Below are 57,671 nucleotides of genomic sequence, written 5' to 3'. Positions count from 1 at the left end.
CCCCCCCTCCCTGTGGAGGCAACAATCCGAAATCAGCTCCTGGGATGCCTGGACGTCAGATTCCTTGTGCAAAATCGTCTGTAGCGAAAGACACGGCGATGTGGCCCCGTTTCGAATTCACTGTCGACAGTCGACACCTAGCCACAGCCGTCATGTCCCTTTCCCCTCTCTCCCGGCCAAATCTGGCCCACATCGTGCGCAGCCGCCTGAGCGAGGCCATTCTCTCAGGCGAACTCGAGCCCGGTCAGCACGTGCCGGAGCCTGAGCTGGCGTCCCGGCTGGGAGTGAGCCGCGCCCCGGTCCGGGAGGCGCTCATCGAACTGGAGCGTCAGGGACTGGTGACCTCCGACTCTCGAGGTCGCACCCACATTGCCCGGCTTACCCTGGAGGACATGGAGGAGATCTATTCCCTGCGTCTTGCACTGGAGCCACTGGCTGCCGGCCTCACTGCGGAGCGGGCTACAACGCAGGATTTTGAAACGCTCGCGGCCAACATCGCCGCCACAGAGCAGGCCACCTCCCTGGCGGAAGTCACCCGCCTGGACGCCGCCTTCCACGATCTCATCATGCGCGCCAGCGGCCACCGGCGGGCCGCCCACTTCTGGGAAGGTCTGCGCTACCAGGTAGAGGCCTGGCTGGGACTCATGCAGCGCCGCCATCAGGCCGTGTTCCACTCCACCCAGGTGGAAACCGTGAAGGCACACAAACGCCTCCTCAAAGTCCTGCGCTCAGGGGATGCCGCCGCCGCGGAGGAGGAGATGAAGAAACACATCGTGAGCTGGCGTCGCTGGCTGGCGATGGAGGCAGATGCCGCCGCCCGTTCTGATCGCAAAACCGCGCCGTAACCGCCATGGAGTTTCCTCGCACTCACACTCTCTCCCGGCGTCAGATGCTGGGCCGCTTTGCCAGCGGCTTCGGCATGCTGGGTCTGGCAGACCTCATGGCCGCCAGTGACGCCCCCTCCGCATCTTCGGCCGCTCCCCTGCTTCAGGCCCATCATGCCGCCCGGGCCAAGCGCATCATCTTCCTCTTCATGTCGGGAGGCCCCTCCCACGTGGACCTCTTTGATCCCAAGCCCGCCCTTGCAGCGCGCAACGGCCAGCCCCTCCCGTTTGCCAAGCCCAAGCTGGAGCGTACGAAGACCGGCAATCTTCTGGGCTCGCCCTGGCAGTTCCAAAAACACGGCCAGAGCGGCACGGAGATCAGCGAACTCCTGCCTCATCTCTCCACCTGTGCCGATGACCTCTGCGTCGTGCGCTCCATGGTGGCGGACAACATCAACCACAACGGGGCCTGCCTTCAGATGAATACGGGCGAGCAGGCCTTCTCCCGCCCCAGCATGGGCTCCTGGCTGCTCTATGGCCTGGGCTCCGAGAACGCCAGCCTGCCCGGGTACGTGGTCATCAGCCCCGCCCAGCCAGCCCAGGGGGCCCCGCTCTGGTCCAGCAGCTTTCTCCCCGCCTCGCTCCAGGGCACCTTGGTTCAAGACCTCACTCATCCTGTGGCCAATCTGGGAAATGCGAGGATGTCCTCCATCGCCCAACGTGCCCAATTGGATTTCCTCATGGCGCAGAATCGCCTGCATGAAGCCCAGCGCGCCGCGGATTCCCGGCTGGAGGCCCGCATCGCCTCGTTTGAGTTGGCCTTTCGCATGCAGACCGAGGCCCCGGAGGCCTTCGGTGTCGATCAGGAATCTGAAGCCACCCAGAAGCTCTATGGTCTGGATGATCCTGTGACCGCCACCTTTGGCAAGCAGTGCCTCATGGCGCGACGCCTCGCAGAGCGCGGCGTGCGCATGGTGCAGGTGTACCACACGGCCACCTCCAAGCGGTCCAGCTGCCAGCTCTGGGATCAGCACTCGAAGCTGCGGGAGGAACTCCCCAACAACTGTGCGGCCACAGACAAGCCCATCGCCGGCCTGCTGAAGGATCTCAAAAGCCGTGGCCTGCTGGATGACACCCTCGTCCTCTGGGGCGGTGAGTTTGGCCGCACTCCCACAGCCGAGGGCGGCGATGGTCGCGAGCATCATCCCTTTGGCTTCACGATGTGGATGGCAGGCGGCGGTATCAAGGCGGGGCACGTGCACGGTGCCACAGATGAATTTGGCTGGCATGCCGTGGAGGACCGCGTGCATGTGCATGATCTGCACGCCACCATCCTGCACCTCATGGGGCTGGATCACACCCGCCTGCGCTACCGCTACGCGGGGCGGGACTACCGTCTCACCGACGTCCATGGCAATCTCGTCAAGGGCATCCTCGCATGAAGACCTGCCGCATTGCCCTTCTCACTTTCCTATCCGCCCCTGCCGTATGGGCGGCCGCACCGGCACCCACGCCGGAGCAGATCGAGTTCTTTGAAACAAACATCCGCCCTGCCTTGCAGGAGCACTGTGCCGACTGCCATAGCGCCACCGGCGGCAAGGTGAAAGGCGGACTGGACCTTGATACCCGTGCGGGATGGGAAAAAGGTGGAGAGACCGGCCCCGCCATCGTCCCCGGAGATCCGGAATCCAGCCTCCTCATCACCGCCGTGCGCCGGATGGACAAGGACCTGGCCATGCCGCCGAAGAAGGAACTCCCCCGGCGGGTCGTGGAGCATTTCGTCACTTGGGTCAAGATGGGCGCGCCTGATCCCCGAGCCAGCCATACCGCCAGCACCCCCGCCACTTCGGCCTCTGAGCGGCCCTCCTTTGATCTGGCAGAGGCCAGGAAGCAATGGGCCTTCCGCCCGCCGGAGCGGGCTGCCGTGCCCACCGTGAAGCTCACCTCGTGGCCGGAGAATGAGGTGGATCGCTTTCTCCTCTCCGCCATGGAAGGTCGTGGGCTCGAACCCGCTCCCCTTGCCACTCCGGAAGTGCTGCTAAGACGGCTCACCTACGATTTGACGGGGCTCCCCCCAACTTCTCAAGAGGTTCAAGCCTTTGTTGAGGCGGCAAGAATTGACCGCCCCAAAGCGGTGACCGAGACGGTGGAACGCCTGCTCCGCTCCCCTCACTACGGTGAGAAGTGGGGCCGCCACTGGCTGGATGTGGTGCGTTATGCGGACTCACTGGATGCCCGTGGCCAGGGCAAGGAGGGAGATATTCTCGACGCCTGGCGCTATCGGGACTGGGTGGTTCAATCCTTTAACCATGACCTCCCTTACGACGAGTTCATCCGCCAACAGGTGGCGGGAGACATCCTTGCCGCCCGTGAGGGATGGGCTCCTGACAAGGTCGTCGCCACCGGCATGTACGCCATCGGCAACTGGGGCAATGGCGACAGTGACAAACTGAAGGTCCACACAGATATCGTGGACGACCAGATCGACGTCACCACCCGCGCCTTCATGGGCCTCACCCTGGCCTGCGCCCGCTGTCACGATCACAAATTCGACCCGCTCAGCACGGCAGACTACTACGCCATGGCGGGCTTCTTCTTCAGCAGCCACATTCTGGACAAGTTTGCCCACCCCACCGCTGGGGAAAAGATCATGCGCATTCCCCTGCTCTCCCCCCAGGAGCAGAGCCGTCGTGAAGCGCTCCAGCAGCGGCTCGCGACTGTGGATGCGGAGCTGAATCAGGGGCTCATGCCATTCGACTCCCAGGAGACCCCTGTGAAGGGAGCCGTTGATGTCGTTTCCCTGAACCGGAAGAGCGCCCCCAATCCCTCGCTGCTCGTGAACCGCTCCGGGCGGGAAGCCAGATTCTCCACCATCACCCTGCCTCCAGGGGCCGTCTCCGTGCACCCCGGCCCCAAGAGCGCCGTCACCCTGGCCTGGCGGGCTCCGGAGGACATCACGATCAACCTCCACGCCACTCTGGCCGACGCCGACGCGCACTGCGGAGACGGCACCGAATGGGTGGCCCGCGCCGGGGAACGCGAAGTATCGCGCGGCACCCTGGCCAATGGCGGCACGGCCAAGTTCGAGGCGACAGAACTGACACTGCCCAAAGGCAGCCTGCTCGCTCTCACCATCCTGCGCGGTCGCGAATACACCTGCGATACCACCGCCGTGAATCTCCGCCTCAGCAGCGCGGACGGCCGAGCCTGGGACCTCTCCCGCGACTTCGCCACCAGCAGCAAAACAGCCACAGAGCAGGGATGGCTCGTCTGTGAAGGTGAAGGCTCTCAACTCATCACCGAGCGTGCTCCCGACTCTCCCTTGGTAAAGGAACAAAAAGCATTGCGGAACGAACTCGCCGCCACCGACACCGCCATGTGTCATGGATTGCGGGAAGGAGGTATTCCCGGCACGAAGTACGAAGGCTACCACGATGCCCAAATTCACGTGCGCGGCAGCTATGCCCGCCTGGCTGCCCTTCAACGTCGCGGTTTTCCCGCCCTCCTGTCCAGTATGCAGCCAGAGGCGCTTCAGGGCAGTGGGCGTCTGGACCTTGCCCGCTGGATTGCCTCTCCTCAGCATCCCCTGACCTCACGCGTCATGGTCAACCGCATCTGGCAGCACCACTTTGGAAGAGGCATCGTCGCCACGACCAACAACTTCGGAAAACTGGGCACACCTCCTTCTCATCCAGAGTTGTTGGACTGGCTGGCCCATCGGTTCATAGACAATGGCTGGAGCATCAAGTCCATGCACCGCCTGATCTGCACGTCCTCCGCCTATCAGCAGGCTTCGATCCCCGGGGAGGCCACCCTCCGCCTTGACCCAGACAATGCCTTCTTCACCCGGCAGCACCGCATCAAACTGACGGCTGAGGAGTTGCGCGACACCCTCCTCGTGGCTGGAGGGAATCTCGACCGCACCGTGGGCGGCATCTCGGTAAAGGATCTACAGGTCCCCCGCCGCACCTTGTATTTCACCGCCGTCCGTTCCGACCGGTCATCCTTCCGCATGCTGTTCGATGGAGCCGATCCCAATACCGTCGTAGAAGCCCGCAACGACTCCGTGGTCGCCCCGCAGGCCCTTTGGCTCCTGAACCATCCCTTTGCCCTGGAGCAGGCTTCCAAGCTGGCGCAGAGGCTTCCAGTGGAGTCAAAGCAAGATCCCGCAAAGGGAGTTACATGGTTGTACCACGAACTCTTTTCCCGGGCTCCTTCTCCGGCAGAGGTGCAACTCGCGATACAGTTGCTTGGAGGGAATCAAACCGCCCCCACCTCCTGGGAACCCCTCTGCCACGCCCTCATGTGCTCCAACGAATTTCTCTTCGTGGACTGAGGTCGGTGGCTCCCTGGATGGTTTGGAAGCCGGTGAACGATCACACCACGGAAGACGACCACCACCTGGATGCGTCCCGACCTGTCGGGATGGAGTGCGCGCGGGAACCGCCGCTTTCGAGAGTCCTGTGCAGTGCTTGAACCGTGAGACGTGAGCGGAGGGCATCGACCTGTAGCGCAGATTGATAATCTGCTGTGCCGCCGATTGGCAATCGGCATGAGGCGGAGCGGAGGGAGATCGCGGAAGTAGTAACGAAAATCAACTGAGCCGCCTAGAGTACGCCTCCCCGCCCCCCGGCCTCCCCCCTTCCATCACCAGTGTAGAAGAACCGTCTCGGTTCTTGTTCCTCAACCCGCTCAACACCCCCAAGAGCCGGGACAGCTCTTCTACCTTCAACCCCGGCGCTCCCCTGCCCGGCGTTGCATTCCACCATCACTCATCCACTTTCCCCTTGCGACTGAGTCGCATCTAACCCAGCATGGTGACCAACTCGTCACCCCGCGCATGCCCGAATCCGGACCATCCCCACTCATCCAGGAGGTGTTGCCCGACTATGACCGGCTGCAAACTTTCTTCCAGGGGCAGGTAGGCTGCTCCCACGAGGCAAAGGACCTCACTCAAGAGACTTTCACACGGGTTCTCTCCTGGCAGCCCAAGGCGCAGGTGACGCAGCCGCGAAGCCTGCTTTTCCGCATCGCCCGCAATCTTTTGATCGATCGTTCGCGCTCCCGGGCGAAGTCCCACGAGATCTCGGGACCGCTGACGGATGAGCAACTCGCGGCGACGCCCGATCAATCGGCCGCTCCGGACCAGCATCTCGCTGCCAGGGAGAACCTCAGGAAGGTCCAGGCGACCATCGCCACCCTGCCAGACCGCTGCCGGGAAGTGTTCATTCTCAGCCGCTTTGGCGGGCTATCCTACCCCGAGATCGCTGAGCGCCTGGCCATTGCTCCCAGCACGGTGGAGAAACACATGATCCGGGCCCTCACTGCATGTCGGGCCTGCATGGACGATGCCGCGCCATGAAATGCAGGCCTCAGGCAATGGACAAAAAATGTTCACTGCCTGATTTTTGCACTGGAGGTAAAGCTCATCCAGTGCGTCTTATTAGTTTGAACCGCACGCATGGAACCCGGCCAGCCTGAACATCCTCCCCATCCTTCATCGCCCCCGATGGATCGCGAGACGGTGCGTCAGCAGGCCATGCACTGGCTGGTGCGCAAGCTCAATCCCGCCGAGTGGTCCGCGGAAGACGAGCGCCATCTCCAATCCTGGCTGAAAATACGGCCCGAGCACCTCGATGAGTTTCTGGCAGCCCAGGCCACGCTGGCGGTCATGAGCCAGCCGGGAGCCTTCGACAGCGCGGAAATCGCCCGCGTTCTGGCCCGTCCACCCGCAGCATCCCGCCAGACTCTTACCCGTCGGCGTCTGGTCGGTCTTGCCGCAGCAGCCGTGCTCACCTTGAGTGCCACAGGTGCCTGGATGCTCCAGAACCGAAACACCTATTCCACGGGTATCGCCGAGACCCGCCAGATCACCCTGCCAGACGGCACCCACGTGCATCTGGATGCCCAGACCAGCCTGCACTACGAGGCCACCGAATCAGGGCGCACCGTCCATCTGCGCCACGGCGCCGCCGTCTTCGAGGTGGCCCCCCATCGTGCTCCATTCAGGGTCGCAGCGGATACCTGGTCCGTGCGCGACATTGGCACCACCTTTCAGGTTCTGCTCCGGAATGATGCGCCCCATGGAACCGTCGAAGTGGGCGTGGACGAGGGTGAAGTAGAGCTGACCTCTGATCGCCACCCCACCAACCCACCGTTCCGACTCACTGCGGGTGAGGAAACTACATGGGAAGGCGGCAGCGACCGTCCCTCAGCCAAGATCCACAATGCCTCTCCCGGCGACTTCGCCGCATGGAGAGACGGCCGACTGCGCTACCGCAACCGCCCGCTCTCCCAAGTTCTGGCCGACCTTCAGCGGCATCAGAAGAACCGGCTGGTCTTGCTCGACCCAGAACTGGGCCGGCTCACCGTCACGGGAACCCTTTCCACGCGAGATCTCAAACAGGCCTACACCGCTCTGGAGCAGATCCTGCCCCTGCGCTTTGCCGTGCAGGCTAGCGGCGAGGTCCAGGTCTTGAGACGCTAGAGCGCTGCTACTTAGAATTCATAACCGATGAGCAACGCAGTCCAGGCTCAAAAGGACCGCAACCCGGAGGGGGCAGTTCTCAGGCTCGGCGAAGCCGCTTTTATCTCATTCCCTTAATTGAACCTGCCACACCCGGATGTTTTTATCCAAACAGGTTCTTAGAACTTCACCGTCACACTCGCCTGCACCTGAAGCAGCGGCTCGGGATAGATCAGCGCTCCCTGGCTCTGGTAGATGCGTTCACTGGTGATGTTCTTGAAGTTCACCTGGGCGGACCAGGAATCACGCCGGTAAAAAAGTGCCGCATCCCATCGCCACGCGGAGGGCAGCATGACAGTCTGCTCAGCCAGCGTCGCAGGGCGGTCGCTGGCATAGGCCAGCCCTGTCCCCACGCCAAAGCCCTTCCACGGACCAGACTGCCATTCATAGGTGGTCCAGAATCCCCCCTCATGCCGGGGAATGCCTGCCAGTCGCGTTCCCTCTGCGACGGCGGTATCAGCGCTCACAAAGGCATCCGTGCAGGCGTAGTTCAGGCTCACCTTCCATCCCCGCACCGGCGTGCCCGCCACCTCCGCCTCCAGCCCCCGGCTTTTCTGCCCGCCAGTGTTGGAAACGAACTCGGGAGCGCTCAGGTCCGGCACCAGCACATTGGTCTTGGTGATTTCATAAACCGAGAGGCCGGCCGTGAGACGCTGGTCCAGAAGCTCCAGCTTCAGCCCCGCCTCAATCTGCTCTCCCTCCTCCGGAGCGAAGCTCCTGCCATCACGGCTGACGCCGAAGTTGGGGTTGAATGAGTGAGACCACCCGGCATACAGGGACAACGGCTCCCACGGTTGATACACCAGCCCCGCCCGCGGGCTCCACGCACGGTCATCATGAGTGTGGCCGGAGAGAACCTCCTGGCTGCGGGAGGTGTCCTGTCGCAATCCCAGCAGAAGCTTCCACTGGGGGGACAGCGTCACGAGATCCTGCACATAGAGGCCCAGAGAGTCTGCTCCATAGCCATCCAGCGGATCATACGGCGCGGTGGGAAGCGGCGCATCATAGGCCGGATGGAAGAAATCGATGGGCGACATTTCCACGAACCCGATCTCATACCGGAACTCGTAGCGGGCGAGTTCCACACCCAAAAGCAGATCATGCCTCACGGCACCGGTGATCACCTGTCCGCTCAGTTCGTTTTGCAGGGTGTAGTTCTGGGAACGCTCCCGCCGTGCCGTCGCCTGGCGGAGCACGGTATGTCCATCTGGAGCGACCTCATAGGGCTGGGCGAAGCGACTGGTCTGCTCGCTGAGGATCATGGCGAATCCACTGCGAAACTGCCACGCATCGCTGAACCGGTGCTTCAGCTCATAGCCCGCCCTCCAGGCATCCGTCTTTGCCTCGTTCTCCGGCTCCCCGAGGAACCGACCCACCGGCACCTTCAGGGCCTGGGGCACCGCCAGCAGACCACGATCAAAAACATAGTCATACCGGTGATACTCCCCCAGCAGGGTGAGCGACGTATCCGCGGTCACCTGCCAGGTCACCGATGGTGACAGAAACAGACTCTCTGAAGCCCCGTAGTCACGATGGCTGCCAGCATCCTCATATGCGCTGTTCCACCGATACATCAGCACTGGCTCAGATTCTCCCTGCCGTGCAGGAATGAAGGTGCCTCCCAGATCCAATGCCGCCCGATAGACCTCGTCTGTGGCCGTGGTGAGCGTTAACTCTCGAACCCGTGCCGCCACCGGCTTCTTCGAGAGGTAGTTTACCACCCCACCGGGCTGCCCCTCCCCATAGAGCACCGATGCCGGACCTTTGAGGAACTCCACCCGCTCGACCCCGGCGAAGTCCACCGGGGAGAGGAAGGAAAAATCTCGAAACCCATTGCGGTAGCTTGTGTCGGTGCCGAATCCGCGAATGAAGAAATCTCCGCTGGAGATCCCCCCATACCCAGTGAAGGCCCTCACCCCTGCCACGCTATCCGCCAGCTCCGCCGGTCTAAGCACGGCCCGATCCCGCAGCAGATCCTGGGGCACAACATCCACCGTCTGCGGCAGGTCTCGCAGCGGCACCTCCAGACGGGTGCCAGTGCTGGCAGTCTCGACCGTATAGCCTCGTTCGGCAAAGTCGGTCACCACCACCTCATTCAAAAGATGGCTGCTGCCGAGATCCGCCAGCAGTCTTGCGCTCCCTTCCGCAACGGGTACCACGGCCACTGCCGAATCCCCGGTGAATCTGGCCTCGAAGCCGGAATCCTTGAGCAAGGCAAGGAGCGCCTCCTCTGCGGTCAAGCGCCCTTCCAGAGCAGGAGCCCGTCGACCAGCGAGCAGATCCCCCCGAGCAATCACATCCAACTTGGTGACTCGTGATAATCGATCCAGCGCTTCAGCCAAATCCCCCGCTGGCTCGGAGAAGTGAAAACGGGCGTCCGACTGCTCCGCCGTCAAAAGCGGCCCTTGCAGGCCAACCGAGCAGGCGAGCAAAGCCAGATGCACCCGCCAACCGCGGCCCCACCCCGAGCCAGACCCACTCCGCTGGGCGGAGGCACTGGAGCGGCGGCGAGCATGGGTCATCGAGGAGACGAATTCACAGCGTGCCTTCGGCCTCCCGTTCATCAACTGCCTTGAGCCGGGCGCGGGCAGCAGATTTGCCCCGAATTGCCCGTCGCCGTTTCCAGTACATCATCGCCCCCGTCCATGCCAAGACACCGGGAGACAACCCCAGCAGGCACCAGAGGATCTTGATGGGCAGCCCGCCGAAAGTGCCAAAGTGCAAGGGTCCCATCATGACCTCGAACTTTCCCCACCAGGAGGCATGACGGTAGTCCGTCAGCTCCAACAGGCTCCCTGTCTCCGCATGAAAATGGATCGTGCTGTTATAGTCTCCCACCAACGGGTTCCCAGGCACCACGGAGCCAATGAGCCGCATGTGTTCATTCCGTGGTGGCAGGCTCAGATAGATCCGGTTGGGGTCCAGCCCGGGCAGCAGCCGGACCGATTCCTTCACGAGATCATTGATGGAAAGCTGCCGGTTGTACATTCGGGGCCGGGCGTCCTCCGCCTTTTTCTCAGCCTGCACCTGTTGACCGGAACCATTCTGGCCCCAGATGAGTTCCTTGATCACCGGAAGGTTCCACCAAGCTCCGGTCAGGCCCAGGATCAGATTGAAGACCACCGAACTGATGCCCACCATCTTGTGCAGGTCCGAGAAAAAGATGCGCGCACTGCTGCGCCAGCGCAGGGTGAAAAGCGTCTTCCAGAAACCGCGGTAGAGGTAGATGCCTGAAATGCCCAGCAGGCACAACAGCAAGGCCAGAACTCCGGCAAAGAAGATGCCCCAGTCCCCCAGTAGAAGGCTGTAGTGCAGTTTCAATGCCCACTCCAGGTAAGGCGACGCCCAGCTTTCGGGCAAATCGGGCAGGACCTCACCGGTCGCCGCCGCCACCCGGATCCAGTCCCACTCCCGGGGGTTCTCAGCCTTGGTCACCGCCGCCGCGTCCACCCCATGGCCAAACATGATCGTGTCCCAGGCCACCACCTCACGACCAGGCATCTGCTGCCGTACCTTTTGAAACAAGGTGTCGTAGTCCAGCCGGGCGCGAATGTCCGGATTCACCACGACCTTCTCCTCCGCCGCCTGGGCCTTGAGCAGAACCTCCAGCTCCGTGCGAAAGACGAGAAGGGACCCGGTCAGCCCGATGAAGAGCAGACCGAGTCCCGAAACCAGCCCCATCCAGGAATGGAGCATCCAGAGACGTTTGCGCATGCTTGCGTCAGAACTTGATCGTCACCGAAGCCTGCACGTTGAACGGCGCATCCGGATAGATGAGATAACCCTGGCTCTGGTAGATGTCCTCGTCGCTGATGTTCTTGAAGTTCACTTGGGCAGACCAGTTGTCCTTCTTGTAGAACAGGGACGCATCAAAACGCCAGTAGCTGGGCAGGTCCACCCCGTTCCCCGGCATGGTGGCCGGACGGGCTCCCACATAGAAGGCCCCTGCCCCAACGCCAAAGCCCTTGAGCGCGCCGTCCTGAATCTCATAGCTGGACCAGAGTCCCGCTTGATGCTCCGGCACCGCCGCCAGCTTGGTCCCGTTCGGGATGGTGGTGTCCTCGCTCACGTACGCATCCGTATAGGAGTAGTTGGCCACGATGTTCCAGCCTGGCACCGGCGTGCCGATGAGGTCGAACTCCGTACCGCGGCTTTTTTGCTCACCCGTCAGAATGCTATAGTCCGGGTTCTTCGGATCCGTCGTGAGGACGTTCTCCTTGGTAATGTCATAGACCGCGATGGTGCTGGCGAGTTTGTTCTTCACCCACTCCACCTTCACCCCGGCTTCAAACTGCTCGGACTCCTCCGGATCAAACGCACTGCCGTTCTCGCTCAGGGCAAAAATGTTCGGACTGAAGGCGGTGGACCATCCGGCGAAGATAGACACCGGCTCCCAGGGTTGGTACACGATGCCCACTCGCGGACTCAGCGCCTTGTCCGTCTGCTCCGGCATGGCACCGCCATACTGGGACTCCACGTAGTCATAGCGAAGGCCTGCCAACAGCTTGAGCTGGCTGGTCAGCGTGATCTGATCCTGCACGTAGATGCCCAACGCATCCGCTCCGTATTCCGCCCAGGGATCCATCGCTACATTGCCCAGGCTGGCGCCGTACTTGGGATTGAAGAGGTCAATCGATGCCAGCGGTCCGAAGCCGATGTTGTAGCCAAATGAGTAGCGGGCCAGTTCCACGCCCACCAGCGCGTGATGCTCCACGGAGCCCGTGTTGAAACGTCCGCTCAACTCGTTCTGCAAGGTGTAGTTCTCAGACTTCTCATACCGGCGGGTGCTGCCACGCAGCACCGTGCGCCCGTCAGCCTCCAGCTCGCTCGCCTGGGCGAAGAGGCTGTGCTGCTCACTCTGAATGGCGGCAAAGGCACTGCGGAACTGGAGGTTGTCGCTGAACTTGTGGATGAACTCGTACCCTGCCCGCCAGGATTCCGTCTCTGCATAGCTCGACGGCTCACCGAGGAAGCGGCTTGTGGGCACCTGGAAGGTCTGCTTCACCGGCAGGAGACCACGGTCAAAGACGTAGTCGTAACGCTGGAACTCGCCAAAGACCGTCAGCGTCGTGTCGGGCGTGATGTTCCAGGTGACGGAGGGCCCGATGTAATAACTCTCAGACTCATTGTAGTCCCGGTGGCTTCCGGCATTTTCATAGGCACCGGTGAGGCGATAGGTCAGTACCGGCTCGCTGGTGGGTGCGTTGACTGGTGCCACTGCCTTGGGATTTTTCGCACGCACGGGACCCGGCGTCCCAGGCACCTCACGGCTGATCAAGGTGCCGCCAAAGTCGCCCGTTGCACGGTACAGATCATAGCTGCCATAAGTGAAGCCGAGCTCGTTCAGCGAGTACGCCACCGGACGCTTGGAGACATAGTTCACGATGCCGCCCGGATTGTTTTGCCCGTACAACACAGAGGCCGGGCCTTTCAGGAACTCCACCCGCTCCAGCGCCACCACGTCCACCGGGGACAGGAAGCCAAAGTCCTTGAACCCATCGCGATAGGTGCCGCCGGAGTCAAAACCGCGGATGAAGAACGAGCCGCTGGAGAGACCGCCGTAGCCGCTGTAGTACTGCACCCCAGGCACGTTGTCCGCCACTTCCTGCACACGGGTCACACCGCGATCTTCAATCACCTGCTTGGGGATGACATTGATCGTCTGGGGAATGTCCCGCAGAGGGGTGTCCAGTTTGGTGGCCGTGGTGGCTTCCGTCACGGTGAAGCTGCGCTCCGCATCGGCGGTTACGACCACTTCGGGGAGGGTTTCACTGGAAGCCGCAGTCTGGGCCTGCGCAGCCATGGGAAACAGCAGCAACACGCCGGGCAGGCATTGCATGGCCCGGGAGATGTGCAGGAGTCGGGAGAGGAGATGACCGTTGTTCATGTTGGGATGTTGAGGAGCCAACAACCCACTCCAGGGCCACGGGGAATGAACCCGGGAACAGGCTGTCACCCCTCGCAGACGAAAATGCGGCAACACACCTCCATACAATTTTTCGTGTTTCTACATTTTGTCTCACGAGCCGCCACCCGGGGTACACGGGAAGGCGCACCAGAACTCCGAAGTGAGTTCTACAAACCGTGACCACATCTTTCGCCTCCATGAGTTGCGGCGGCCTGGAGATCCCGCCGGCCCCGCTCTCCCATTCCATCACAAGCGATTGACATCGTCCCCTGCCCCTCCTATAACCGCGACGTGGCACCGCGCAGGCGAAGCGGGGTGCTCACGGGGATCAAAGTTCGCCTTTCCACTCCAACTTTCTACCGTGGGCCAGAAGCGTGCTCGCGGGAGATTCATCTGCATTGGTTATGATCCCCTCCTACCTCGCTCCCTTGCACCTGCGCTGTCGTTCTCTTGCGCCGAGCTTCCTCATTCTCTCAATCTTCCTCCTGCATTTCACCGGACAACTATCCGCGGCTGAACCGCCCACGGTCCGTACTGCCGGCAGCGGCCCCTGGTCCTCAACCTCGACGTGGGAACGCGGGCAGCTGCCCGCTCCGGGACAAAAGGTGCAGATCCTCCCCAGCCACACCATCATCTATGATGTAGCCAGCGACGAGGTCATCCGCTCGATCCACATCGGCGGGAGCTTGACCTTTGCCCGCGACCGGAACACGAAGCTCTGCGTAGGCCTCATCAAAATCCAACCAGGCGCAGACACGCGTGAGGAGGGCTTTGATTGTCATGCCCCTTCCACCCCAGTGCCCGCTGGAGTCCCCCAGGCCGCGCTGGAGGTGGGTACCGTGGCGCTCCCCATTCCCCGCCCCTACACCGCCCTCATCCGGCTCACCCCGGTGGAGGGGCTGGATCCCAACTCCTGCCCCGCCATCATCTGCTGTGGCGGCCGTATGGACCTCCATGGAGCCCCGCTCCTGCGCACCTGGGTAAAACTGGGACGCACCAACGAGAACTCGGCCGAGTTTGACCTCGAACTGGCAGAACGGGTACCCGACTGGCGCAAGGGTGACCAGATCCTTATCACGGGGACCCGACGCCAGTTCCCCGGGCACCCCTACAACTTCACCCGCAGTGTGGCCGATCAGCCACAGAGCGAAACCGCCAAGATCGGCGAGATTCGGGAAGAACGCGGCCACACCATCCTAACCACAGACGAACAGCCACCGGCCAACCGGCACGAAGGCGGCACCGAGTTCTCCGCCGAGGTGGCCAACCTCTCCAGAAATGTCATCGTGGAATCAGCGGATCCAGATGGAGTTCGAGGTCACACCATGTACCACCGGCACAGCACCGGCAACCTGAGCTATGCAGAATTCCGCCATCTAGGGAAGAGGGATCTTCTCGGCCGCTACCCCATTCACTTTCACCAGTGCGGCACGACCATGCGAGGTACCAGCGTGGTGGGACTGAGCATCTGGGACAGCCATAACCGCTGCCTCACCATCCACGGCACGGACTACCTCGTCGTGCGGGACTGCATCGGCTACAAGAGCGTCGGGCACGCCTTCTTCCTGGAAGACGGCACCGAGACCCGCAACCTGCTGGATCGCAATCTGGGCGTGCTGGCTCTGCGCGGCAAACCATTGCCGGATCAGGCCCTCGCCTTTGACCAGAACGACGGCGCGGCCTTCTGGTGGTCCAACTCCCTCAACGCCTTCACCCGCAACGTGGCGGCAGAGTGCGACCAGCACGGCTACCGCTTCGAGGTGGTGGCCTCAGAAAAGTTCAACCCCGTCCTTCCCGTGCTCCAGCCCGATGGATCACGAAAGCCCGTGGACATCCGCACGCTGCCATTCATCCGCTTTGACTCCAATGAGGCCCACACCCAGCGGCGGTTTGGCATCAACCTGGGAGGCTTCAACGGCCTCTCCATCCTCGGCCTCCCAAATGACACCGCCTTGAAGGATGTGGACGGCGTGGGGCCGGACATGTACCACCCCTTCATCCTGCGCAATACCCTGCTGTGGGATTGCGATTGGGCCTACCACGCTGGCAGTCCCTCCGTGTTGAATGACCGCATGCGCATTCACAATGTTCTTTATGGCATCTGGCGCATCAACTCCCACCTGCAGGAGCATTCCCGCCTCACCATGACGGATGTTGTGGCCTCCGGCGTCTTCCATCCTCGCGCCAGCCGCTATCAGAAACCAGGGGAGCTGGAATTCATCGAGCCGAAGGATGATCTCCCGCCTTCCACAGTCATCACCTCCTGCGAGCCAGCGCCCGGCGGCAAACTGCGGGTTCGCGGTGTCACGCTCGACAACGGCGAAGTAGCCGATGTCACCATCAACAACGTCCCCGCCCGTCCCCTGCGCACCAACTATGCCGACTGGGAAGCCATCATCCCCGCCGCCCCTAGCGTTACGGCGAAAAGCAGTGACGCTGCTGGCAACGAGGAGAAGACACCGCACGAGGTGAGATTGAAGAGCGAGTGAGCGGGGCTGGAACCCCCGCCTCCTTTCAGCTTCGAGGCTCGCGGCAGCTGAAAGGAGTCCAGAGCTTTAGCTCGCGTTGTTCGCACGCGGCTGACGAGCCAAAGCACTAGACTGCTTTGCTCCTCCCTGACGTTGTAGGGCACGCGCCCCGCTTGCCGCGCGCCATCCCTGACGCCGCAGACCCCATCACGCCCAAACACCCCCAAATACGCTGTATCCCTTCGCTGCCATAGCCGGTTGGGACAACCGGACTACCCCGCACGCAGCAGCTGGAAAGTAGTGCAGTCCCGCATGCAGGACTGGCGTTCATGCCGCCTGACCGCGCGACTGTGACTACTTTGCTCCGTCCCAGACGCCACCCGGGAACCGACGCCGTCTGATCCTTCAATGAAGCTCTTCCGCGAAGCGGATGCGGCCACAAGCCCAACGTTGATGAGCTTCCAGCGAGTCTACGTTGGGTACGAGTGTTGGAGATTTTTACTCCGAAGGAGTTGTTGCGGTTTGGTCGCCTACCGCATCCAACTCCCCAAAATCTCCGTTCCGGTTTCAATCGATGATCGGCGTCGTAACGCAGACCGCATCACCCCTCCCCATCAAACGCACGCTGTAGCGCCGCGATGTCCATCTTCTTCATGCCCATCATCGCGGTCATGGCACGCGCAGCTTTCACCTTGTCCTCATCCATCAGCAACACCGGCAGGATCTTGGGCACCACCTGCCAGGAGACACCAAACTTGTCCTTCACCCAGCCGCAGATCTGCGCCTCGGGCGGCCCCCCTTCTGCCAGGTGATTCCAATAATGGTCCACTTCCTCCTGAGTCTCACAATCGATCTGGAAAGAGATGGCCTCGTTAAACTTGAAGGTGGGTCCCCCGTTCAGGCCGGTGAACTTCAGACCATCCAATTCAAAAGACACTGTCATCACGGAGCCCGCGGGCTGCCCATGCTGCTCCTGCCCCGCCTCGCCGTAGTAGGCGATGTCCAGGATCTTGGAGTTCTTGAAGATGCCGATGTAGAAGTTGGCGGCCTGTTCGGCCTGGCCGTCGAACCAGAGGCAGGGTGCAATTTTCATGGTGATAGGGAGATGAAGTTGGGAATTACGCAGCTTGCGGGTTTCATGGGGATGACGAATCATCGCGGCAGACCAGGACAATCCACGTTCAGTTTTTTGGAATTTTCCATGCCGCTGGACAAACCTCCTCGCCAGGAAGCATGATATGGCCTCGAAGTCCCATGGCTACCGTCACCCAATACGAGAAGAACTATCGCGCCCATCTGCTGGGAATCATCTTCTCACGCCCCTACCTCATCATCATCTTGTTTATCATCGCGCTTCGTTGGTGGAGCGGGGCACCACCGGTGAGTCCACTCGGTCTCTTCCTGGCGATTAGCGGCCCCCTGCCAGCTCTCGTCCTGATCGTGTTCATGGACCACGATCCCCTTCCCTTGAAATACTGGTATGAGAATGAACTCCTGGTGGTGGAGGACGCCAGCTGCGAGATCCGTCGCTATGTGCGCTGGGTGAAAGTGAGACGGCTGGGCTTTGCACGATCTACGCTCAAACGCCGATAAAAGTACTGAGCATTCCAGAGTGGGCTTTCCTCCCTTTGTCCCCCACTCCGGAACGGCACATGAACACCCTTTAAGAAGATTCCGACCACTTTGTGTCCATGGTGCGAATCAACGGAGCTGGCAATCCCGGCCGGGTGGCATGGGCAAAATTGCCAGTCCAAGACACAGCACCGGGGCCGCAGGCGGAAGTGATTGCACCGACTGCGGCCCCGACATGTTTTGGAGCTCCAAGAGCGTAAACACCCGAGCTGTCGCCCAGCGCTCGCCCTCTTCAGCGACCGAATCTCCCGCGAGCTCGCACAAATCGAGACAAAATACTTGCAACTGAGTCTCGATAGCGCCATAAACGCCGCGTGCGTACTCCCCCTTCCAAATCCGAATGGCTTCACGGTTCCCTGGCCCAGGACGGCTTCCGGGTGCAGCAGATTCGCTTCTTTGCCGGTCGCGATGAGTCCCTCAGCCAGTATCTGAGCCCGAATACGCTCGCTCTGGCGGTGGTATTCTCCGGGCACCAGTCTCTGGTGTTCCGCAACACACGGCTTGAGGTGACGGCAGACCACGGTGCCATCCTGCAGCCGCAGTCCGGTCTGTACTGGACAGCCAGTGGCGGCCGCAATCACCGCATGGTGCTGGTGGAGCTGGGTGAGAAGATGCTCGTCCGCCTCCGTGGCATGGGCGACCACGCCACGCCGGTCTCTGAGGAAGCATTGAACCACCCCCTCTTCCTCGAACCCAAAGAATTCACCGTGCCCGCCAGCGTGCTGAGCCTGGCCCAGCAACTGGCCACACCTCCCACGCACACCGCCTGCCTTCCCGTCTGGTATCAGGCCAAGGTCACGGAGCTCGCCTCGCTGACGCTCTTCAAGCCAGTCATGCAGCCCGGCGAGACCAGCACGATGGAAGTGAATCGCGAACGTGTAGACAAGGCCGTCTTCCTGCTGGAGCGTGACCTCGAGAATCCCCCCACCCTTCAGATGCTGGCCCGTGAGGTGGGCTGCGGCCCTTTTTATCTCAGCCGTCTCTTCGCAAGCCAGATGGGCCGCACCATCCCCGAGTTGCTTCGCCAACGCCGCATGGAGCTGGCCGCAAAACTGCTTAGCACCAGCCGCGAAAGCATCAGCAACATCGCCCTGCGCGTCGGCTACGAGAGCTTCAGCGCCTTCACCCGCGGTTTCGTGCGCGAGTTCGGCGTCACCCCGAGCGGTTACAGGAAACGCTGCCGGCAGGTGGCGTAGAGAAGTGCTTGGTGCTTCGTTCTTGGTTGCCGCTGCGGTGGACAGGACTGAATTTCAGAATGGGCCGTGGGAGGCAAATCCTGCGGCCCATTTTTTGTGTCCACGCTTCTCGGACTACGCCCGTAGCCGCGCGTCGGCGTAGCCCGGTTGTCCCAACCGGTCTGTCGCCGCAGGGACGCACGCCCAATCACCCCAGCACCTCCACCGCACTCCTCCGCTCCCACCCCGGATGGTACCTCCAGCCCCCCCCGCAGCCACGCGTCGGCGTAGTCCGGTTGTCCCAACCGGCTCAGTCGCCGCCGGGACGCACGGCCAATTCCCCCAGCGCCTCCACCGCATCCCGCCCCGCGTTCCTCCGCTCCCACCCCGGACGACACGTCCGGACTACTCCCGTAGCCACGCGTCGGCGTAGTCCGGTTGTCCCAACCGGTCAGTCGCCGCAGGAACGCACGGCCGATTTCCCCAGCGCCTCCGCCGCGCCCCCCAACCCTGAGGCATCCTTCAACAACCCGGGGCAAGCATCCGCCAGATCCCTGCGCACATTGCACCGTGTACAGCCGCTGCCAGAAAATGCAGTTCCCTAATTGCCTAGAACCGGCAATCAAAAGCGCCTTCAGAGCAAAGTGAGGCAAGCAGGATTTCAGAATGCATCGACTCTAATGCACCTGAGACTCATTCTCTTTTAATTCACTCAGGCAAAGAATTCGATCCCTGATCGTTCATGAAAGCCCGTCCTTCCCCCACCCGCCCCCGCCAGGGCTTCACGCTCATGGAGCTGCTGGTGGTCACGGCCATCATCGCCTCCCTCTCCGCCCTGGCATTTGGTGCCTTCAATGCTGCCACCACGCACGCCCGGAAGGCGGCGGAGATCGGGGCCGCCAAAAGCCTGGTCAGTGCTTATCTCCTCTATCCCAACGACAACAATGGGGAGCTCATGGTGGCGCACTACGAGGGGTCCAGCCCCGAACTCGACGCCCGGGACTACACCCTCCCGGACGGCACCACGCTAGGCAGCGCCGAGCTGCACCGCTACCCCTTCCGCCTCGCCCCCTACATGCAGGACAAGATTGAAGGCACCCTGCTGGTGAACCGCAACAAAGATCAAATTGCCGAAGCCTTTCCAGACAGCCAGTTTCACTACGGCACCAGCCTGTGCCCCGCCCTTGGCATCAACTACTACTATGTCGGCGGCTACAAGACAGACAACGAAATTGCCGGTGCCACCGACTGTGCCACGAACCTCACGCAGGTCAGCAAGCCAGGCTCCTTGCTGGTCTTCGCATCCGCTTTCACAGAAATCGGAGACAAGCGTATTGAAGGCCGCTACGGCGTCGAGCCCCCGTTCTTTCGGGCCAAGCTTTGGGACAGCAGCCTGCATGTCGATGCCCGTTATGGCGGCAAGGCCGTCACCGCCTTCATGGATGGCAGCGTGCGCCTCATGAGCATCGATGAACTGCGCGACATGCGCTACTGGAGCGTTCGTGCTGCCGAGGCGGACAATGCCAACTACACCGTGGCACCGGTGGCCAGCACGGGAGTGGGCAGCGGCGGTTCTGGCGGCGGCAGAGGGGGGCGTCGTTGATGAAGTTCCCGTTCTCCGCAGCTTCCCGATTCGCCCTGGCTGCCAGCATCATGCTGACGGGTGGCGGCGGAACATTCGCAGGGGTCTTGTACAATCCCAGCACGCCGACCGACAACGGGTTCTATAAGCCAACACTGGACTACGACAACCTGTACTATGAGTACAGCGCCTGGGACGTCTTCTACGCCCCTCATACCGAAGGCAACTACCCTGACCTCTTTGCCCCATGGGGTGGCGAGGAAGCCCCCGGTGGCGGCTGGCAGCCCGTGCCCCGGCCCAGCTCATTCCCTGGATCACCTGTGTACAATCCTGCCAGTCCCCTCGCCTACTGGGACCTGCGCAATCCGACCATCAAGCAGACCGGCACCACCAGCACCTTCATCATCGGCCCCGACGTCGCCGGGAACATCTACAGCTTTCAGAGCAAGACCAGCTACATGCTCAGTGACAATCTGGCGGACAGTGGCACCCCTTCGGCCAACTTCACCCAGATCGGTGGCGTCATCTTCCAGTTTCAAACCGATGGCACGAACGTGGATTTCTCCTCTCTCCGCCTGGTGTGGAACGACGGGAGTCAGGACCATGTGATCTACGCGACCGAGGCCGAGTACCTGCGGGAGTTCAGCAGTGGTGAGAGCGGCAGCACCCACTGGAGCGCCGGCTCTGGCTATGGCAACCGCGTGGCGATCCAGTGGGACCTTAGCGATCTCACGACGCTTCTGGGAGCCCCTGTCACCTCTTACAAAATTCTGTGGGACTCCGAGAGTTCCAGCATGTCCTTCCAGAAGGCCGATCTCCTTGTCACGGAGGACTATGATGCAGGCATCCCCCACGCCGCCATTTGGACTGGCACCACTGGCAACTGGACGCAAAGTGCCAACTGGTCACTGAAAGAAGGCAGCGGCCTCACCCTCCCGGAAGCCAACGGAAACCTCCGTTTTCAAAACTCCGGCACCGCCGTCGTCACGCTCAATGATGGCCACCATACCGTCGGCGAGCTCATCTTTGAAAACGCGGCGGATGTCACCATCAACTCCGCGATCGGCCAGAACTACCGCCTCACCAGCAACACTGGCATCACGACCCGCTCCACTGCCATCGGCACCTACACGATCAACACCGGGCTGCAGCTGGGTGCGCTGAACTTCTTCGAGATCAATGCGGGAACAGTCGTCATGAACGGAGCCATCGCCGGAGCCTACGGACTGGTCAAGACCGGACAGGGCACCCTCCACCTGGCGACCGGAAACTCCTTCACAGGCTTCCTTGCGCTACAAGAAGGAACGCTGCGGATCTCGGGAAACAACACCTACTCCGGAGCCACCACCGTGCTCAACGGACGCATGCTCCTGGCTGCTGATGCGGGCCTGCCCGGGGCGCTGGGCAGCAACAACCTGGCGATCGCCCTCGGCGCGGATGCCTCCCTCTTTCAGTATGTCTCAGAGGGATCCACCCTCCTGGCGGAGTTGATCCTGGACGGCAACCGCACGCTATCCCGTGGCGTCTCCTTGGCCGCTGGCGACTTCGGCAAGCGCCTGGGTGCCATCAATACCACCGACACTGGTGCCGTCATCTCCGGTGGCATCACCCTCACCTCCGCCGCAGCGGATCCGGACAACCCCACGTCCGCCGCAGGAAGCGTCTTTTTCACGGCCCAAAGCGCCGCTGACGTGCTGAATCTGACCGGGGCCATCACCGGCGGATCCACCACCAAGACAGTGACGCTAGATGGCCAGGGCACCGTGGTGTACAGCGGTGCAAACAAGACTTACAGCAACGCCACTGTGGTGGAGAAGGGACGCCTCGTCATCGCGGCGGGCACCTCCCACACCGGCAACGGTAACTATACCGTGAAAGCCGGGGCGAAGCTCCAGATTGATGGCACGTTGGGCGGCACGGGGGCCCTGAATATGGAAGCAGGTACCCTCGGTGGCAAGGGCATCGTCCAACGTGCCGTCATCTTTGACCACGGGGACCGCCTCGCCCCTGGGAACAGCACCGGCACGCTCACCTTCACCCAGGGCATCACCTTCGGCGGCGGCGGCGGATATTTATGGGAACTCCAGGATGTGGATGCCGGCATCGGCACCGGCTGGGACCACACCGCGGTTCAGGGCAGTCTCACCATCACCGCCACCAGCTCGGACCGTTTCGTCATCAGCCTGCAATCTCTTGCCTCCAACGGAAACAGTGGCCTGGTGCAGGACTTCGACGGGGTGAACGGACTGTATGACTGGGTCCTGCTGACAGCGTCCAGCGGCATCACCGGATTCTCAGCCGACAAGTTTTCCATCGACCTCGGTTCTTTCGCGAACGCGACCAGCGGTCAGTTCTCCCTCAGTCAGCTGCTCAATGGGGATGGCAGCACCAGCCTGGTGCTCCACTACATCGCCGTGCCTGAACCCGGACGAATCCTTCTCCTCACCGCCGCCACCGCCGTGCTGTTGTTCCGCCGGCGGCGGCCGCACCCACAGAGCTCCGCCAGGGCGTCCCAGCCCTCGCGGGACGCTCTCCTCGCCGATTGAGCGGCGTTCGACGCCCACCACCTTCCATCCAGACATCCCCCTCCACCCGGCATCTGCCCAATGCCGGGCCAGACTCCCATCCCTGATCGGTCCTCTAAGTTCTATGAAACGACTAAAGACATCCGCCATGACGCGGCTGTTGCGCAGACGTCACGTGGCCTCCCTTGCCGCGTCCATCACCCTTCTGGCCCACACCATGACCCAGGCGGCCCCTTATGCCCTGGACCTCACCGGCACCATCTCCTATGACGGCTGGGCCAACCTTTTCAACCCTCCCTACAGTGGCGTGATCTTCCCCGGCAGCGGGGCCTGGCCTACCACAGGAGCCTGGACATCCTACGATCCCGATGGCGAAGGCGGCGCGGAAGCCGTGGGTGCCATCGGCTCCAACACCGCCAACTCGGGAGACGCCCTGCTGTACAAGATCAGCAACGGATCCGGCGGCGGCCCCTACCCCGCCTCAGGATCCATCTACTTTGGCGGCTTCTCCGGTGATGCCAACGTCAACGGCGGCACGCTCGGCGTGGTGGACACCACTCCGCTTGCCGGTGTGAAGACGGTCGCCTTCCAGGTCGATATCGGCGAAGCCACGGCATACGACTTCTACAAACACGAACTGCCCATCCTCCAGTACACCACCCTCGCCGGTGGCAGCACACTCTACACGCTGGATCCCGTACAATCCCAGCTCCTGCTCCAGATCTACACGGGAGACATCTTGATGCCCACGGGTTATGAGGACCTGTATCGCAACACCTGGGGCCTTCAGTTCGACCTGAGCGGCATCACGGACACGATCACCTCCCTGCAACTCTCCTTCACCGGAGTGCAACACGCCCAGTTGTATGCCCTGCAACTGGATCAATCGACCAACAAGTACACCACCAGCGTCTTCGCCACCGCCGCCACATGGGATGCCGGAGGAAGCAGCATGGTGTGGTCAGACACGGCCAACTGGAACAACGATACCACGCCCCTGACCGGCAAGGCGGTCCAGTTCTCTGCTGGCACCAACGCCATCCTGGACGCCAGTCAAACCGTCCAAGGCGTCACTATCAACAGCCCCGGTGCCTTCTCCCTCACCAGTCAGGGCGGTGCGGTGCTCACGGTGGGCGAAGCTGGCATCACTGTCACGGGCAGCAACCCGGCCGCTCACAGTATTTCTGCCCCTCTGGTGTTCTCCTCACAGCTCAATATCATTTCAGTGGACGCGGGACTGGAGCTGAATGTGACCGGCAACCTCACCGCACCTGGATTTTACAAGAGCGGCGACGGCACACTGCGCCTCGCAGGAAATAACACCCTGCTTCAGAACAGCCAAAACCGCGTCATCGTCAACGGTGGCGAAGTTTACTTGTCCGGTGTCAACACTTACTCCGGCACGGGTACCCTGGAGTTTGAGGTCAAGAAAGGCATCGTGCACCTGATCGGCGGCGACAATCGCCTGAGTTCCAACATCAGTGTGGATCTCGTCAGCCGCCGGGTGATGACGGATGCCACCATGGTGACTGAAGAGAGCGGCCACATCGTCCTGGGAGACTCCGGCGGCAAGATGGATCAAACGGTAGGCGGGATCAGCGCCGCTGCGACGGTCGTCTTCCAAACTGCGACCAGCGCCACCTCCTATGACGCCGTCTCCAGCTCCAGCATCACGGGTGGCAATGCCGCCATCTCCACGCTGACGGCCGACGTCACGGGCAGTTCCTCATTCACCTATCTGGGCAGCCTGGGTGGCGCAGGCACCAACGAGAATCAGTTGGCCTTTGTAAAGAAGGGTTCTGGGACCCAGGTCCTGGGAGGCGTGAGCACTTACGTTGGCGACACCATCGTTCAGGAAGGCGTGCTGCGGCTCAGCAGCACCACTGCCCTTTCCAGTGCCAGCCACCTGCTTCTCTCAGGTGGCGTGTTGGAACTCGCCGCAGGGAACTTTACCCGCTCACTCGGCACCGGTGCTGGTCAGGTGCAACTCACCGGCAACACGGGGTTCTCAGCCTACGGTAGCGTGCGCAAGGTCAACCTCGGCGGCGCAGGGGCCACCGTGACCTGGGGGACCAATGGATTCTTGGGAGACAACTTGAAACTGGTCTTGTCCTCCACCGTCTCTGACAACACGGTGGAATTCGAGAATCCGATCGCCCTCGGCTCAAATACACGCACCGTCCAGGTCAACAACGGCAGCGCCGTCGTCGACGCCCGCCTCACGGGCGCTGTCAGCGGAAGCGGCGGTTTTGAAAAGACCGGTCTGGGCACCCTGGAATCTACCGCAGCCAACACCCACACCGGCGGCACCACCGTCAAGGAAGGCACGCTGGCCCTGGCGGGCACGGCTGGCGCGGTCAAAGGCGATGTCGAAGTCGCAGCAGGTGCCACCTTCCAGCTCACCAACACGGAGGTCGCAGCCAACTCAAACCGCGTAGAAGACTCTGCCACCGTCCAGCTCAACGGCAGCATCCTGAACTTCAACAACGCCACCACCGGTACGACCCAGGCCTTCAGCGAGACCCTCGGAACGCTCGACCTGGAACGAGGAGCCAACGTCGTCACCACGAGTCGTGCCGCAGACGGCAACATCGCTGTGCTTACGCTCAACAATCTGACCCGCGACGGCGGTGCCACGGTCAACTTCAACGGCACCAGTGTCGGCGCAGATGCCCGCAACCAGGTCAAGTTCGCCAGCGCCCCCACCCTGGACAACGGCATCCTTGGAGGCTGGGCCACAGCGGGCAACGAGTGGGCCACCTACGGCACGTATGGCGTAACCGCCCTCACCTCCTACACCACCACCGGTGAATCCACCTGGACGGCGGCGGACAACGTGAAGTTCAACAACACCACTGCCACCACCGTCACCCTCACCGCCTCCCGGCAGGTGAACTCCCTGAACATGGTTGCCCCCACTTCCGGCACGACGCCCAACACGCTCAATCTGGGGAACCAGACCCTCCGTGTGGAAAGCGGCGGCATCCTGACCAGTGGCGGCAACTCCTCACGCAAGCTGGTCATCAGCCAGGGCACCCTCACCGCGGGTACAGGAAACAATACTGACGGCGAACTCATCGTCGTCGCCAACGGCGTCACCGACATCTCGGCCACCATCAGCAACAACGGCACTGGCGAGGTGTCCTTGGTCAAGGCGGGCAGCAACAGTCTCACCCTCACGGCCAACAACAACTACACCGGAGACACCATCGTCAACACGGGTACGCTCTATCTCAACGGCAGCCACACCGGCGGTGAAGACCTGATCGTCCGCAAAGGAGCAAACTTGAACCTTGTGGGCTCCATCGAAGTGGGTGGCACGCTACAGATCGATGGCTTCATGTGGGGCACAGGCAGCCTTGTCTTCGCCCCCGGGAGCAAGCTCACTGGCTCCGGAATGATGGAAAACTCATTCACCATCGGTGCTGGCGCTGGCAAGATCGCCGTGCTGGCTCCTGGCAATAGCCCTGGCACCCTCACCACTGGCAGCCAGACGTGGACCTCAGGCGGCACCTTCCTCTGGGAGATCAATGCCACAGGCATCGGCGGTTCCAACATGGGACAGAATCCAGGTTGGGACGTTCTGGCCATCAATGGCTCGCTGGACCTCACATCCCTCACCGCCGGCGCGTTCGACATCGACATCACCTCGCTCACCGCTGAGAATCAGTCCGGGCTGCTGGATGGGTTCGACTTCATGTCGGACTACTCCTGGACTATCGTCACCACCACCACCGGCATCAGTGGATTTGAGGCAACCGACTTCAATCTGGATACCGCGGCCTTTCTCAACAGCTACACGGGCGGTTCCTTCAACCTCGCTCAGAGCGGCAACAACCTCGTCCTGAACTACGCCGGTGCCGTCCCTGAGCCCGGCCGGGCCGTCCTTCTCTTGGGAGGGCTCATCAGCATGGTCCTGCGCCGCCGACGCTCAGCCGCCAACCTGATCATGAACTGATCCGGTCAATCTCAGTCAAAAAACCCCCGCTAACACCCCCTCAACCCGCACGTATCCTCCCAGATACGATCCACAAAAAACGGGCAACCACTTCATCGTGGTTGCCTTTTGACCCCCACCCGTTTCAACTTTTTTCCATGTCCTTCCTCCTTCGCCTATGCGCGCTCGCCGCAGCCACGGCCACGCTCGCCCCTGCCGCAGAACTGCCGACCCTGCCAGATGCTGTCACCAGTTTCGGCGGGGTGATTTCCCAAGGCCATCTTTACACGTATGGCGGGCACCTCGCAGGCGCACACTCCTGGTCCCTGGAGACCACCAGTGGAAAACTCCGTGCCCTGGATCTCCAGCAGCCGACCACCTGGGTGGATCTCCCGGGCGGCCCCCCGGTCCAAAGTCCCGGCCTTACCGAAGCCGACGGCAAGATTTACCTCGTGGGCGGCATGCAGCCGCAGAATGAGAAAGGCAAGCCTGCCGTCCTCAAATCCCTGGATCATGCCCAGGTCTACGATCCTGCTACCAAGTCCTGGAGCGATCTCCCTAAACTTCCCGAGGCCCGGTCCAGCCACGACATCGCCGTCCTGGATGGCAAACTCTATGTGGTGGGCGGCTGGCCACTCGACACCTCCAAGGACGCCCCCGACAAGGAAGCCGACGACCGCCATGAGGTCCGCGCGTTCCACAACACCACGCTCATCCTGGACCTGGCCAATCCCTCCAATGGATGGCAGAGTATTCCCCAGCCCTTTGAGCGTCGCGCCCTCGCCCTCGTGCCCAACGGCGGCAAGCTCTACGCCATCGGCGGGATGGACGCCAAGAACGAGCTCAGCAACGCGGTGGACGTTTACGACGTGGCCACCAAGTCCTGGAGCAAGATCCAGGACCTCCCTGCAGAGGGCAAAGTGAAATCCTTCGCTGTCGCCGCCTGTTCTCTGGATGGCCGGGTCATCGCCAGCCCCCGCGGCGGGAAGATCTTCGCGCTTGGCACTGACAACACCTGGACAGAAGTCGCGAAACTCTCCGGCTCCCGCTTCTTCCACCAGCTCGAACCCTGGAACCACAGCGTCATCGCCCTGGGCGGCACCACCGGTGACAAGCCCTTGAATACCGTAGAAATCGTCACCATCCCAGAATCCGCCAAAACCGTCGGCAAAGCAGATTGACAGGCCTCACAGGTTAAAGGTAAAACTTCACCTCCGCATTCCGCATTCCGCATTCCGCATTCCGCATTCCGCATTCCGCATTCCGCATTCCGCATTCCGCATTCCGCATCCATAATTCATAATTCATAATTCATAATTCATAATTCATAATTCATAATTCAAATTTGACTTTCCCCATGCGCTTCCTCCTCCCTTACAGCCTCACCTTCGCCCTGGCCGCCATCACCGCCTCCCTCCCCGCCCATGAAGTGTGGATCGAGGACACAACCGATGGCAAACTCGTCGTCCGTTTTGCCGAATACGGTGAAGAATATGAAAAGTCCCCCGGTCACCTCGACTCCCTGAAGACGCCAGAAGCCTGGACCGCAGGCGAGGACGGCAAGCCCAAGGCGTTCGAGGTGCAGAAGAAATCCGACCACTATCTCCTGGTGGACGCCAAGCCCGAGAATGGCGCCCAGGCCGAGGCGGCCTTTGCCGTGATGAAGCGCGGCGATTCGCCCGCCCGCAAGCCCATCTTCTACGCCCGCTGGCATCATGCCAAGGCTGGTGCCGCCACCCCGGCGCTGACCTTTGACATCGTTCCCACCGCCACTGCCGGTGAGGTGCAGGTCTTCTTCCGCGGCCAGCCCGTCTCTGAAGCCAAGGTCAACGTGGTGCCCCCAGGCGGCGTGGAATCAGAACTCACTGCTGACAAGGAAGGCAAACTCAAGATCGACGCCTCGAAGCCCGGCAACTACCTTCTCTACTGCAAACACCAGCGCGAAGAGACCAAAGGCTTCTCCGGCGGTGCTGCCTTTGACGCCGTCAGCCACAACGCCTCTCTCCTGCTGAAGGTCGCGAAGTAAGTACTTTACCGCTCGTTTTTCACCGTATCATCCCTCCCGGGGCCCCGGCATTTTTTGCCTGGCGGCCCCGATTCATTCTCCCCCATCGCCATGCGCCTGCTCCCCACCCTCGCCTCGGGCCTCGCTTTCTCTCTTCTGACCGCCCTCACCACCTGGGCGGCTGAATCTGACTGGCCGCAGTTTCATGGCCCCGACCATAACAACACCTCTCCCGAGACAGGGTGGAACAAGGACTGGCCGGCCGATGGACCACCGATCCTATGGAAGCTAAACGTCGGTCGTGGTCTGGCCTCGTTTGCCGTGGTGGGAAACCGTGCCTACACCGCTGGCAATGACGGTGCCGATACTGACACCGTCTGGTGCCTGGATCTGGAGACGGGCAAGGAGATCTGGAAGCACCAGTACCCGTGCAAAACCGCAGCGCACCTCATGCCCATCGTCCCCTTCGGCCCCGCCGCCACCCCCACCGTCGTGGGCGGCATGGTCTACACTCTGAGCCGTGAGGGTGATGCCTTGTGCCTCAATGCCGAGACTGGACAGGTGGTATGGCAGAAAAATCTGCTCAAGGATTTCGGCGGGAAACGTCCCGTCTATGGCTATGCCAGCAGCGTGCTCGTGACATGCGGGTACGCGTTCTACGATGCTGGTGGAGACACCGGGTCCACCGTCTGTCTCAAAGCGAAAACAGGTGAGCCGCTTTGGGTGGAGGGCAAAGGAGAGGCCGGCTACTCCATGCCCGTCTTCACGAAGTTGGGCGACCAGGATGTCATGTTATTGTACAAGGGAGAGGCCCTTGTGGTCCTGGAGCCGATCACCGGAAAGGAACTGGCCCGCCACGCCACGACCACCCGTGACTTCAGCAACTGCGCCACTCCTTTCGTAGAGGGCAACACCATCTTCGTCTCCCACACTGGGGCAGAGGGCAGCACCGGTCTGGACTTCAAGAACAACACGCTCACGCCTACGTGGAATGAGCGAGACCTCGGCCTTCTGTTCAACTCCGGGGTTCCCTGGCAGAAGCACCTCATCGTCTTCAACGACCAGAAGCGCGGCGTTAAAGATCTCCGCTGCGTGGACATGGCCACCGGCAAGCCCAAATGGATCTGTGAGGAGATCGACAAAGGCACGGCCATCTTGAGTGATGACCACCTCATCATTCTGACGAACACCGGCGAACTCGTCCTGGCCAAGCCCCTGCCCGACAAGCTGGACGTCCTGCAACGCGCTCAAGTGCTGCCCGGGAAAGGCTATGTCCTGCCCGTGCTCAGCCGTGGGCGTCTGCTGTGCAAGAACAACGCCGGGGATGTGGTTTGCTTGGATCTGAAGACTCCGAAACCGTAGTCTATTCACCCGCGTCCAAAGAGGACCAGAATCTCGAAATTCCGATCCGGCGAAACACCTACCTCCATAATACAAGACCCTACCTAAAAACAAGCATTTCGAGCCATTCCCAGAGCTTGGAGAAGACATGTAAACTCCGTAGTTTACCCCATCGGATTCTCATATCCCTCACCTGTGAGAGCCCGCGTTCTTTGTCTCTCACCGCCTTTGGTTCGTGCTTCAAATCCCCTTCCCCCGCCGTATTGTCCTCCAGTCGCCTCGCCGCACCGCCGCCGGTGGGCGTGGCCGCATCGCATCATGGGCCAGCTCGCTCTTCTCGGCAGCGGTATCCCTCGCGGTATGGGGCATAGGGACCACTGGCCAAGCCCAGTCCTTGTTCTGGGACGCCAATACCAGCCCTTCTGCAGACGGCGCTCAGGATGGTGGCGGGACTTGGAAAACGGGATCCGGTCCCAACTGGCAGCCTACCGCCACCAGCCCCAGTACGGACAATCAACTCTGGCCTGCTGACCCCACTGGCAGCAGCACGGTGGCCATCTTTGGCACGGGGGGTGCCTTGAGCAGCGGCAGCCGCACGGTAACTGTGGACGGTACGGTCACCACCGCCGGATTGAGCTTCCGGGCCATCCAGCTGTCGGCGGGCACCGACTACGCCTACCAGTTCTCAGGCGGGACGATTCAAATTGCCGACGGTGGCTTTATAGAAATCGGCCAGGGGGCCTCCAACACCTCCACCAACTACCGTATCGACATCAACTCGGCCATTGCCGGAAACAATCTCACCCTGCGCAGGTCAGTTGGGGCCTCCGACCTCGGCCTCATTCAGTTTCGCGCTGCGAATACGTGGACCGGCACGCTTTCCCTGGAGGGGTCGTTTTTTGTGGACATCCAGAACCTGGCGAGTGTTTCCACCCTTTCCTCGATCAATGTGGGGGACACTTCCACGCTGGTCATCAACTTCGCCAGTGCCTCTCCTCTGAACGTCCCGCTCACTCTTACGGGGATTGGCACCAGTTCCCGTGGTGCGGTTCGCGTGGATCAATCCCGCACGATTGGCGGGCCCATCACCCTGGCTGGCAATGCCGGGATTTCCGCGGGATCCGCAGGCGTGGTTGCCACTCTCTCTGGCAACATCGGTGAAGCTGGGGGGAGCCGCCTGCTGCAGATCAACACCAACAACACCGCTGGCACCGTGGTGTTATCAGGAAACAACACCTTCACTGGCGGGGTCGAGATCGTGGCCGGCACACTCCGCATGGGCAGCACCGGGGCGCTCAATGCCAGCGCCCCGAACATCATCACGTTCACGAACAACGTCAACGCGAAGACCCTTGCCCTGAACGGGATCAACACCACTGGAGGAGGTCTTTCCTCTCCTGGGGATGGCGGGACCAGCACCGTGCACAATAACAGCGCCTCTGCTGCCCAGCTCATCCTCAATGTCGCCGTCTCCGCCAACTTTCCCACCTATGGCGGGGTGATTGCAAATGGCGGCGCTGGCGGAGCGCTCGCGCTGGTCAAGGATGGCCAGGGCACTCAAGTTCTCACTGGCACTGCCAGCAGCTACACGGGCGGGACCGTGCTGAATGCAGGCGTGCTCCGCATCTCCGGCGACCGGTCTCTGGGGGACGTACCAACCTCCTTCTCCGCAACCAATCTCACCTTCAATGGCGGCACCCTGCAGCTCGCCACGTCCTTCAACCTGGATCCCAATCGCGGCATCACGCTGCTGGCAGGGGGTGGCACGCTGGACACTGCGGGGAACAACAGCACCTACAGCGGCACAATCACTGGAGCAGGAGTCTTCATCAAGACCGGCACCGGCAACCTGACGCTCGACACTGCCAACACGCACACCGGCGAGACTCGCGTCACCGGAGGCACCTTGGTCGTCCGACACAATCAGGCTCTCGGCTCCACCTCTGGAGAAACCAATGTGCTCATCGGCTCTCGAATCGAGCTCAAAGACGGCGTCACGATCACTGGGGAACAGCTCTACACACCCCACCTCATCAGTTCCGATGGAAACAACACCTGGGCAGGAAACATCCGCGGGGCCGTGGGATCCACCGTCACATTCGACACCGTTTCCGGAAACCTGCTCATCACCGGCAGCGTCAATGCCGCCTCAGTGGATGGCCAGAACCACACCGTGGTCCTCGAAGGTGTGGCCACAGGAGAAATTTCTGGAGTGATCTCGAACACCGTGGCGATCACCAAGAACAACTCTGGCACGTGGAAGCTCAGCGGGAACAACCTTTTCACCGGGGGCTTGAACCTCGCGAATGGCAAGGTCATTCTGGCCCATCAGGGAGCCCTGAATGCCGCAGCCCCCAATACCGTCAACTTCAGCAACAACAGCTTCAACAAGACGCTCGCCGTTCAGAGCCCTCTTGTCTATGCAGCAGGCCTCTCCAGCAACGGCGGCACTGGAGCCATCATCACGGAGAATGGCAGCAGCCAGGACGCAGTGCTGGTGCTTTCAGGTACAGGAAATCACAACTACGACGGCATCTTGCGTGACGGTGATGGCGGAGGACGCCTTGGTCTTACCCGTGCGGGGACTGGCACCCAGACGCTCACGGGCAGCAGCACCTACACCGGAGCCACCACCCTCGCATCCGGCACGTTGGCTCTTAATTTTGGGGCTACGACCGCTCCAGCGGCGAACATCCTCGGCACCGGTACCACCTTGGTCACGAGTGGCGGCACCTTGGCCGTGCTGGGCCGTGGCACCTCTGCTGCCAGCCAGACGGTGAATGGTCTCGTCGTTTCCGGTGGAACATCCACCATCTCCCTCACCACCCATGCCACCACCCCGCAGGATCTGCTTTTGAATCTGGGGGCCATCTCTCGCACGGCTGGCAGTGTCAATTTTGTCATTCCCTCCGGCACACAGAGCGCCACCAACGGGATTCGCACCAGCACCGGCAACACGAACGGCATTCTCGGCGCATGGGCGACGGTGAATGGCAACGACTGGGCCACCGTGAACAATGGCAACATCGTCGCGTACACAGACTACACGCAGGTCACCCGTTTCAGTACCGGCTCGGGCACTCTCGGTCCCCTTCCAGACAACCCCGCAGCCAACGTTAAAATCGTTGACGGCGGCACCAGCGGACCGATCACCCTGGAGGATATCGGGAGCAATGGCATCACGGAGATCAACACTCTCCTGCAGGGGGCCACTGGAGCTGCCACGGTGGATTTTGGGGCAAGTCCCTCGGGAAAAATGCTCCGCCTCGGTGCGGCCGGAGGTGTTCTTGTAGCCTCAAATGCCGGCAGTCTCACCATCGGCAGCACCGCCGGTGAGAACAGCGTGCTGACTGCCGGAGGTGCGGCCAACACCGCAGGCGAACTGATGTTCACGAACCACTCTTCCACGGCGGTTCTGACCGTCAACTCCAACGTGAACAACAACGGGAGCGGCATCGTCAGTCTGACCAAGTCCGGCACCGGCCTGCTCGTGCTGGCGGGCACAGGCAGCACCTACTCCGGCGGTACGGTCATCAATGGCGGAACCGTTCGCATCATGGCCAATGGCAGCCTGGGAGCGACGCCAGCTTCTGCCAGTGCGACCAACATCACCCTGAATGGAGGAGTTTTACAATGGGGTGCCGCGTTCAACCTCTCCAGCAACCGAGGCATCAACCTGCAGTCAGGGGGAGGTACACTCGACACCCAGGGCAACGCCACCACCTACGGCGGAGTCATCTCCGGCACCGGCGGTCTGACGAAGATGGGCGCGGGCACACTCACGCTAACCCAGGCCAATACTTACACTGGCGTTACCCTGATCAGCGCTGGAAACGGTGCCACTGACCCCGGCGTCCTCGTCGTGGCGCACAATCAGGCTCTGGGCACCACCGATGGCGGCACCGCAGTAGCGTCCCTGGGCATTGTCCGCCTCGCCAACGGGATCACCGTCACTGGCGAAACCATCACCATCAACGGCAATGGTACAGGAAATAACGGCAACCTGCAAAGCGCCGCCGGCACTTCCGGTTCTCCTGCCTCCGCCACCTGGGCGGGTGATGTGATCATCGGCACCAGTGGAGCCCGGGTGGGCACGGGCAACTACTCCACCCTCACCATCTCCGGAGCCATTCGCAACGGATCGACCACCAGCGACCTGGGCATAGCCGCCAGCGCCACTGGTGGGGTGGTGGTGCTCTCTGGTTCCAGCACCTACACCGGCTCCACCAGCATTGTGAGAGGCACCGTCCGCCTCGGGCGGCAGGATGCACTGCCCACCGGCACGCTCCTCAACGTCCACTCGTCAGACCTCACCACGGACATGGCCGCATTCGATCTGGCCGGGTTCAACCAGACCATAGGCGGCCTCTCGAGCGAGCAACGGAGCAACACCTCCAACGCAGCCTCCAAGACCACCGTGACCAATAGCTCCGGCACCGTCGCCACTCTCACAGTGAACCAGGCATCTGATCGCGTGTACTATGGTGAGATCACCGGTGCCTTGAACCTCGTGAAGACCGGAGCGGGCAAACTCACTCTTGAGACGCAGACCCAGGCTCTGACCAACTCCTACACGGGCAAGACCACCGTCGCCGGGGGCACTCTCGCCCTCCGCGGCACAGGCAACATCGACGGCAGTACCTGGGTACAGATTGACGCCGGTGCCATTCTCAGCCTCACCGGGCGTACCAGTGGAAACTATGAGATGATCAACAAGATGATCTCCGGCACGGGCTCTGTAGAGGGCAACCTCATCGTACGTGGCAGCAGCATCCTCCGCCCCGGCAGCACCGGCGCGGGCGGCACCCTCGCCGATGCCGGCGCGGGGTTCGGTGAACTAACCTTTGAGAACGTCTTCATCCATCCCATCGCCGTCACCGGTGCGGCGAGGCTGGAAATGCAGCTCGGCGGGACCACCAGCAACATTGGCAATCCCCTCGCCCTGGGCAACGCTTCCTACTTTGCCAGCGCAGACTCCGGAGGTCTCTATGATACCCTCCAGGTGAACGGCACGCTGGGGCTCAATGACACCTCCATCATCCGCGTCACCTATGGCAATGGGTACACGGCTGGCTGGGGCGATGTCTTCAACCTCCTCGACTGGGCCATTTTGGATCTCAACGGCGACGGTCCCGACAACGCCGGGCCGTTCACTTTGGCCAGTCTTGACCTCTCCGGCATGGCGCTGTCCGACGGCAATTTCTGGGCCACAGACAAGTTCATCTCCGACGGGATCATCTACGTCGCGCCGGAACCTTCTCGCATGCTCTTGGTGCTGACCGGGGCCGTGGCTCTCGCTCTGAGGCGCCGCCGTCGCCCCACTGCCGCGTGAAGGCCAGCCTGAATGCGGCAAGAATCGTTGCATTTGACACACTACTCCACTGCGGGTATTTAGAACCTCCCATGAACTCCGCCCGTTCCCGTCATGATCGCTCCCCGGCCACGAAGCCGGTCGGCATCATGGAGCCTGGATGGGAGTTCTAACAAGCGCGTTTCGTCGTCTCGCGAATTCTCTCCCACCGGCCCCAAATTCTCAGGGCGGTGGGTTTTTTTGTGCCTGCCGTCGGCATCTCTCCCCCAGTCCCTTCTCAAAAAACCTTCCACGGCAGTCGCATATGTTACCCGCTTCATCGTCCAGTCCCCATTCAGCCCTGCAGCAAGGTCCTCCATGGCCCTCTTTCACCAAGGAGCTTCTCGCAACGTTCTCCCTGGCCAGCCCCATGATCGCAGGTCAGGTCGGTCAAATGCTCCTCGGCATCTCCGACACCGTCATGATCGGCCGACTGGGCGTGAATGAACTAGGGGCTGCCACCTTGGCGAACACGCTGGTCATTGTGCCTTTTGTGCTGGGCATCGGCCTCTTGTCGTCCATCTCAGTTCGCGTGTCCCAGGCCCACGGTGCCAATAGGCCCGAGGACGCCCGTCGCGCCGTGCGCCATGGCACCTGGATGTCGCTCGCATTCGGCCTCCTCACCATGCTCTGTGCCGTGGCTATTGTTCCCTTCCTCAGCTGGCTCAATCAGCCGGAGGAGGTGATTCAGCTCACGCCGACCTTCCTCCTCATCATCGCCGCGTCCTTGATCCCCGCCTTCGTCACCATGGCGTGGAAGAATCATGCGGATGCTCTGAATCATCCCTGGCCTCCGTTCTTCATCATGCTGGGCGGGGTCTTTCTGGACATCTGGCTGAACTGGCTCCTCATCTGGGGCCATTGGGGCATGCCCGCGCTCGGCATGGAGGGGGCCGCCATCTCTACGCTGATCGCTCGTGTGCTCACGACCATCGGCCTCTACCAGTGGCTGCGGCGCTCTCCCAAGGTCAATGCCTGGACGCCCCGGCTGTGGTGGGCGAAGTGTGATCGCGCCACCTTCAAGAACCTGCTGGCCATTGGCTTTCCCGCCAGCCTTCAGCTCTTGACTGAAGTCGGGGCCTTTGCCGCGTGTACGATCCTGATTGGCACTCTCGGTGCCGTACCATTGGCCGCCCACCAGGTCGCTATCAACTGCGCCGGCTTTGCCTTCATGGTGCCGCTCGGGGTGGCCATGGCCATCACCGTGCGCGTGGGTGAGATCGTCGGCGCCCGCCAGCAGGCCCGCCTCCATCGGGTGCTCGCTGGCGGCTGGTTCTTCTCCACCGCATTCATGACCTGCTCCATGGTCCTGTTCTTCACCTTTGGTCGGGAGATCGCCTCCCTCTTTGGCGACAACACCGGGGTGCAGGCCATCGCCGCACGTCTGCTCATTGTGGCAGGCTTCTTCCAGCTCGTGGACGGCATCCAGGTCGTCTCCGCCTTCGCCCTGCGCGGGGTAAATGATGTCCGCATCCCCGCCTGGATCGCCTTTGCCGCCTACTGGATCGTGGCGGTTCCGTTGGGTTATTTCCTTGGCCTGCGGTGTGGCTGGGGTGCGGAGGGCATGTGGACGGGGCTCGCGGCGGGTCTCGGGGTCGCCGCCGTGGTCCTGGCATGCCGGAGCTGGCAGTTGCTGGCACCGCATCGTGAGGTCTCTGCCGCTGCTGACACCAGCGATTCCGGCGGTGCCCCTCCCGAACCCGCTTGATCCAGGACAGACAAGGTCATTTTCGCCGACACCCCCTTGAATATTGCGCCATGCCGTTCGTCTGAACGGCATGGACCTCTCTTCCACTGCGCGCACCGGCCGGGGCCAAGTCACCGCCTGGAATCCCCTGCCGGAGAATGCGGTGTACCGCATTTCCAGCCGCGACGATGAGACGCCCGCGCCATCTCGCCGTACTGCCCGGCGCGACGCCCCGCGCGGCCTCTCACGTCGGGCGCCCACCACCTCGACCGTCTGCAATTTCGCAGCGTGGCTCGTGGCTGCCACCCTGCTGGGAGCCACCGCCTGGAACCTCCAGGGCGCACGCACCCAGAACGCTGCGCTCACTCATGAAGTCGCCTCTCTGAAAGGAGCCCTGGACGAACACCTCAAAAAGCTCGAAGGCACCCAAGCAAGCCTGAGCGTTGCCGAAGAAGAACGCGGTGCCATGATTTCCGCCCTCCGCCACTCCTTGAGCAAACAGGAGGACTTGCGCGACGATGCGGACAACTGGCGTCTGCGTCATGGTCAGGAAGTGGCGGACAAGTCCAAAGCAGTCGCCACCTGGGCTGCCTACGGCGACCAACTGGCCAACGTCGTGCAGCAGACCAATGCGCTGCGGGAGTCCGAGCACGAAGAAGCGACTCAGCAACTCGTCAGCCTGGAGACCAAGACTACCCAACTATCAAAGGCCAATCAGAACCTCGCGAGCACCGCAGCAGAATGGGAGGCCAACGCCCGCAGCCTGGCCGGAGACAATCGCAACCTCCAGCAGGAACTGGAGCGCACTCAGTCCTGCGTGGCGCATCTGGAAGTACAGAATCGCGACCTGTGCAGCCGCAACAGCCAACTTCTGTCGGATGTATTGAGCTTGAACTCCTGCATCAGCGGGTTGCGCTCCACCATCTGTCAGCTGGAATCCCGCATCCGCTGCCTGGAGTCGGAACTGTCCCAAGCCCGCAGCAGTAACACCAACAGTTCAGGTGGCAGCGGCAGCGATTCCGGTCCTCATCGCCAGCGTACACGCTGAGCCCCCGGGAATAATTAGGCAACTAAAAGGTTGCGCATCTCAGCTCACTCGGTCATTATGCAACCGAAAGGTTGCCTATGTCTGACCAAATCAAAAAACAAATCGATATCCCCGCTTCTCGTTCCCGCGTCTGGCGCGCTCTCACGGACTACCGTGAATTCGGCGAATGGTTCCGGGTAAAATTGGAAGGCCCATTTGCAGTGGGTGAATCCGCGCGTGGCCACATTCTCTATCCTGGCTACGAGCATCTCATCATGGAGGTCGAGGTGCAGCAGATCGAACCCGAGCACCTCTTCTCCTACACCTGGCATCCCTATGCCGTGGATCCAGAGGTGGACTACTCCGATGAGGTCCCCACCCTCGTCGAATTCCGGTTGGAGGAAACGACCACTGGCACCCGTCTGACCGTCACGGAATCAGGCTTCGACAAGGTGCCTGCGCATCGACGCCTGGAGGCATTCCGCATGAACGAAGGTGGTTGGGAAGAGCAGGTCCAGAACATCCTCCGCCATGTCTCCGCCAACCCCTGACGCTCCAGTCGCTGTCGATCAGCTCCGGGCCTCGGTGTTTGCCGCTCTGGGAGATGTCACCCGCCTCTCCCTGGTGAACCGGCTGGCCGATGGCCAGCCGCGTTCCATCGCCCAACTGAGCGAGGGATATCCCCTCTCCCGTCAGGCCATCACCAAGCATCTCGGAGTGCTGGAGAGTGCCGGCATCCTTCACCGCGTCCGCTCCGGTCGCCAAAGCCTCTACGAGTTCGACGCCGGCCCTATGCGCGACCTCAGCAGCTATCTGGAAGCCGTGTCCCGTCAATGGGACGCCGCCCTGGGCAGATTGAAGGCCTACATCGCTGAGAATCCTTGAGGAGAACGAACTGACCGCGTGCTCAGGCTGGCTGCCAAAGAACCTGCCCAGCCGAAGCTCGAGCCGCCACCTCCAATGAACGCGAAGTGTCTTGGAGTACGGTGGCTCGAAGACGAACGCCCCACCCTATAAGGCGCACCCGCCCCGTTGAGCGGAGCGACCAACACCTCTTGTGGCACGCCCGCCGACCCCGAAAGGGTCGCGGCAAGTCACTCCCCGGCCACCACAGACCACCGCCCCATCACAATCTCACCGTCGGCTGGATGGCAAACTCATCCTGCCCGGCGAAGATGTCTTTGATGGTCATCTCCGTCTTCTGATCCGTGAAACGCTCCAGCGCCCCCTTCATGGTGGTGAACACATCCGGGAAGCTGGTCTTCACATCCCGCTCACAATGTTTGTCTGACTTCAGGTCAAACAGGCGGTAGATCGGTCCGTTCTGCCCCGGTGTCAGCACCAGCTTGAAGCGCTCCGTGCGCAAGGCCCGCTCCTTGGTCTTTAGCACGTCTTCCTGGTACTTGTCCTTGAGCACAAAGTGGAAGTCGAAGTCCGGGTCGATCATGGTCGTCTCGTCCATCGGGGGGATGTAGAGAGGCTCTTCCCCTGGGATCTTCCGGCGGAAGAACAGATAGCTGGTCTCTCCATACCAGGCCAGGGAGAGGTCAGCCTTGGCATCATTCAGATATGGCACGAGGCTTTTGCCCTCGAACCGGGCCTCGGCAGGCTGTCCCACCAGGTCCAACAGCGTGGGGGCGAAGTCCACCGTCCGCACCAGCTTGTCCACCGTGCGCCCCGTCAGAGCGGGATCCAGCCCTGGCACGCGCATCACCAGAGGGATGTTGTTGCTTTGGTCGCCGCCGTTAAACGTGAGGCCGTGGCCGAACGTCACATTGGGCTCAAAGAGGTCGTCCCCATGGTCACCGGTGATCATCACCACCGTGTTGTCCTTCAGCTTCGTGGCATCCAGCGCCCGGACGATGTTGCCCACGCAGTCGTCGAACATACGCACACAGCCGTCATAGATGCCATTGATCTGATCGACCTCCTTCTGGGGCAGCTTCTCCCACTTCTTGCCAATGTCCACGTCGCCAATAAACTCATCCACATTCAGTCCCAGCATGTGCTTGTGCGGGCCTTCATACTTGGGATCCGTCCAGAGCTCTGCGTACTCGCGAGGGGTGCGGTACGGCAGGTGGGTGCAGGAGTAGAAGGCAAAGATGACGAAAGGCTTGTCATCCTTCTCGCGACTCTTCAGCCGCTCAATGACCTGATTGGTCACCACGTCTGGCGTCATGAAGTTCGCAAAGGACTTCAGCTTGGGGAACAGCCAGTGACCCACCCGGTTGTCAAAGAACAAGGGCAAGATCTGATGGTGCAGATACACCACCTCGCTCATGTACACCTTGAAGTTGTCGAAGTCGGACACGATCACGTCCTTGAACCCCATGGGCAGTTCATTGAAGCCGCAGGCACACCAATCACCGATCACCGCCGTGTCGTAGCCCTGGGCCTTCAGCGTGGCCGCCAGCGCCGGCACATTGGCATTGGCCGTGTCCACCTGCTGCTTGTTGGGGAACATGTGCTGAATACCGTGCGTGTGGGGATACTGCGACGAGAACATCGTCGTCAGGCTCTCCAGCGTGGAGGCGATCGGCGTGAAGCACTTCGAGAAGTTCACCCCTTCCTTGGCCAACTTGTCGATGCTGGGAGAGGTGGGCCGGAAGTAGCCGTTGCAGCTCAGCCGGTCAGCGCGCAGCGAGTCCGAGGCGATGATGAGGATGTTCTTGGGCTTTAGCTTGGGAGGACCCACTTCCTCCACAGGTGCAGGCTCCCGCACAAACCCGTGGCCCGAGACCACAAAGGCCACCAGAATCGCAATCGGACCAATCACAGGCCAGGGGAAGAAACGCGGATTCTTCTTCCAGGCTCTGCGAAGCTCCAGTGCGTAAAAGCTCACGCAAATGGCCAGAGCCACTGTGGGGAAGATATAGAGCACAAAGAACTGCGCACCGCCTTGAATAGCGCCCCCAAACCATTCGCCGAACTTCCGGTACCCTTGGTCGAAGTAGCTGAAGTCTCCGAAGTACGGCTTGTTGAGCATCAGCCGGAAGATGAAGAACCCGTACAAGACTCCCGAGAACAGCAACGACCGCCAGACCACACCCCACCTGCCGAATGTCTGGAAACGTCGCCAGACCAGCACCAGCGGATAGATCACAAGCACGTACACCAGCGCCACCAGAAGGTAACCCTTGAGCACCTCCACGTTGCTCCAGAGCAGGTAAAACCAGTGGTCCACCATGGCCACCTCGGTGAATCGGTTGTTAAACGAGTAGGTATTGCCGGCGAAAGTCAGCAAGGCGTTCACATACAGGCCCACGAGCGTGGCCAGCACGGTGAGGACCACGAAACGAAAAACCGTCTTGCGGCTGATCTCCTTTCGGGAGGATGGGAGGGCGGCGGGCTCTGCAGTCTTGCTCATTTGGGGGGCGGGAGTCTGTCACGAAAGGTCCACGTGACGATTGCGTGACAATTGGCCAAAGTCAACCCCGGCCCTCAGAGCGGTTTCCCCAGCCAAGATGTTAATTTTCACTCACAAATCCACCTAACCAAGTCCCAACCAGCCACACATCTACCCCCAGAAATTCCGTCCTGCCGACAGATCAACCGAAGCTGTTCCTCGAAGAGGATGCGGCTATGAAGGAGTTGCGGCAGTCTGACCCGCCATCGCTATCCAGCACCCTTGCTCCCACCTCACCTCTCCCGCCCCAACGCCCTGGCCAGCACATTCTCCGTGATTCGCTGCACTCGCTCATCCACCCCATGAGGCCGACTCCAGTGCGACCACGGCAGCATGTGCCCCGGTGGACTGCTCAAGGCTTGCGGCCAAAAGATCGTCGCCGCATTGAAGACGATGTTCCCCTTCGGCCCCGGAAACACCGTCGCTGTCCAGTGGGCGGGAGTATCGCCACCACGCCAGGAGGTGCCCTCGGCCACCACCTCCAGCCCCGCCAGCTTGGCCGGAGCTCCATGGTGCTCCCAGCCCACCAATCCGGGAATGGCATCTCCCGCCTTCATTCCCGTTCCGGTAAACACCCAATGCTCCGGCTTGGTGCAGGTCCAGTCTCCCCCACCATTGAAGGGGACGATGGACCGGGCTCCCATGATCAGACTCTCATCCGGCCCCAGTCGCACCAGTTCCTTTGGGAACACTTTGCGCTCAGCTTCAATCTCCTCATCGGTCAGTCCGCCAAACAACCCAGCCCGGCTGATGATTCGCCCCGCCACTCCCTTCGCCGAAGGCTCGAATGGGCTCACCGCAAAAACGGAGTTCCCACAGAGCCAGAGCGCACTGGTGCCTCCCGCGATGGCCTGCGCCACCGACTGATACTGCTGCACATCCCAGTATTCATCGTGCCCCACGCTCAAAAAGGCACGGCATCGGGAAACATGACTGGGCAGCAGAGTGTCCACATTGGAGCCATACGTCACATCGTAGCCTTGCTGCTCCAGCCAGTAGGCCGCAGGAAACTCCCACAAGAGGTATTCTCCCGACCCCACCGACTGGGGAGCGTCAAAAATTTGCGCGTACTTGCCGTATGGCCGGTCAAAGCTCACCGCCACATCAAACGTATGCGCCGCCCGGGGATCGGTGTACAGCGAGTAATTGTCCGGCCAGCGATTGTAGGCCTGCCAGGTGTTGTCACTGCATTGAAAGAGCAGGTCCGCCTTGCGATCATCCTTCACGATGAAGATGACGTAGCTCTGCCACCACGGCTGGTCCTTCCCGCCAGGCAATGTGGTCAATCGCCCCAGATACACCCCGCTCAGCCAGTCCTCAGGAATGACCAAAGAGAGGGAGGGCTCCCAGCGGCATTCGCGAAGCCGCCGCGGCCCCACCTCGGGATCCGGCTGCATTTTGCCATCGATCGGCCCATAGGTCGCCATCAACCGCGCCCCCCGTCCGCCATAGTAGCCAGTGCGGAAGATCTCGAGCTTGAAGGGACACGCGGGCTTGGTGCTCACCATGATCTCCAGCGTTTCACCTGCTTTCACCGATTGCCGGGAGCAATACCCCTCGATCATCGGGGAACGGAATCCCTTGGTGCTGTCCAGCCGCACCCGGGTGAGCTGCCAGTCTCTTGCCCCCTCGCGAGTATTCTCCACCTGCACGGGATTCCGTTGAGCGTCAGACTTCGCCTCCTCTGAGGCAGCAACGACACTCCCGCCCCCTGTTGAAGACACCAGGGCTGTCGCCATACCGCCCGCCGCAGTGGCCGTAGTGCGGAGGAAATCACGTCGTTGGGGAGCCATGGCAAACAGATGGGATGAAACGCGGTTTATCAATACGGAACAGCAGTGTTGCGTCTGAGCCTCACCGCCCGTCATCCATACGCCGTCAAGGGGCAGACTTTGTCCATGGGTACAGGGAAATCACCCGACCGTCCGCCCTGTTTTTCCACACACATATGGATTCTTGAGCCTGAAGGCGGGAGACGCGATTCTGCGGCACACCCTCTGCTACCCTGCCCGGCGCACTCGTGGTTGAAACTCAACCGCAAGCCCTCTCACCTCACCTCACAACCCCCTTCGCATAGCGACCGGCCTTTTTTCAGGCAAAAGGATCGGCAGCTCATGTCCTCCGTCCCGCGTGTCTCTCGGCCAGACTCGTACTCAAGGTCCATGTCCATGACCACGCACCAACAAGCCCCAGACGGTCTCGTTCATGAACGCCCCTCTCACACTTTCCACTGGCTTTGTTCCTTCGCTGGAAGCGATTCCCCTTCTGGCAACCACCCGGGCCGTCGGCGGGCCCTGGCGCATGCACCCCTGTCCCAGCTATGGCCGGATCATTCGCCACCTCCTCACCGGTGAACTCGCGGCCGGGCTCATCCCCTGGGAACTCGGTGTCACGGAACTCGTCACCAAGCCCGGCCAAAAAGGCCAGTGGATGGTGCCGCTCGTCGTGCACGCCTGCCCCATGGAACTGGTGCTCACGCCCAAGGCCATGAAGACGGTCTATCCCCCACGGAACCGCAAGGCATCATCGGATTCCAAGCGGCTGGTCTTCGGCATCGAGGCCCGTTGCTCCCTCACCCGCTATCAGATCCTGACCTGGCAGCTACAGGTCGCCGGCAAGCTCCTCGATCCCCCCGCCTTCAAGGTTCTGCCCATGGAACTCCTGCGCAAGGGACTCGAAGCTGGCACCATCGACGGCATGGTGGCTCCCACCCCCTGGGGCATGCAGGCCGCAGCAGAAGGCAGCGGCAAGATCGACCCTGGATTCGAGCCTGGGAAGTACGCCCAGGAGGTGGCTCTCTTTTGCCAGCGGGATCTGGCAGAAACCTTTGCCGCCCTCCTGGCCGCCATGCCTGAACTCCTCCAGGCACAGCATGAGCGACTCGCCGAGGAATCCGAGTTCATGAAAGAAGCCGTCGCCATGGGCGAACTCGGCACCCCGCGTTGCGATCCCGCCCAGCTCCGCCAGGCCGCACGCCTTCACCTCCACGATGTCCCTCAGCGAGACTTCCAGCCCGACCACGCCTGGATCGAAAGGGAGCTCAAACTCCTCACCGAACGCGTCCCTCTCGGCGAGGGCCTCTTTGATCTCGAGGAAATGACAGAGCACCTGACGCCGACTTGTGGCGTGGCGAGGTAGCAGGGCGAAAAACTTCAAAATTCAAAGTTCAAACTCCAAGTGCCAGGTACAGGGTCCCCGCATCTGGCAATCTGATGCCGTCACATCCGCACCTATCACGCATTAGTCGGCAACGCTGCACCCGCAGTTCCTCTACGCATTCCGCCCTCATCCGCTTCAACGAACTTTCCGGGTTCATGAGATAACCGCGCCACCAAGCACCAAGAACCCCCGCAAGCCGCCCCACCGTCCTCCCACCAAAACACCCCCAACACCTTGACGAACTGCCCACTGACGGACTGACCCACCGGCTATTCCTGCGCCACCATCTCCACCAGGCTTAGAAACACCTCCGCCGCCCAGCTCAACTCCGTCTGGCCAGACCAATGGGCCGCACACGTCATCTGGGCCCGAGGGCCAGACATCTCCAGCGGAATCAGCTGGCCCGCCGCGACCAATCTCGATGCGGCACGCTCGGACAACAGCGCGATGCCCTGGCCTACGCGTGCCAGCTCCCGCACGGCCTCAATCCCGGGCAAATGCCACACCCTCGCATTCTGCCGTTGTCCGGTCGTCAGTTTCCGCTCCAGAAAACACCTCACGCTCGTCGCGCAGCTGGCCAGCATGGGCTGTTGCTCAAACACCGTCGCATCCACTTGCGGCCTCCGCGCCAGGGCGTGAAAACCTGCCACATACAGGCCCAGGGTATCCTGCACCAGATCCCGTCGCACCACCTCAGGTGAACTGCGGGCCTGCCAGGTAAGCAGAAGGTCCAGTTCCCCGGACATCAACTGTTGCAAGGCGCGTTCATCCTCGCTGTCACCCATCACTGGCTCAAAGATGGCCATGGGAAAACACTCCATAAAGTCTGGCAGCACCCGCGGCAACATGGTCACGCTGAAAGTCTCCGGCATGAGCACCCGCAGCTTGCGGGGATTCCCTTGCACGACCGCCACTTCCTTCCGCAGGCTGGCCATGCGATTGAGCACCTCCTCCGCCAGAGGCGTCAGGCGCATGCCCGCCCGGGTCAGCGTCACCCGCGGCCCGTGACGTTTGAAGAGATTGCAGTCAAACTCCTCCTCCAACGTCTTGATGGCATGGCTCACAGCCGAGGGTGTGAGATTGAGACGGTCCGCCGCCGCGACGAAACTCGACGTCTGGGCGGCAGCCAGAAAGACCTGGAGCCTGCGGGAATCGATGGCACCGGACTCGACCGGACTGGAGGTGGGGGTTTGAAGGACGCTCATCCGCAGCAAAATTCATGTTGCATCGTGGGACCCATGCCACCGCAAGGATGATGCCATGAGCGTGACAAGCTGCGTCAGCACCATCGCACTCTAGCAGATTCACACCTGCCATGCGGTGAAATCCGGCTCGACTCCATGTCGTCGCCACGGCCTCCCACGCTGAATTCTTTTCAGCATGTCACAGCTGGCACGGCAGGACAGCGGCACGCCCGGTGCTTGGTGATGCGTGCCAATCGAAATTACCGCCCCGGTCCATCTGGGACGGCTTTTGAGGAAGCCTCGATTCCCGGTCATTCCCGGATTCGATGAAACAGCAAACCGTCACCTAATCTAACTAGATGAAACAGCGAACTCCAAGTCTTCATCGCAGGTTGCTCCCGGTCGTCGGGCTGCTTGCGTTGTCTGCCATCACAGCCTCCGCCAAGCCGCCCACATCAGAGGTGAACACCACCGGTCTCGCCGTCACTGATGACACAGTGACGGTAGGCCAGCTTCACTCGGCCACGGGAACCATGGCCATCAGTGAAACCGGCTCCATCCAGGCCGAGCAGCTTGCCATTGACCAGATCAATGCCGCAGGCGGCGTGCTGGGCCGGCAGATCAAGGTCATCAAGGAGGACGGTGCCAGCGACTGGCCCACCTTCGCTGAAAAGGCCAAGAAGCTCCTTGTGAGTGACAAGGTCGGCACGGTGTTCGGATGCTGGACTTCCGCCTCCCGCAAGGCGGTGCTCCCCGTCTTCGAAAAGGAGAACGGCATGCTCTACTACCCCACCTTCTATGAAGGCCTGGAGCAGTCCAAGAATGTGATCTACACCGGCCAGGAGGCCACGCAGCAGATCATCGCTGGCCTGGACTGGATCGTGAAGGAAAAGAAGGCCAAGACCTTCTACCTCATCGGTTCTGACTACATCTGGCCCCGCACCTCCGCCAAGATCGCCCGCAAGCACATCGAGAATGTGATCAAGGGCACCGTGGTGGGTGAGGAGTACTACGCGCTGGGTCACACCCAGTTCGGTTCGCTGATCAACAAGATCAAGCTCAAGAAGCCGGATGTCATCTACGCCATCGTCGTGGGCGGTTCCAACGTGTCCTTCTACAAGCAGCTCAAGGCCGCCGGCATCACCAGCGCCAAGCAGACGCTCCTCACCATCTCCGTCACGGAAGATGAGGTGCTCGGCATCGGCGGTGAGAACCTCGTGGGCTTCTACTCCGCGATGAAGTACTTCCAGAGCCTCGATAACGAGAACAACAAGACCTTCGTGAAGGCCTTCAAGGACAAGTATGGCGCCAACAGCGTGATCGGTGACGTGACCCAGGCCGGCTACCTCGGCCCCTGGTTGTGGAAAGCAGCGGTGGAGAAGGCCAACAGCTTCGACATCGACAAGATCGCCGCCGCCTCCCCTGGTCTTGAACTGACCACCGCCCCTGAGGGTTATGTGAAAGTACACCCCAACCACCACCTGTGGAGCAAGCTCCGCATCGGCCAGTGGGGCACAGACGGCCAGGCCAAGGTCCTCTATGAGTCCGAGCTGATCGAGCCCGATCCGTTCCCGAAAGGCTATCAATAAGCCACCCCATTTCTCCGCCCTCCCTGCACGCCGTGGCTGTTCGCCTGAAAGCGGTCACGGCTCATGCAGGGGGCGGCGGAGACCCTTTTCTTTCTCTCTGCCCCTCTTTCCTTTTGCTCCGCCCGGCCCTCCGGCGCGCTCACCCTCCCCCACATTCAACTTTCTCCACCTATGGAATCCTACAGTTGGGAAGACCTCCAGAACATTTTCCTCATGCAGGGCTTCGCGGGCATCAGCCTCTTCAGCGTGCTGCTGCTGATGGGCCTCGGGCTCGCCGTCATCTTCGGCCAGATGGGCGTCATCAACATGGCCCACGGTGAATTCATGGCTCTAGGAGCCTACACCGTCTATCTCTGCTCCACTCTTACCGCGGAGTACGCCCCCTCTTTCGGCCCCTACTACTTCGTGGTGGCCATCTTCATCGCCTTCATCGTCTGCGCCCTCGTCGGGGCGGCGGTGGAGTGGCTCATGATCCGGCGTCTGTATCACCGGCCTCTGGACACGCTCCTGGCCACCTGGGGTCTCAGCCTCATCATGCAGCAGACCTTCCGCTCCACGTTCGGTGCCCGTGAGGTCACCCCCACGCTCCCTGAGTGGCTCATGGGTTCCTACTCCCCCAAGGAGGGGCTCGACATCCCCATCAACGGCATGTTCGTCCTCGGGCTCGCCATCGCAGTCTCCTTCGCGCTGCTGCTCTTCATGTACAAGTCCTCCTTCGGTCTGCGTCTGCGCGCCACCGTACAGAACCGCAAGATGAGCGGTGCCGTGGGAATCAACACCAACTCGGTGGACCGCCTCGCCTTTGCGCTCGGCTGCGGCATCGCCGGCATCGCCGGTGCGGCCTTCACCACCATCGGCTCCACCGGACCGGACAGCGGCAGCCGCTACATCGTGGATGCCTTCCTCGTCGTGGTCTTCGGCGGTGCCGCCAGCCTCATGGGTTCTCTTGCCTCCGCCTTCGGCATCGCCCAGGCACAGTCCATCCTCGAGTTCTTCCTCGAAGGCACCAAGGGCAAAGTCGCCACCCTCCTGGTCATTGTGGTTGCCCTCATGATCCGGCCCCAGGGGCTCTTCCCCAGCAAGGTTCGCGCCCACTAATCCCATGCGACTCAGCCCCCCTCACCCATCCACTCAATCATGATCTTCTTTCGAACGCTCTTTAAAACCAAGGGAGAAGCCATCTCCTTCGCGGTGTTCGTCGCGCTCATCGCGATCATCCTCCCGCTGGCCCTGCCCATCTTCCGGCTCAACCTGGTGGGCAAGTACCTCAGCTACGGCTTCGTCGCCATCGGCCTGGTGCTGCTCTGGGGACGCTGCGGCATCCTCAGCCTCGGCCAGGGGGTTTTCTTCGGGCTCGGCGGCTACTGCATGGCCATGTTCCTGAAGCTGGAGGCGTCAGATCCTGTTAGCACCTCGATCCAGACGACGCCTGGCATTCCGGACTTCATGGACTGGAACCAGATCACCCAGCTCCCCTGGTTCTGGGAGCCGTTCAAGAGCTTCACCTTCGCCTCGTGCGCCGTGTTCCTCCTGCCCGGTCTCATCGCCTTCATCATCGGCTGGGCCATGTTCCGCCGTCGGGTGGGTGGCGTGTACTTCGCCATCATCACCCAGGCCATCGCCCTCATCCTGTCTCTCGGGATTGATGGCAACCAGGGCTTCACCGGGGGCCGAAACGGCATCACCGACCTGAAGACCCTGCTGGGCTGGGACATCCGCACCACCGGAGCGCAGTACACCCTGTACTTCCTCTGCGTCTTCCTCCTGCTGGCCAGCGCCCTGCTTGCCAAGTACATCATCAACACCCGCTTCGGCCGCGTGTTGATGGCCATGCGGGATCGCGAGGACCGGGTGCGCTTCTCCGGCTATGACGTCGCCATGTGCCGAACCTTCGTGTTCGCCCTGGCGGCCATGCTCTCCGGTCTGGGAGGGGCGCTCTTCGTCCTGCAGGTGGGTTTCATGTCGCCCTCCCTGGTGGGCATCATCCCCTCCATCGAGATGGTCATCTTCACCGCCGTGGGTGGACGCCTCTCCGTCATAGGAGCCATCCTCGGATGCCTCATCGTGAACTTCGGCAAGACGGCCTTCTCTGAGGCCTACCCGGATGCCTGGCTCTACCTCATGGGCGGCACCTTCATCGCCGTGGTCATGTTCTTCCCCGATGGCCTGGCTGGCATCCTCGACAAATCCGGCACCCTCAAGGCGAAGCTCAGCACCCTGGGCACAGGTTTGATGAAAAAACTCAAACCCGCCGAGTCCGCTGAAAAAGCATCCGCCGCCGTTGCAGAAATCCCCAAGACCGCTGAACCATGAGTGACCGCAATTTCGTCCTGGAAGTCGAAGACCTTGGCGTCTCGTTTGACGGCTTCAAAGCCGTGGATGGCTTCAACTTCTACCTGAACCGCAACTCCGTCCATGTCATCATCGGCCCCAACGGGGCTGGCAAGACCACCGTGCTGGACCTCATCTGCGGCAAGACCCGCGCCACCAGCGGCAGCATCCGGTTCAAGGACCGGGAGCTCCGCGGCACGCGGGAGTACAAGATCGTCCGCCTCGGCGTGGGCCGGAAGTTCCAGAACCCCTCCATCTATGAGAACCTCACGGTGCTGGAAAATCTGGAGCTCTCCCACCCCACCGGCCGCGGCGTCTTCGGCTGCCTGTTCTTTCGGCGAACCCCGGAGATCATGGGCAAATGCCTCGAGATCGCGGAGCAGATCGGCCTCGCCGACAAGCTGGACACAGAGGGCGGCATCCTCAGCCACGGCCAGAAGCAGTGGCTGGAGATCGGCATGCTCCTCATGCAGAACCCGGAGGTCATCATGCTGGATGAGCCCGTCGCTGGCATGAGCGTGCGCGAGCGCCAGGAGACCTCCCAGCTCATCCGCAAGATCAGCCAGAACCGCTCGGTCATCGTCATCGAGCACGACATGGAGTTCGTGAAGGAGATCGCCGACCGCGTCACGGTCATGCACATGGGCAAGGTCATCTCTGAAGGCTCCATGGAGACCGTGCAGAACGACCCCAAGGTCATCGAAGTGTACATCGGCCATTAACCCGCCTCCCAACATGTTTGACGTCAAGAATCTGCAAGTCGCCTACGGCCAGAGCGTCGTCATCCCAGACCTCACCTTCAGCGCTGCCGAAGGTGAGATCGTCGGGATTGTCGGCCGCAATGGCATGGGCAAGACCACCCTCTTCCGCAGCCTCATCGGCATGATCCCCACCGTGTCGGGTAAAGTCACTGTGGGCACCTCAGAGATCACGCACAAGCCCTCCTACAAGCGGGTGGCGGAGGGCGTCGCCTTCGTCCCTCAGGGCCGCATGATCTTCCCCTATCTCACCGTATATGAGAACCTCATCTCCGGCGTGAAGGGCAGTGTTAATGAAGAGGACGTGAACGAGATCTACGCCCTCTTCCCCGTCCTGCGCGACATGAAGGGACGCAAGGGCGGCAACCTCTCCGGCGGTCAGCAGCAGCAGCTCGCCATTGGCCGGGCTCTCATGACGAAGCCGCGCGTCCTGCTTCTTGATGAACCTACCGAGGGCATCCAGCCCTCCATCATCAAGGACATCTCCCGCAGCCTGCGCGAGATCCGCGACCTCAAAAAGCTCACCATCATCGTCAGCGAGCAGGTTCTCAGCTTTGTGCTCGATACCTGCGACCGCATTGCGGTGATCGACAAGGGCAAGCTCATCCGGGAGGACAAACGCGAGTCCGTCGATGCCTCCAAGATCAAAGCCATGCTTTCTGTCTAGCCGCTGCCTTGCCCTGCCCTCCACCAACCCAATCCCCCCAAAACAGACAAGTAACTACGCCCAAGCATACGTCATGAAAACACTGATCAAAGTAGACCTTAACGCCACGCCTGAATCACAAGACTACCTTCACAACCGCTGGCACCCGGATCTGCCTATGGTGGCCTATGTCAAACCCGGCGACGAGTTCCGCGTCGAGTGCATCGACTGGACCGGAGGCCAGATCGTCAATGACGACAAGGCCAATGACATTCTAGACGTAGACCTCTCCAAGGTGCACTACCTGAGCGGCCCCATCGGGGTGGAAGGTGCGGAGCCGGGCGATCTCCTTGTGGTGGATATACTGGACGTGGGCGTGCTTCCAGAGTCCGCCTGGGGTTTCACCGGCATCTTCGCCAAGACCAACGGTGGTGGTTTCCTCGTTGACCACTATCCAGATGCCCGCAAAGCCTGTTGGGACTTCCACGGCATCTACACCTCCTCCCGCCACATCCCCGGCGTGGAATTCGCTGGCATCATGCACCCCGGCTTGATCGGCTGCCTTCCCTCCAAGGAACTGCTCGACACCTGGAACGCGCGCGAGAAAGAGCTCTACGACACCGAGCCTGATCGCGTGCCCGCTCTTGCCACCCTCCCCTATGCCCCTACCGCCCACATGGGCAAGCTCAAGGGCAGCGAAGCAGCCACGGCCGCGGCCGAAGGCGCCCGCACCGTGCCCCCCCGCGAACACGGTGGCAACTGTGACATCAAGAACCTTACCAAGGGCTCCAAAGTTTACTTCCCCGTCTATGTGAAAGACGGCGGCCTCTCCATGGGAGACATCCACTTCAGCCAGGGGGATGGGGAAATTACTTTCTGCGGTGCCATTGAAATGGCCGGCTACCTCGACCTCCGCGTCAGCCTCATCAAGGGCGGCGTGGCCAAGTACGGCGTTGTGAACCCCATCTTCGAGCCCAGCCCGCTCTCCCCCGAATACAAGCGCCACCTCATCTTCGAAGGCATCTCCGTGGACGAGAAAGGCCAGCAGCATTACCTGGATCCGCATGTCGCCTACCGCATGGCCTGCCTCAACGCCATCGAGTACATGAAGAAGTTCGGCTACACCGGCGAGCAGGCCTACGCCATCCTCGGCACCGCCCCTGTCGAAGGCCGCATCAGTGGCATCGTGGACATCCCGAACGCCTGCGCCACCCTCTGGCTGCCCACCGAGATCTTCGACTTCGACATCCGACCGAATGCGGACGGACCCTCCATCAAGGTACCCCCGGGCGTGGATCTCGCGTCCGTCGTCTAGTCCCGTCCCTCGTCTCAAGCTTCTCAATCACCTCTCCCCCTCCATCAGCCATGCCTGTTTACGACTACACTTGCCAAGAATGCGGCGACTTCGTCCTCTTCCGCACGGTCGAGGAACGCAATCACGCCGCCAACTGCCCCTGTTGCCAGGGCGTCGCCCAGCGATTCATCAGTGCGCCCAACCTCGCCCTGATGAACCCCGTCAAGCGCCGCGCCCATTCCGTCAACGAGCGCAGTCGGCACGAACCCCGGGTCAGCAACGCCCACCAGTGCAGCTCCCGCTGCGGGTGCGGCACCCCAGGCGGAACCAAGATCCGGCCCGACCGGAAGAAAAAAACCCGCCTCGGCGTCATGCAAACTCAAAAAAGTGGGTCACGCCCTTGGATGTTGGGTCATTAGAGAATGTCAGTGTGTAGTTAGGTGAGAAAAGCAAAAGCAAGCCGGATGCCTCTGTGAGGGGGCATCCGGCTATTTTTTTGGGCCTCCTGAGGTCAGCCAAGGAAGCCGAAGTCCCCCGTGTGTTCAAGATCCGACCTCCCCGGCTTCCGAAGGAGGCATCGTGATCAACTACTACGACCGATGTGGAAGCAGGTGTAGGGGCCGGGGTCTGCCAGGGCCGCGTCTGTCAGGGCCGCGTCTGTCAGGGCCGCGTCTGTCAGGGCCGCGCCTGCAGGGGCCGCGTCTGCCATGGCCGCGTCTGCCAGGGCTGGGTCTCCCTCCCCGATGCCGGAGGCATTACAGCCATTAGCCGGACGGTTGAAGGAGCGTAGCGACTGATACCTCCGGGAACAGCAGAAGAGATTCACCATCCCGGAGGGATGGCAGCAAGGTCCTCAAACCTGGAGAAAACCCAACCTTCCCCGTCGGCCTCCCATCCGGAATGCTTGACCGCTCCCCCAAACCTCCCCGCCACTCGCACCCCTCACGCGATGCCAATCCCCGAAGGGGATTTCTACCACAGCCCAAGGTTGGACGAGCTTCAAGCGAGTCAACCTTGGGTACCGCACCCGAGCGAACCTCAGATGCGAAGGCCAACACCATCTCCTTCCTCCTCACTGCCTTCAACACCCCACGTCCCTCCACCGCAGACCTCCCAAAAACCGCAATAGTTCTCTGCATTCCCCTCAGGTCTGACGTCTGGTGTCTTCTCGTCTTTCGTCTCCGGCTTCGCCGGAACTTTGTGCTTCCCATCTGGATTCCTCCCGATAGCATCGCCGCTTTCCCGCCGTTTGGTCCAGCTCATGTCCTCCGCCACGTCCGCTTCCCCTTCCCCGCCCTCGGCGCTCGACCGCGCTCGCAAGAAGGCTTTTTACCGGATCATTCCGCTGCTGTTCATCAGCTACATGATCGCCTACGTGGACCGGCAGAACGTGGCCGTGGCCAAACTCACCATGACCAAGGACCTCGTGGGGTTCACGGATGCGGTCATCGGCTTTGGCGCAGGCATCTTCTTCATCGGATACTTCCTTCTGGAAATCCCCGGCTCCCTCATCGTGGAGAAGTGGGGGGCCAGGCGCTGGATCAGCCGCATCATGGTCACCTGGGGCATCATGGCCGCACTCACCGCCGCCGTGCACACGCCAGTTCAGTTCTACACCGTCCGGTTCCTGCTTGGCTTGGCAGAAGCGGGCTTTTTCCCGGGAGTCATCGTTTACCTCACCCACTGGTTCACGGATCGGGATCGCTCCAAGGCGTTGGCCATGTTCCTCGTGGCGACCCCGTTTGCCCAGATGGTCAGCCCGAAAATCTCGTACCTGCTCCTGAAGATCGGCACCACCGAAGTCGTCAACGGCCAGACCATCACCCATCCCCTTGTCTTGGGGATGACCGGTTGGCAGTGGGTGTACGTCTTCTGGGGCATCCCGGCAGTCATGATGGGCTTGATCGTGTTCTTCATCATGAAGGACCGGCCTCGTCAGGCCTCCTGGCTGACCGATGAAGAGAAAGAAGCCCTCGAAAGCGAGTTGGAGCGCGAACGGGCCGTGAGATCCCGCGGCAAGCGCATGAAGGTCACCGAAGCCCTCCGCCACCCGAAAGTGCTGCTGATGGCATGGGCCTACTTTAGCATCGTCACCTGCAGTTACAGCATCGAGTTCTTCATGCCCAGCGTGCTCAACGACTGGTACCACATGAATCTCAACACGCTCACCTGGCTCATCATCCTGCCCCCAGCGCTCGCGCTCGTCGGTCAGTTGGTGGGAGGCTGGAGCTCCGATCACTTCCAAGAACGCCGTCTTCACGCCTGCTTGCCCATCGTCGTGGGTGCCACCGCCTTGGCTTGTGCTCCGATGACCCAGGGCAACCTGCCTCTCACGGTGGCTTGTTTCATGATCGGATTTGCCGGGTTCAAGACTTACATGCCCGCCTTTTGGTCCCTCCCCAGCACCTTCCTCACCCAGGCCGCAGCAGCGGGCAGCATCGGGCTGATCAACTCCTTCGGGAATCTGGGTGGCGCACTGGGCCCTTACATCATGGGCAAGGTGAAGACTGTCACCGGCTCGTTCGTCGGCGGCCTCTACTTCATCAGCTGTTCCATGCTGCTCTCTGCCATCATCATCTACTTCCTCGGACTCGGTGTCCGGAAGAAGGAGAAGGAAGAGGCAGAAGAACAAAAAGTGTTGGATGGCCTTCCGGAGAAATAGGAAATTGCCAGGGCAGTTACAAGGCTCCACCGGATTGGTGGTGCACCAACAACGAAGCGCCTGTTGGCAGGTTCAGAGGGAATTACGCCAACGGCCTGGCATAATGTAGACACCCAGGGTCAGACCGCGAAGCGGTCGCCACCCTGGGTGGCCCCAGAATAAATCGCAATGCCATCAGGAAATAGGATAGCCTTGCTGTTTTTGCCTTGGTGAGCCCCGGAGTCGCGATGGAACATCCACTATGCCAGTGGCAGATTTGCCGTTTAAGAAGGACCAAAGGTCCGGATTCATGACAGCCCTGGGCAACGCCCAAGGAATAGATGCCCCAATGACCCACTGAGGGCTGCAGGTCCGGCCTCATCAAGCCTGCCTACCAGCATCCCTGAATGCCCCGGGCCTACTGCCCTCAATCTTTTCAAACACCCATAACCTTGGGCGATGCCCCAGGCTGGCATCACTCCGGGCAATCACATTCCCGCTTTCACCGCTGCAAATCATAACCGGCTCGATAAGGAAAGCTTCGGGGCAGCGTTTCCTTCACTATGAAGTTATCTTTTCACGCTGTCCTTCTTACCGGTGCCTGCCTGCTCTTGGGGCTGAAAGCAGACGCCTTTGCCCAGGAGAAGAAGCCGTTCCATTTTGCCCACCGTGGCGGAGCGCACGAGTTTGAGGAAAACACCCTCTTTGCCTTCAAAAGCAGCTATGACAAAGGCCTGCGCGGCTTTGAGCTGGACGTCCGCATGACCAAGGACGGCGCACTCGTGATTCTGCACGATGACTCCCTGGACCGCACCCACAACGGCACGGGTCCAGTCGAACAGTTGAACGCCGACGCCGCTGCCAAGATCACCTCCAAGAAGCAGAACGAACCCCTGCTCTTCCTGGACCAGCTCCTCGACTACCTCAAGGACAAGCCGGGCATGTACGTGGAGTTTGAGATGAAGACCAGCAACAAGACCCTGTATTCAGATGCAGTTATTGATGACTACGCGGCCAAGGTCTATCGCAAGGTCACCGCTCACGTCCCGTCAGGCTCCAGCTACGTCTTCACGTCCTTCGATCAGCGCCCCCTCATCGCTCTGAAGAAGATCGATCCCAAGGCAGACATCATGCTGATCAAAGGTGGCCCCCTCACCCCTGAGCTGATGGAATCCGCCAAAGCCATCGGCTCCAAGCGAATCGCCGCAAAGATGGAAGGCACCACCCGCCTCGCTGTCAAAGAAGCCCAAAAACAAGGCTTCATCGTCACCGGCTGGCCCGGCCGTGATCTCAATGACTATTTCCTCGGCCTCGGCCTGGGCGTCGATGCCATCTGCACCGACATCCCCGTGCAGGTGCAGGAGTACATTGATAGTAAGAAGTAGCCGATTCGCGCATGCGCGTCGGCTCAACAAGATACAGCATCCACGAGGAGGTCGTCTCAGTATCCTCATAACGACGTCCTCCACGCCAACGGCGTGATACAAAACAGCCCGGGGTCAGACCGCGAAGCGGTCGCCACCCCGGGTGTCGATGGGATAGCGCTGGAACTCCAAGGGAAGTTCTACACACCGTACAGTCAACTCGGAGACGATCCTCCTGCATTCGGTGGAAACCTCAGGGATGCGGCAAGAGTCTGTAGAACTCACTTCGGAGTTCCGGCTCATGTTCCCATGCACCCAGGGTGGCGGCTCGCCCCTCGCCTTACCCTGGACTACTTTGTATGACGCCCTTGGCGTCCAGGCTTCACGCCACTGAACAGTGCCACCTGCGAGGACTGCCGTCCTTTCGTTCATCACGCGATTCAACGCCAACCCGTCATTCAGCCCCCACCCCAGCTCTCGGTCGACTCGCCTGAACGAAGAAAGCACTCAAGGCAACAACACTTCCCATCAGCATGACTGTGGGAATAATGATCATGAGATGAAAATCCCCGCGCCGCCACCACATGGCGAATCCCCAGGTCCAGACTCCCGTATACAGCATCGCAATACCAAACAAGCCCCACGAAACGAGGCGACTGCCCTGCGCCTTCCTTCTCCCACGCCAGAACGCAGTCAGCGGCAACCCGAACCCGCCGACAGCCAGTCCCAAATAGAGGCTGAACCAGCGAACATCGCTCCAAAACTCTTTGCGGAGCCAGTAGTCCCACCCCTCTTTGGGAGTGCTCTCAAACCTGGCCAATTGGGAGGAGCTTTCGAAAGTGACGATGTAGCCCAGCCACAAGAGGACCACCGAGGCCAGGAGACAAAGAAACGAAAGCAGAAGCGCGACAACTCTCATGATGGTGGGATTTCCTACGGAAGTTCCTTCTGTGAAAAGTGATCGCAGTCGGCATCTGAAATGGAACGAAGGTACGACACAACAAAAGTCGCAGCCTGTTCCACAGTATGCGCAATGACCGCCTCCGAAGAAGACTTCATGTCGCTGTGCTCCATAAAAAAGGGGCAGTTGTAGGTGGAGGACTCGATCTGAATATCGCGGGCGACAGCCGGAAGACGGAACCACCACAAACCGTCGTCATCCGCCCCAGGATGGCTCACCTGAAGTTGCACCACCTCCACCTGCGGGATTGCCGAGCGAACCACCTTAACTACGGCATCAATGTCATGGTGTTCCATCATATTCAGAATCTTAGCCTACGTGATGAAGTCCTGACGACGCAAGCCCATGGCT

General features: G+C 61.3%; 38 protein-coding genes. 28 read left to right on the top strand and 10 right to left on the bottom strand.

Annotated elements, in window-relative coordinates; genetic code table 11:
* Positions 1 to 152: 152 nt before the first annotated feature.
* The 5 genes from BV034_RS36015 (at position 153) to BV034_RS13565 (ending at position 7,311) form a co-directional block, all read left to right on the top strand.
* Positions 153 to 845 carry a GntR family transcriptional regulator gene (locus BV034_RS36015; RefSeq protein ID WP_050027552.1) on the top strand — a complete coding sequence of 231 codons (693 nt, stop codon included), beginning with the start codon at positions 153 to 155 and terminating at the stop codon, positions 843 to 845.
* A 5-nt stretch (positions 846 to 850) separates the two neighbouring features.
* Entirely contained in the window at positions 851 to 2,266 is a 1,416-nt protein-coding gene (locus tag BV034_RS13580; protein ID WP_050027551.1) for a DUF1501 domain-containing protein, read from the top strand.
* Positions 2,263 to 5,160 (top strand): PSD1 and planctomycete cytochrome C domain-containing protein, encoded by a 2,898-nt coding sequence (locus tag BV034_RS13575; protein WP_050027550.1) that lies wholly within the window; start codon positions 2,263 to 2,265, stop codon positions 5,158 to 5,160. The genes BV034_RS13580 and BV034_RS13575 overlap by 4 nt, the downstream gene beginning before the upstream one ends.
* Positions 5,161 to 5,664: 504 nt before the next feature.
* On the top strand, positions 5,665 to 6,186 hold the full coding sequence (locus BV034_RS13570) for an RNA polymerase sigma factor (protein ID WP_050027549.1): 522 nt from the start codon (positions 5,665 to 5,667) through the stop codon (positions 6,184 to 6,186).
* A 99-nt stretch (positions 6,187 to 6,285) separates the two neighbouring features.
* Positions 6,286 to 7,311 (top strand): FecR domain-containing protein, encoded by a 1,026-nt coding sequence (locus tag BV034_RS13565; protein ID WP_081887788.1) that lies wholly within the window; start codon positions 6,286 to 6,288, stop codon positions 7,309 to 7,311.
* Positions 7,312 to 7,469: 158 nt separating this feature from the next.
* On the opposite strand, the gene BV034_RS13560 is transcribed toward BV034_RS13565, so the two are convergent.
* From BV034_RS13560 to BV034_RS13550, 3 genes are read right to left on the bottom strand one after another with little or no spacing between them, the layout of a single operon-like run.
* Positions 7,470 to 9,872, bottom strand: a complete 2,403-nt coding sequence (locus BV034_RS13560; RefSeq protein WP_081887787.1) for a TonB-dependent receptor — start codon at positions 9,870 to 9,872, stop codon at positions 7,470 to 7,472.
* A gap of 13 nt (positions 9,873 to 9,885) precedes the next feature.
* Positions 9,886 to 11,064, bottom strand: coding sequence for a PepSY-associated TM helix domain-containing protein (locus BV034_RS13555; RefSeq protein ID WP_050027546.1), 1,179 nt, complete (start codon positions 11,062 to 11,064; stop codon positions 9,886 to 9,888).
* 7 nt (positions 11,065 to 11,071) lie between these two features.
* On the bottom strand, positions 11,072 to 13,237 hold the full coding sequence (locus tag BV034_RS13550; RefSeq protein WP_081887792.1) for a TonB-dependent siderophore receptor: 2,166 nt from the start codon (positions 13,235 to 13,237) through the stop codon (positions 11,072 to 11,074).
* A 425-nt stretch (positions 13,238 to 13,662) separates the two neighbouring features.
* Here BV034_RS13550 and BV034_RS13545 point away from each other — a divergent pair, with 425 nt between their 5' ends.
* The gene (locus BV034_RS13545) at positions 13,663 to 15,747 is read left to right on the top strand and encodes a G8 domain-containing protein (protein ID WP_050027544.1); all 2,085 of its coding nucleotides are present in this window, start codon (positions 13,663 to 13,665) and stop codon (positions 15,745 to 15,747) included.
* A gap of 580 nt (positions 15,748 to 16,327) precedes the next feature.
* Here the strand turns inward: BV034_RS13545 and BV034_RS13540 are convergent.
* The gene (locus tag BV034_RS13540; protein ID WP_050027557.1) at positions 16,328 to 16,819 is read right to left on the bottom strand and encodes a VOC family protein; all 492 of its coding nucleotides are present in this window, start codon (positions 16,817 to 16,819) and stop codon (positions 16,328 to 16,330) included.
* 161 nt (positions 16,820 to 16,980) lie between these two features.
* Between BV034_RS13540 and BV034_RS13535 the strand changes: the two genes are divergently transcribed.
* From BV034_RS13535 to BV034_RS13475, 13 genes are all read left to right on the top strand, one after another.
* Positions 16,981 to 17,319: a hypothetical protein gene (locus tag BV034_RS13535; protein ID WP_050027543.1), complete on the top strand. Its 339-nt coding sequence runs from the start codon at positions 16,981 to 16,983 to the stop codon at positions 17,317 to 17,319.
* Positions 17,320 to 17,672: 353 nt separating this feature from the next.
* Positions 17,673 to 18,554: an AraC family transcriptional regulator gene (locus BV034_RS13530; protein ID WP_009962869.1), complete on the top strand. Its 882-nt coding sequence runs from the start codon at positions 17,673 to 17,675 to the stop codon at positions 18,552 to 18,554.
* 721 nt (positions 18,555 to 19,275) lie between these two features.
* Positions 19,276 to 20,136 carry a prepilin-type N-terminal cleavage/methylation domain-containing protein gene (locus tag BV034_RS13525; RefSeq protein ID WP_050027542.1) on the top strand — a complete coding sequence of 287 codons (861 nt, stop codon included), beginning with the start codon at positions 19,276 to 19,278 and terminating at the stop codon, positions 20,134 to 20,136.
* Positions 20,136 to 22,661: an autotransporter-associated beta strand repeat-containing protein gene (locus tag BV034_RS13520; protein ID WP_050027541.1), complete on the top strand. Its 2,526-nt coding sequence runs from the start codon at positions 20,136 to 20,138 to the stop codon at positions 22,659 to 22,661. The genes BV034_RS13525 and BV034_RS13520 overlap by 1 nt, the downstream gene beginning before the upstream one ends.
* A gap of 103 nt (positions 22,662 to 22,764) precedes the next feature.
* A complete protein-coding gene (locus BV034_RS13515) occupies positions 22,765 to 26,598 on the top strand; it encodes an autotransporter-associated beta strand repeat-containing protein (protein WP_265592967.1) in 3,834 nt (1,277 codons plus the stop codon).
* 137 nt (positions 26,599 to 26,735) lie between these two features.
* Positions 26,736 to 27,758: a kelch repeat-containing protein gene (locus BV034_RS13510; RefSeq protein WP_050027539.1), complete on the top strand. Its 1,023-nt coding sequence runs from the start codon at positions 26,736 to 26,738 to the stop codon at positions 27,756 to 27,758.
* Between the two features lie 176 nt (positions 27,759 to 27,934).
* On the top strand, positions 27,935 to 28,603 hold the full coding sequence (locus BV034_RS13505) for a hypothetical protein (protein WP_050027538.1): 669 nt from the start codon (positions 27,935 to 27,937) through the stop codon (positions 28,601 to 28,603).
* Positions 28,604 to 28,693: 90 nt separating this feature from the next.
* Positions 28,694 to 29,944, top strand: a complete 1,251-nt coding sequence (locus BV034_RS13500; RefSeq protein WP_050027537.1) for a PQQ-binding-like beta-propeller repeat protein — start codon at positions 28,694 to 28,696, stop codon at positions 29,942 to 29,944.
* 214 nt (positions 29,945 to 30,158) lie between these two features.
* Positions 30,159 to 35,255 (top strand): autotransporter-associated beta strand repeat-containing protein, encoded by a 5,097-nt coding sequence (locus BV034_RS13495; RefSeq protein WP_050027536.1) that lies wholly within the window; start codon positions 30,159 to 30,161, stop codon positions 35,253 to 35,255.
* Positions 35,256 to 35,643: 388 nt separating this feature from the next.
* Complete coding sequence (locus tag BV034_RS13490) at positions 35,644 to 36,981, top strand: MATE family efflux transporter (RefSeq protein ID WP_050027535.1); 1,338 nt, start codon at positions 35,644 to 35,646, stop codon at positions 36,979 to 36,981.
* 70 nt (positions 36,982 to 37,051) lie between these two features.
* Positions 37,052 to 38,008 carry a hypothetical protein gene (locus tag BV034_RS13485; protein WP_050027534.1) on the top strand — a complete coding sequence of 319 codons (957 nt, stop codon included), beginning with the start codon at positions 37,052 to 37,054 and terminating at the stop codon, positions 38,006 to 38,008.
* 77 nt (positions 38,009 to 38,085) lie between these two features.
* Positions 38,086 to 38,538, top strand: coding sequence for an SRPBCC family protein (locus tag BV034_RS13480; protein ID WP_050027533.1), 453 nt, complete (start codon positions 38,086 to 38,088; stop codon positions 38,536 to 38,538).
* Positions 38,519 to 38,872: a metalloregulator ArsR/SmtB family transcription factor gene (locus tag BV034_RS13475; protein ID WP_050027532.1), complete on the top strand. Its 354-nt coding sequence runs from the start codon at positions 38,519 to 38,521 to the stop codon at positions 38,870 to 38,872. Before BV034_RS13480 ends, BV034_RS13475 begins: the two co-directional genes overlap by 20 nt.
* A gap of 241 nt (positions 38,873 to 39,113) precedes the next feature.
* On the opposite strand, the gene BV034_RS13470 is transcribed toward BV034_RS13475, so the two are convergent.
* Together BV034_RS13470 and BV034_RS13465 are read right to left on the bottom strand one after the other, a co-directional pair.
* Positions 39,114 to 41,354 (bottom strand): sulfatase, encoded by a 2,241-nt coding sequence (locus BV034_RS13470; RefSeq protein WP_050027531.1) that lies wholly within the window; start codon positions 41,352 to 41,354, stop codon positions 39,114 to 39,116.
* A gap of 272 nt (positions 41,355 to 41,626) precedes the next feature.
* Positions 41,627 to 43,186, bottom strand: a complete 1,560-nt coding sequence (locus BV034_RS13465; protein WP_050027530.1) for a N,N-dimethylformamidase beta subunit family domain-containing protein — start codon at positions 43,184 to 43,186, stop codon at positions 41,627 to 41,629.
* Positions 43,187 to 43,598: 412 nt separating this feature from the next.
* Between BV034_RS13465 and BV034_RS13460 the strand changes: the two genes are divergently transcribed.
* Positions 43,599 to 44,531 carry an ABC transporter substrate-binding protein gene (locus BV034_RS13460; protein ID WP_050027529.1) on the top strand — a complete coding sequence of 311 codons (933 nt, stop codon included), beginning with the start codon at positions 43,599 to 43,601 and terminating at the stop codon, positions 44,529 to 44,531.
* A 290-nt stretch (positions 44,532 to 44,821) separates the two neighbouring features.
* On the opposite strand, the gene BV034_RS13455 is transcribed toward BV034_RS13460, so the two are convergent.
* Positions 44,822 to 45,757: a LysR family transcriptional regulator gene (locus tag BV034_RS13455; protein WP_050027528.1), complete on the bottom strand. Its 936-nt coding sequence runs from the start codon at positions 45,755 to 45,757 to the stop codon at positions 44,822 to 44,824.
* A gap of 338 nt (positions 45,758 to 46,095) precedes the next feature.
* Here BV034_RS13455 and urtA point away from each other — a divergent pair, with 338 nt between their 5' ends.
* From urtA to fmdA, 6 genes are all read left to right on the top strand, one after another.
* Entirely contained in the window at positions 46,096 to 47,325 is a 1,230-nt protein-coding gene (gene urtA / locus BV034_RS13450) for an urea ABC transporter substrate-binding protein (RefSeq protein WP_038169991.1), read from the top strand.
* A 171-nt stretch (positions 47,326 to 47,496) separates the two neighbouring features.
* Positions 47,497 to 48,423, top strand: a complete 927-nt coding sequence (gene urtB, locus BV034_RS13445) for an urea ABC transporter permease subunit UrtB (protein ID WP_050027527.1) — start codon at positions 47,497 to 47,499, stop codon at positions 48,421 to 48,423.
* Between the two features lie 39 nt (positions 48,424 to 48,462).
* The gene (gene urtC, locus BV034_RS13440; RefSeq protein WP_050027526.1) at positions 48,463 to 49,638 is read left to right on the top strand and encodes an urea ABC transporter permease subunit UrtC; all 1,176 of its coding nucleotides are present in this window, start codon (positions 48,463 to 48,465) and stop codon (positions 49,636 to 49,638) included.
* On the top strand, positions 49,635 to 50,378 hold the full coding sequence (gene urtD / locus BV034_RS13435; RefSeq protein ID WP_009962892.1) for an urea ABC transporter ATP-binding protein UrtD: 744 nt from the start codon (positions 49,635 to 49,637) through the stop codon (positions 50,376 to 50,378). Before urtC ends, urtD begins: the two co-directional genes overlap by 4 nt.
* Before the next feature lie 13 nt (positions 50,379 to 50,391).
* A complete protein-coding gene (gene urtE / locus BV034_RS13430) occupies positions 50,392 to 51,081 on the top strand; it encodes an urea ABC transporter ATP-binding subunit UrtE (RefSeq protein WP_050027525.1) in 690 nt (229 codons plus the stop codon).
* A gap of 73 nt (positions 51,082 to 51,154) precedes the next feature.
* The gene (gene fmdA / locus BV034_RS13425; RefSeq protein ID WP_050027524.1) at positions 51,155 to 52,375 is read left to right on the top strand and encodes a formamidase; all 1,221 of its coding nucleotides are present in this window, start codon (positions 51,155 to 51,157) and stop codon (positions 52,373 to 52,375) included.
* Positions 52,376 to 52,937: 562 nt separating this feature from the next.
* Here fmdA and BV034_RS36010 read toward each other — a convergent pair.
* A complete protein-coding gene (locus tag BV034_RS36010) occupies positions 52,938 to 53,063 on the bottom strand; it encodes a hypothetical protein (RefSeq protein WP_265592966.1) in 126 nt (41 codons plus the stop codon).
* 552 nt (positions 53,064 to 53,615) lie between these two features.
* On the opposite strand from BV034_RS36010, the gene BV034_RS13410 reads away from it, so the two are divergent.
* On the top strand, positions 53,616 to 55,016 hold the full coding sequence (locus BV034_RS13410; protein WP_050027521.1) for an MFS transporter: 1,401 nt from the start codon (positions 53,616 to 53,618) through the stop codon (positions 55,014 to 55,016).
* A gap of 542 nt (positions 55,017 to 55,558) precedes the next feature.
* Positions 55,559 to 56,380: a glycerophosphodiester phosphodiesterase gene (locus tag BV034_RS13405; protein ID WP_050027520.1), complete on the top strand. Its 822-nt coding sequence runs from the start codon at positions 55,559 to 55,561 to the stop codon at positions 56,378 to 56,380.
* Between the two features lie 433 nt (positions 56,381 to 56,813).
* Here BV034_RS13405 and BV034_RS13400 read toward each other — a convergent pair whose 3' ends face one another.
* Both BV034_RS13400 and BV034_RS13395 read right to left on the bottom strand, forming a co-directional pair.
* Complete coding sequence (locus BV034_RS13400; protein ID WP_265592965.1) at positions 56,814 to 57,221, bottom strand: hypothetical protein; 408 nt, start codon at positions 57,219 to 57,221, stop codon at positions 56,814 to 56,816.
* Between the two features lie 71 nt (positions 57,222 to 57,292).
* On the bottom strand, positions 57,293 to 57,619 hold the full coding sequence (locus BV034_RS13395; RefSeq protein WP_050027518.1) for a hypothetical protein: 327 nt from the start codon (positions 57,617 to 57,619) through the stop codon (positions 57,293 to 57,295).
* Positions 57,620 to 57,671: the final 52 nt, after the last annotated feature.

It is taken from the genome of Verrucomicrobium sp. BvORR034 (assembly GCF_000739635.1).
Lineage (GTDB): Bacteria > Verrucomicrobiota > Verrucomicrobiia > Verrucomicrobiales > Verrucomicrobiaceae > Verrucomicrobium.
Note: the sequence above shows the minus strand (reverse complement) of the source record. Positions and strands in the feature narration are given on the sequence as shown.

What these genes read in the sequence shown, in the direction of transcription:
- BV034_RS13410 (WP_050027521.1), top strand. Translation starts at nt 53,616, where the DNA reads ATGTCCTCCGCCACGTCCGCTTCCCCTTCCCCGCCCTCGGCGCTCGAC.
- BV034_RS13515 (WP_265592967.1), top strand. Translation starts at nt 22,765, where the DNA reads ATGAAACGACTAAAGACATCCGCCATGACGCGGCTGTTGCGCAGACGT.
- BV034_RS13480 (WP_050027533.1), top strand. Translation starts at nt 38,086, where the DNA reads ATGTCTGACCAAATCAAAAAACAAATCGATATCCCCGCTTCTCGTTCC.
- BV034_RS13460 (WP_050027529.1), top strand. Translation starts at nt 43,599, where the DNA reads ATGAACGCCCCTCTCACACTTTCCACTGGCTTTGTTCCTTCGCTGGAA.
- BV034_RS13470 (WP_050027531.1), bottom strand. Translation starts at nt 41,354, where the DNA reads ATGAGCAAGACTGCAGAGCCCGCCGCCCTCCCATCCTCCCGAAAGGAG.
- BV034_RS13555 (WP_050027546.1), bottom strand. Translation starts at nt 11,064, where the DNA reads ATGCGCAAACGTCTCTGGATGCTCCATTCCTGGATGGGGCTGGTTTCG.
- BV034_RS13525 (WP_050027542.1), top strand. Translation starts at nt 19,276, where the DNA reads ATGAAAGCCCGTCCTTCCCCCACCCGCCCCCGCCAGGGCTTCACGCTC.
- BV034_RS13490 (WP_050027535.1), top strand. Translation starts at nt 35,644, where the DNA reads ATGATCGCAGGTCAGGTCGGTCAAATGCTCCTCGGCATCTCCGACACC.
- BV034_RS36015 (WP_050027552.1), top strand. Translation starts at nt 153, where the DNA reads ATGTCCCTTTCCCCTCTCTCCCGGCCAAATCTGGCCCACATCGTGCGC.
- BV034_RS13540 (WP_050027557.1), bottom strand. Translation starts at nt 16,819, where the DNA reads ATGAAAATTGCACCCTGCCTCTGGTTCGACGGCCAGGCCGAACAGGCC.
- BV034_RS13565 (WP_081887788.1), top strand. Translation starts at nt 6,286, where the DNA reads ATGGAACCCGGCCAGCCTGAACATCCTCCCCATCCTTCATCGCCCCCG.
- BV034_RS13550 (WP_081887792.1), bottom strand. Translation starts at nt 13,237, where the DNA reads ATGAACAACGGTCATCTCCTCTCCCGACTCCTGCACATCTCCCGGGCC.
- BV034_RS13465 (WP_050027530.1), bottom strand. Translation starts at nt 43,186, where the DNA reads ATGGCTCCCCAACGACGTGATTTCCTCCGCACTACGGCCACTGCGGCG.
- BV034_RS13560 (WP_081887787.1), bottom strand. Translation starts at nt 9,872, where the DNA reads ATGACCCATGCTCGCCGCCGCTCCAGTGCCTCCGCCCAGCGGAGTGGG.
- BV034_RS13535 (WP_050027543.1), top strand. Translation starts at nt 16,981, where the DNA reads ATGGCTACCGTCACCCAATACGAGAAGAACTATCGCGCCCATCTGCTG.
- urtE (WP_050027525.1), top strand. Translation starts at nt 50,392, where the DNA reads ATGTTTGACGTCAAGAATCTGCAAGTCGCCTACGGCCAGAGCGTCGTC.
- fmdA (WP_050027524.1), top strand. Translation starts at nt 51,155, where the DNA reads ATGAAAACACTGATCAAAGTAGACCTTAACGCCACGCCTGAATCACAA.
- urtB (WP_050027527.1), top strand. Translation starts at nt 47,497, where the DNA reads ATGGAATCCTACAGTTGGGAAGACCTCCAGAACATTTTCCTCATGCAG.
- BV034_RS13545 (WP_050027544.1), top strand. Translation starts at nt 13,663, where the DNA reads ATGATCCCCTCCTACCTCGCTCCCTTGCACCTGCGCTGTCGTTCTCTT.
- BV034_RS13580 (WP_050027551.1), top strand. Translation starts at nt 851, where the DNA reads ATGGAGTTTCCTCGCACTCACACTCTCTCCCGGCGTCAGATGCTGGGC.
- BV034_RS13520 (WP_050027541.1), top strand. Translation starts at nt 20,136, where the DNA reads ATGAAGTTCCCGTTCTCCGCAGCTTCCCGATTCGCCCTGGCTGCCAGC.
- BV034_RS13510 (WP_050027539.1), top strand. Translation starts at nt 26,736, where the DNA reads ATGTCCTTCCTCCTTCGCCTATGCGCGCTCGCCGCAGCCACGGCCACG.
- BV034_RS36010 (WP_265592966.1), bottom strand. Translation starts at nt 53,063, where the DNA reads ATGGCAGACGCGGCCCCTGCAGGCGCGGCCCTGACAGACGCGGCCCTG.
- urtD (WP_009962892.1), top strand. Translation starts at nt 49,635, where the DNA reads ATGAGTGACCGCAATTTCGTCCTGGAAGTCGAAGACCTTGGCGTCTCG.
- BV034_RS13475 (WP_050027532.1), top strand. Translation starts at nt 38,519, where the DNA reads ATGTCTCCGCCAACCCCTGACGCTCCAGTCGCTGTCGATCAGCTCCGG.
- BV034_RS13575 (WP_050027550.1), top strand. Translation starts at nt 2,263, where the DNA reads ATGAAGACCTGCCGCATTGCCCTTCTCACTTTCCTATCCGCCCCTGCC.
- BV034_RS13500 (WP_050027537.1), top strand. Translation starts at nt 28,694, where the DNA reads ATGCGCCTGCTCCCCACCCTCGCCTCGGGCCTCGCTTTCTCTCTTCTG.
- BV034_RS13405 (WP_050027520.1), top strand. Translation starts at nt 55,559, where the DNA reads ATGAAGTTATCTTTTCACGCTGTCCTTCTTACCGGTGCCTGCCTGCTC.
- BV034_RS13395 (WP_050027518.1), bottom strand. Translation starts at nt 57,619, where the DNA reads ATGATGGAACACCATGACATTGATGCCGTAGTTAAGGTGGTTCGCTCG.
- BV034_RS13485 (WP_050027534.1), top strand. Translation starts at nt 37,052, where the DNA reads ATGGACCTCTCTTCCACTGCGCGCACCGGCCGGGGCCAAGTCACCGCC.
- BV034_RS13455 (WP_050027528.1), bottom strand. Translation starts at nt 45,757, where the DNA reads ATGAGCGTCCTTCAAACCCCCACCTCCAGTCCGGTCGAGTCCGGTGCC.
- urtC (WP_050027526.1), top strand. Translation starts at nt 48,463, where the DNA reads ATGATCTTCTTTCGAACGCTCTTTAAAACCAAGGGAGAAGCCATCTCC.
- BV034_RS13505 (WP_050027538.1), top strand. Translation starts at nt 27,935, where the DNA reads ATGCGCTTCCTCCTCCCTTACAGCCTCACCTTCGCCCTGGCCGCCATC.
- urtA (WP_038169991.1), top strand. Translation starts at nt 46,096, where the DNA reads ATGAAACAGCGAACTCCAAGTCTTCATCGCAGGTTGCTCCCGGTCGTC.
- BV034_RS13570 (WP_050027549.1), top strand. Translation starts at nt 5,665, where the DNA reads ATGCCCGAATCCGGACCATCCCCACTCATCCAGGAGGTGTTGCCCGAC.